This window comes from Bifidobacterium sp. WCA-178-WT-4B (genome assembly GCF_009696495.1).
In the GTDB taxonomy this organism is placed as follows: Bacteria; Actinomycetota; Actinomycetes; order Actinomycetales; family Bifidobacteriaceae; genus Bifidobacterium; species Bifidobacterium infantis.
Genome location: NZ_VULV01000013.1, coordinates 1 through 57,671 on the forward strand (window position 1 = coordinate 1; position 57,671 = coordinate 57,671).

The 57,671-nt window shown below is 59.6% G+C and carries 47 protein-coding genes, 4 pseudogenes and 1 riboswitch (1 of these 52 running past the window's edge); of the genes and pseudogenes, 42 read left to right on the forward strand and 9 right to left on the reverse strand.

The window, feature by feature from the left end; all coding sequences use genetic code 11:
• The 8 genes and pseudogenes from FYJ31_RS12900 to rsmD all read left to right on the forward strand — a co-directional run.
• A pseudogene (locus FYJ31_RS12900) lies at positions 1-98 on the forward strand (carbohydrate ABC transporter permease); the annotation flags it as partial.
• Positions 99-212: 114 nt separating this feature from the next.
• Positions 213-1,601 (forward strand): ABC transporter substrate-binding protein, encoded by a 1,389-nt coding sequence (locus tag FYJ31_RS09160; protein WP_014484561.1) that lies wholly within the window; start codon positions 213-215, stop codon positions 1,599-1,601.
• An 89-nt stretch (positions 1,602-1,690) separates the two neighbouring features.
• Positions 1,691-2,266, forward strand: a pseudogene (locus FYJ31_RS09165) (fuconate dehydratase); the annotation flags it as partial.
• A 310-nt stretch (positions 2,267-2,576) separates the two neighbouring features.
• Positions 2,577-3,800 carry an MFS transporter gene (locus FYJ31_RS09170; protein WP_154536531.1) on the forward strand — a complete coding sequence of 408 codons (1,224 nt, stop codon included), beginning with the start codon at positions 2,577-2,579 and terminating at the stop codon, positions 3,798-3,800.
• 77 nt (positions 3,801-3,877) lie between these two features.
• Positions 3,878-5,902 (forward strand): alpha-amylase family protein, encoded by a 2,025-nt coding sequence (locus FYJ31_RS09175; protein ID WP_154536532.1) that lies wholly within the window; start codon positions 3,878-3,880, stop codon positions 5,900-5,902.
• Between the two features lie 837 nt (positions 5,903-6,739).
• Positions 6,740-7,051, forward strand: a pseudogene (locus FYJ31_RS13340) (type IIL restriction-modification enzyme MmeI); the annotation flags it as partial.
• Between the two features lie 292 nt (positions 7,052-7,343).
• Complete coding sequence (locus FYJ31_RS09185; RefSeq protein ID WP_012576779.1) at positions 7,344-7,943, forward strand: IS5/IS1182 family transposase; 600 nt, start codon at positions 7,344-7,346, stop codon at positions 7,941-7,943.
• An 80-nt stretch (positions 7,944-8,023) separates the two neighbouring features.
• Complete coding sequence (gene rsmD, locus FYJ31_RS09190) at positions 8,024-8,635, forward strand: 16S rRNA (guanine(966)-N(2))-methyltransferase RsmD (protein WP_060620546.1); 612 nt, start codon at positions 8,024-8,026, stop codon at positions 8,633-8,635.
• 23 nt (positions 8,636-8,658) lie between these two features.
• Here the strand turns inward: rsmD and trmD are convergent, their stop codons facing one another.
• Positions 8,659-9,474, reverse strand: coding sequence for a tRNA (guanosine(37)-N1)-methyltransferase TrmD (trmD, locus tag FYJ31_RS09195; RefSeq protein WP_012576781.1), 816 nt, complete (start codon positions 9,472-9,474; stop codon positions 8,659-8,661).
• A 73-nt stretch (positions 9,475-9,547) separates the two neighbouring features.
• On the opposite strand from trmD, the gene FYJ31_RS09200 reads away from it, so the two are divergent.
• The 27 genes and pseudogenes from FYJ31_RS09200 (at position 9,548) to FYJ31_RS09325 (ending at position 43,581) form a co-directional block, all read left to right on the forward strand.
• Complete coding sequence (locus FYJ31_RS09200; protein ID WP_195839487.1) at positions 9,548-11,194, forward strand: peptidase U32 family protein; 1,647 nt, start codon at positions 9,548-9,550, stop codon at positions 11,192-11,194.
• A 101-nt stretch (positions 11,195-11,295) separates the two neighbouring features.
• Positions 11,296-12,276 carry a polyphenol oxidase family protein gene (locus FYJ31_RS09205; protein ID WP_007054791.1) on the forward strand — a complete coding sequence of 327 codons (981 nt, stop codon included), beginning with the start codon at positions 11,296-11,298 and terminating at the stop codon, positions 12,274-12,276.
• A gap of 79 nt (positions 12,277-12,355) precedes the next feature.
• Positions 12,356-13,231: an IspD/TarI family cytidylyltransferase gene (locus FYJ31_RS09210; RefSeq protein WP_012576784.1), complete on the forward strand. Its 876-nt coding sequence runs from the start codon at positions 12,356-12,358 to the stop codon at positions 13,229-13,231.
• 9 nt (positions 13,232-13,240) lie between these two features.
• On the forward strand, positions 13,241-13,918 hold the full coding sequence (locus FYJ31_RS09215; protein WP_154536534.1) for a pyroglutamyl-peptidase I: 678 nt from the start codon (positions 13,241-13,243) through the stop codon (positions 13,916-13,918).
• Positions 13,919-14,065: 147 nt separating this feature from the next.
• A complete protein-coding gene (locus FYJ31_RS09220; RefSeq protein ID WP_154536535.1) occupies positions 14,066-15,634 on the forward strand; it encodes a cell division protein in 1,569 nt (522 codons plus the stop codon).
• Positions 15,635-15,748: 114 nt separating this feature from the next.
• Positions 15,749-17,092 (forward strand): C1 family peptidase, encoded by a 1,344-nt coding sequence (locus FYJ31_RS09225; RefSeq protein WP_154536536.1) that lies wholly within the window; start codon positions 15,749-15,751, stop codon positions 17,090-17,092.
• Between the two features lie 171 nt (positions 17,093-17,263).
• A complete protein-coding gene (locus FYJ31_RS09230; protein ID WP_154536537.1) occupies positions 17,264-18,397 on the forward strand; it encodes a 3-deoxy-7-phosphoheptulonate synthase in 1,134 nt (377 codons plus the stop codon).
• Positions 18,398-18,525: 128 nt separating this feature from the next.
• On the forward strand, positions 18,526-19,758 hold the full coding sequence (locus FYJ31_RS09235; protein WP_154536538.1) for a 3-deoxy-7-phosphoheptulonate synthase: 1,233 nt from the start codon (positions 18,526-18,528) through the stop codon (positions 19,756-19,758).
• 120 nt (positions 19,759-19,878) lie between these two features.
• Entirely contained in the window at positions 19,879-20,592 is a 714-nt protein-coding gene (gene mtnN / locus FYJ31_RS09240; RefSeq protein WP_081356619.1) for a 5'-methylthioadenosine/S-adenosylhomocysteine nucleosidase, read from the forward strand.
• A 257-nt stretch (positions 20,593-20,849) separates the two neighbouring features.
• Positions 20,850-22,163, forward strand: coding sequence for an MFS transporter (locus FYJ31_RS09245; RefSeq protein WP_014484564.1), 1,314 nt, complete (start codon positions 20,850-20,852; stop codon positions 22,161-22,163).
• A gap of 148 nt (positions 22,164-22,311) precedes the next feature.
• Positions 22,312-23,691 carry a sensor histidine kinase gene (locus FYJ31_RS09250; protein WP_154536539.1) on the forward strand — a complete coding sequence of 460 codons (1,380 nt, stop codon included), beginning with the start codon at positions 22,312-22,314 and terminating at the stop codon, positions 23,689-23,691.
• A 183-nt stretch (positions 23,692-23,874) separates the two neighbouring features.
• Positions 23,875-24,579, forward strand: coding sequence for a response regulator transcription factor (locus FYJ31_RS09255; RefSeq protein WP_029680021.1), 705 nt, complete (start codon positions 23,875-23,877; stop codon positions 24,577-24,579).
• A gap of 237 nt (positions 24,580-24,816) precedes the next feature.
• Positions 24,817-25,950 (forward strand): phosphate ABC transporter substrate-binding protein PstS, encoded by a 1,134-nt coding sequence (pstS, locus tag FYJ31_RS09260; RefSeq protein WP_012576794.1) that lies wholly within the window; start codon positions 24,817-24,819, stop codon positions 25,948-25,950.
• Between the two features lie 203 nt (positions 25,951-26,153).
• The gene (gene pstC / locus FYJ31_RS09265) at positions 26,154-27,107 is read left to right on the forward strand and encodes a phosphate ABC transporter permease subunit PstC (RefSeq protein WP_326831201.1); all 954 of its coding nucleotides are present in this window, start codon (positions 26,154-26,156) and stop codon (positions 27,105-27,107) included.
• Positions 27,107-28,105 (forward strand): phosphate ABC transporter permease PstA, encoded by a 999-nt coding sequence (gene pstA / locus FYJ31_RS09270; RefSeq protein ID WP_012576796.1) that lies wholly within the window; start codon positions 27,107-27,109, stop codon positions 28,103-28,105. The genes pstC and pstA overlap by 1 nt, the downstream gene beginning before the upstream one ends.
• Positions 28,106-28,158: 53 nt before the next feature.
• On the forward strand, positions 28,159-28,938 hold the full coding sequence (pstB, locus tag FYJ31_RS09275) for a phosphate ABC transporter ATP-binding protein PstB (protein ID WP_007051433.1): 780 nt from the start codon (positions 28,159-28,161) through the stop codon (positions 28,936-28,938).
• A gap of 296 nt (positions 28,939-29,234) precedes the next feature.
• A complete protein-coding gene (locus tag FYJ31_RS09280; protein WP_007051432.1) occupies positions 29,235-29,813 on the forward strand; it encodes a LemA family protein in 579 nt (192 codons plus the stop codon).
• A gap of 63 nt (positions 29,814-29,876) precedes the next feature.
• A complete protein-coding gene (locus FYJ31_RS09285) occupies positions 29,877-32,147 on the forward strand; it encodes a DUF2207 domain-containing protein (RefSeq protein WP_012471992.1) in 2,271 nt (756 codons plus the stop codon).
• A gap of 9 nt (positions 32,148-32,156) precedes the next feature.
• Positions 32,157-34,195, forward strand: a pseudogene (locus FYJ31_RS09290) (DUF2207 domain-containing protein).
• A 314-nt stretch (positions 34,196-34,509) separates the two neighbouring features.
• Complete coding sequence (locus tag FYJ31_RS12520) at positions 34,510-34,671, forward strand: hypothetical protein (protein ID WP_195839488.1); 162 nt, start codon at positions 34,510-34,512, stop codon at positions 34,669-34,671.
• Positions 34,672-34,887: 216 nt separating this feature from the next.
• Positions 34,888-35,751 (forward strand): aldo/keto reductase, encoded by an 864-nt coding sequence (locus FYJ31_RS09295; RefSeq protein ID WP_013140228.1) that lies wholly within the window; start codon positions 34,888-34,890, stop codon positions 35,749-35,751.
• 97 nt (positions 35,752-35,848) lie between these two features.
• Positions 35,849-36,904, forward strand: a complete 1,056-nt coding sequence (locus tag FYJ31_RS09300; protein ID WP_154536540.1) for a nucleoside hydrolase — start codon at positions 35,849-35,851, stop codon at positions 36,902-36,904.
• A 251-nt stretch (positions 36,905-37,155) separates the two neighbouring features.
• Entirely contained in the window at positions 37,156-38,142 is a 987-nt protein-coding gene (locus tag FYJ31_RS09305; protein WP_012576800.1) for a LacI family DNA-binding transcriptional regulator, read from the forward strand.
• A 150-nt stretch (positions 38,143-38,292) separates the two neighbouring features.
• Positions 38,293-39,558, forward strand: coding sequence for an ABC transporter substrate-binding protein (locus tag FYJ31_RS09310; protein WP_154536541.1), 1,266 nt, complete (start codon positions 38,293-38,295; stop codon positions 39,556-39,558).
• A gap of 114 nt (positions 39,559-39,672) precedes the next feature.
• Positions 39,673-40,605, forward strand: coding sequence for a carbohydrate ABC transporter permease (locus tag FYJ31_RS09315; RefSeq protein WP_154536542.1), 933 nt, complete (start codon positions 39,673-39,675; stop codon positions 40,603-40,605).
• The gene (locus FYJ31_RS09320; protein ID WP_154536543.1) at positions 40,602-41,435 is read left to right on the forward strand and encodes a carbohydrate ABC transporter permease; all 834 of its coding nucleotides are present in this window, start codon (positions 40,602-40,604) and stop codon (positions 41,433-41,435) included. The genes FYJ31_RS09315 and FYJ31_RS09320 overlap by 4 nt, the downstream gene beginning before the upstream one ends.
• Before the next feature lie 19 nt (positions 41,436-41,454).
• A complete protein-coding gene (locus tag FYJ31_RS09325) occupies positions 41,455-43,581 on the forward strand; it encodes a hypothetical protein (protein WP_154536544.1) in 2,127 nt (708 codons plus the stop codon).
• Between the two features lie 368 nt (positions 43,582-43,949).
• On the opposite strand, the gene FYJ31_RS09330 is transcribed toward FYJ31_RS09325, so the two are convergent.
• The 5 genes from FYJ31_RS09330 to rpsP form a co-directional block, all read right to left on the reverse strand.
• A complete protein-coding gene (locus FYJ31_RS09330) occupies positions 43,950-45,167 on the reverse strand; it encodes a type II toxin-antitoxin system HipA family toxin (protein ID WP_154536545.1) in 1,218 nt (405 codons plus the stop codon).
• 7 nt (positions 45,168-45,174) lie between these two features.
• The gene (locus FYJ31_RS09335) at positions 45,175-45,468 is read right to left on the reverse strand and encodes a helix-turn-helix domain-containing protein (protein WP_012576804.1); all 294 of its coding nucleotides are present in this window, start codon (positions 45,466-45,468) and stop codon (positions 45,175-45,177) included.
• A gap of 193 nt (positions 45,469-45,661) precedes the next feature.
• A complete protein-coding gene (gene rimM, locus FYJ31_RS09340) occupies positions 45,662-46,276 on the reverse strand; it encodes a ribosome maturation factor RimM (RefSeq protein ID WP_154536546.1) in 615 nt (204 codons plus the stop codon).
• A gap of 22 nt (positions 46,277-46,298) precedes the next feature.
• A complete protein-coding gene (locus tag FYJ31_RS09345; RefSeq protein WP_007051427.1) occupies positions 46,299-46,532 on the reverse strand; it encodes an RNA-binding protein in 234 nt (77 codons plus the stop codon).
• 20 nt (positions 46,533-46,552) lie between these two features.
• Positions 46,553-47,014 (reverse strand): 30S ribosomal protein S16, encoded by a 462-nt coding sequence (rpsP, locus tag FYJ31_RS09350; protein WP_032744621.1) that lies wholly within the window; start codon positions 47,012-47,014, stop codon positions 46,553-46,555.
• Positions 47,015-47,291: 277 nt separating this feature from the next.
• Between rpsP and FYJ31_RS09355 the strand changes: the two genes are divergently transcribed.
• The 6 genes from FYJ31_RS09355 to ribH all read left to right on the forward strand — a co-directional run bounded on the left by FYJ31_RS09355 (position 47,292) and on the right by ribH (position 53,125).
• The gene (locus tag FYJ31_RS09355) at positions 47,292-48,089 is read left to right on the forward strand and encodes an aminotransferase class IV (RefSeq protein WP_154536547.1); all 798 of its coding nucleotides are present in this window, start codon (positions 47,292-47,294) and stop codon (positions 48,087-48,089) included.
• Positions 48,086-49,480: an aminodeoxychorismate synthase component I gene (gene pabB, locus FYJ31_RS09360; RefSeq protein ID WP_326831202.1), complete on the forward strand. Its 1,395-nt coding sequence runs from the start codon at positions 48,086-48,088 to the stop codon at positions 49,478-49,480. Before FYJ31_RS09355 ends, pabB begins: the two co-directional genes overlap by 4 nt.
• Positions 49,479-49,593: riboswitch (FMN riboswitch) on the forward strand. (Overlaps the previous gene by 2 nt.)
• 99 nt (positions 49,594-49,692) lie before the next feature.
• Positions 49,693-50,820 carry a bifunctional diaminohydroxyphosphoribosylaminopyrimidine deaminase/5-amino-6-(5-phosphoribosylamino)uracil reductase RibD gene (ribD, locus tag FYJ31_RS09365; protein ID WP_229774033.1) on the forward strand — a complete coding sequence of 376 codons (1,128 nt, stop codon included), beginning with the start codon at positions 49,693-49,695 and terminating at the stop codon, positions 50,818-50,820.
• The gene (locus tag FYJ31_RS09370; RefSeq protein ID WP_012576810.1) at positions 50,805-51,434 is read left to right on the forward strand and encodes a riboflavin synthase; all 630 of its coding nucleotides are present in this window, start codon (positions 50,805-50,807) and stop codon (positions 51,432-51,434) included. The genes ribD and FYJ31_RS09370 overlap by 16 nt, the downstream gene beginning before the upstream one ends.
• Positions 51,435-51,451: 17 nt before the next feature.
• Positions 51,452-52,657 carry a bifunctional 3,4-dihydroxy-2-butanone-4-phosphate synthase/GTP cyclohydrolase II gene (locus FYJ31_RS09375; protein ID WP_154536548.1) on the forward strand — a complete coding sequence of 402 codons (1,206 nt, stop codon included), beginning with the start codon at positions 51,452-51,454 and terminating at the stop codon, positions 52,655-52,657.
• On the forward strand, positions 52,658-53,125 hold the full coding sequence (gene ribH / locus FYJ31_RS09380; protein ID WP_012576812.1) for a 6,7-dimethyl-8-ribityllumazine synthase: 468 nt from the start codon (positions 52,658-52,660) through the stop codon (positions 53,123-53,125).
• A 91-nt stretch (positions 53,126-53,216) separates the two neighbouring features.
• Here the strand turns inward: ribH and FYJ31_RS09385 are convergent, their stop codons facing one another.
• Complete coding sequence (locus tag FYJ31_RS09385) at positions 53,217-54,326, reverse strand: endonuclease/exonuclease/phosphatase family protein (protein WP_154536549.1); 1,110 nt, start codon at positions 54,324-54,326, stop codon at positions 53,217-53,219.
• Between the two features lie 76 nt (positions 54,327-54,402).
• Positions 54,403-56,055 (reverse strand): signal recognition particle protein, encoded by a 1,653-nt coding sequence (gene ffh / locus FYJ31_RS09390; RefSeq protein WP_195839489.1) that lies wholly within the window; start codon positions 56,053-56,055, stop codon positions 54,403-54,405.
• A 304-nt stretch (positions 56,056-56,359) separates the two neighbouring features.
• Between ffh and FYJ31_RS09395 the strand changes: the two genes are divergently transcribed.
• Positions 56,360-57,268, forward strand: coding sequence for a cation transporter (locus FYJ31_RS09395; RefSeq protein ID WP_032744627.1), 909 nt, complete (start codon positions 56,360-56,362; stop codon positions 57,266-57,268).
• An 18-nt stretch (positions 57,269-57,286) separates the two neighbouring features.
• Here FYJ31_RS09395 and cysS read toward each other — a convergent pair whose 3' ends face one another.
• Positions 57,287-57,671 carry the 3' portion of a cysteine--tRNA ligase gene (cysS, locus tag FYJ31_RS09400; protein ID WP_154536551.1) on the reverse strand. The gene runs 1,277 nt beyond the window's last position, so only the last 385 of its 1,662 coding nucleotides appear in the window; the start codon falls outside the window, past its right edge — the gene reads right to left on this strand; its stop codon occupies positions 57,287-57,289.

Below are 57,671 nucleotides of genomic sequence, written 5' to 3' on the forward strand. Positions count from 1 at the left end.
CGGGCTCGCTTATCGCAGTTGTTCCGTTGATCATCGCATTCATGTTCCTGCAAAAGTACTGGCAGTCTGGCCTCGCGGCCGGCTCTGTCAAGCAGTGAACCCTCGGCCGCACGGTCCCTACGATCACACATTCGTTGCCTTGGCGACCGTGCGGCATCCATCTGTTTGAAAAAACAACAAGATAGTAATTCATGACACACAAAGGAGTAATCATGAAGAAGAGTATTCGCCTTATAGCTGCTGTAGCAGCATTGGCCATGACTGCTGGAGCGGCTGCCTGCGGCTCTGGTACTTCGCAGAAAAACAATAAGGCTGATGTATCTTTGAATGATATTAATTCCGCTTTAACCGATACCTCAAAAACAACGGATTTGACGGTATGGGCATATTCGGCTAAGCAAATCGAAGGTCCGGTCAAGGCTTTCCAGGAGAGATATCCTCATATCAAAATTAACTTCGTCAATACAGGCGCTGCATCTGATCATTTCACGAAATTCCAAAACGTTGTTTCTGCCAATAAAGGCGTTCCGGATGTAGTACAAATGTCGATCAGCGAATATGAGCAGTATGCGGTTAGCGGAGCGCTCCTAAACTTTGAATCAGATGAAATCGAAAAGGCTTGGGGAACGCAGTATGCACAAGCAGCGTGGAAAAATGTGCACTTTGGTGGTGGACTGTATGGCACCCCGCAGGATGCTGCACCTTTGGCCCTATATGTTCGAAAGGACATTCTCGATGAGCATGGGCTGAAAGTTCCCACTACTTGGCAAGAATTCTATGATGAAGGAGTCAAGCTTCATAAGCAGGATCCAAGTAAGTACATGGGGTTCATTTCCTCTAGCGATACTTCTTTGTTCGGTGTATTACGTACCGTTGGCGCAAAGCCTTGGACGGTAAAGGATACAACGAATATTGATTTCTCGCTAACCACAGGTCGGGTGGCGGAGTTCATTAAATTCATTCAGAAGTGCCTGGATGATGGAGTTCTTCGTGCTGCTGCTACCGGTACAGATGAATTTAATCGTGAAGTCAATGATGGCGTATATGCAACCAGATTGGAAGGGTGCTGGCAAGGCAATATCTACAAGGATCAGAATCCTTCTTTGAAGGGTAAGATGGTCGTCGCCCATCCTTTGGCATGGGGTAATGATGGAGAATCGTATCAGTCTGAGTCTACTGGCTCCATGTTCTCTGTTTCATCAGCTACACCAAAGGATAAGCAAGCAGCGGCATTGGCTTTCATTCAGTGGGTCAATGGCAGCAAGGATGGAGTTTCTGAGTTCTTGACGGCAAATAAAGGTAATTACTTTATGGCCTCTAACTATTATCAGAAGGATAAGAGCAAGCGAGATCAGCAAGAAACAGACGGATATTTCGCAAATACTAATGTGAATGAGATCTATTTTGAGTCTATGGATAAAGTGAACATGGACTGGGATTATATTCCATTCCCTGCGCAGCTCACAGTTGCGTTTGGTGATACCGTAGCTCCTGCTCTGACAGGTAAGGGAGACTTGTTGACTGCATTTACCAAGTTGCAGGATAACCTTAAGTCTTACGCCGAGGATAACGGTTTTAAAGTCACCACTGACGCAGACTGATAACCGCCCATAATATGTTGTTGCGGGGAGGATGGCTGGTCTGCCGTCCTCCCTTTTTGAGATTAAACATCTTTCCAAGGAAGCGCACTGTGAGCGTTATCACCAAAGTCACCACGTATGATTTCCGGTTCCCGACATCGGCCACGTTCTCGGGTTCCGATGCCATGAACCCTGATCCGGATTACTCCTCCGCCTACGTCGTCGTCTCCACGGATGCCGGTGACTCCGGCAATGGATTCGTCTTCACCATCGGTCGTGGCAACGATGTCGTCGTCCGGGCCATCGACTCCATGTCCGAGACCCTTATCGGTCGTAACGTCGAGGAACTGCTCGACAACATGCGTCTCGCATGGGATCTGTTCGTGCGCGATTCGCAGCTGCGCTGGCTCGGCCCTGAGAAGGGCGTCGAGCACATGGCCATCGGCGCCGTGCTTTCGGCCCTGTGGGACCTCAAGGCCAAGCGCGCCGGCAAGCCGCTCTGGCTGCTCCTTTCCGAGATGGAGCCTGAAGAGCTCGTCGCGACGCTTGACTTCCGTTACCTGACCGACGCCCTCACTCCGCAGGAGGCCATCGATATTCTGCGCGCCGCCCAGGAAGGCAAGGCGGAGCGTATCGCCCACCTCAAGGAAGTCGGTTACCCGGGATATTCGACCGCCGCCGGATGGCGTGCGGTCGGCAAGATACAGAGAAGTATGTGCAAGATACGGAGAAGTATATGAATGCGATAAGTATTGCGCTTCCATTCCGACAGTGGAATTATTTGCGTTGTCTGTCTAATGTGATTCGACCAGATGGGACGTCGATAGTCGGTCCTATTCCGTGTGCTGGTGATGTGGAGTTGATCATCCATTAGTGCCTCATATGCATATCGGCTATCAATGTGGGTAGGTGAAGGAGATATACGCAAGAATATCTAAGATATAAGTTCAAATTCTTAATCTTTTCAATGTTGATTTATATGTGTCTGGAGTGATAATGTCAAAAATAATTAATTATAGTGAAGTACTGGAATCCAAACGTCTGATGGTTGGCGTCTTGTCGGTGTCTTTCTTATTGTCCGCTGGTAATGCTATTAGCGGAACGATTCACGCGATGGAAGAAGCGTTCTCGAATATTTCGAAAGCCAATATTGAGACACTAACGACCATACCGACAGCGGGAATTATGCTCGGAACCGTCCTCTCGGGTGTTTTCTCGAATTATCTAGGAAAAAAGAAATCCGTGCTCGCGGGTTTGATTATCGCTTTGGTTGGCGGTGTTATCCCCGCGTTCCTGCCTCAATACTGGCCAATCTTTATTTCGCGTTTCCTCTTTGGCGTGGGCATGGGTATCTTTAATCCGCTTTCTGTGTCCTATATCACCGATCTGTATGTGGGGGATCGTCAGCGTAGTCTTCTTGGATACCGCAATGCGGTTAGCAATCTGGGTGATACCATCATGCTTTTCGTTGCTGGTATCTTGATTACCTTTGGTTGGAATATCACCTATCTGGTCTTCTTCGCCTTGCTGATACCGATTGTTTTAATAATTTTGTTCGTTCCAAAGGAATTCGATAATTTCGATATCAGGAACAGTGCTCTGGATGAGAATGGTCAGATTAGTGACAGTGTGTCTGATGTCAAACCATCTACGAATCTCAAGGTGATCGAGGTTGGCGTTGTATTTATGGTTATCACTATGCTATATAACGCGATCCCGCTGAAATTTGCGAGCTATATTGTCACGGAGCATATCGGCACTGCCTCGACCGCCACATGGATCTTCAGCTTCCTGGTCTTGGCGGGCATTTTCTCCGGCGTGCTGTTCGAGAAGATTTCCAAGGTTTTCAAGCGTTTGACGGTGTTCGTATTCGAGATTGTTATTGGCGTCGCCTATATCACGATTGCGTTCACCTACAACATTCCGTTGCTGACGGCTTTGGTGTTGATCTCTGGCTTTGGTTGGGGTATTATCAACCCGGCATTGACAGCGCGACTCGTAGATGTGTCGCCGATTAACTCTATGAATCTGAGTACTTCAATAATTGTTATCTTTATCAGTGTTGGTTCTCTTATTTCCCCGTACTTCTTCGCAATGTTCGCGGGCTTGTTCGGTAACGATTCGGCTGCGTTCGCTATTGTTGTCGGTGGTGCCCTGTATGTGGTCATGGCCGTGCTTGATTTCATCAAAATAAAGAAGAACAAGGAGCTGAGCATCTGATTGATTCGTGGTTGGAATCGTTGACGACGATTCCAACCCGGCAATCGGAAGCCGTTCCATCGCAACAAAGGAGTTCAATGATGTCCACCGCAACTGGTTTCCCAAATCGCCAGATTAATCTGGATTTTCATACCAGTCCTTACGTTGAGCATGTCGCCGACGATTTCGACGCCGAGGAATTCGCGGAACGTCTGCATCGTTCTCACGTAAACTCGATAACCTGTTTCGCCCGTGACCATCACGGCTACCTGTTCTATCCCTCGAAGCGCCATCCCGAGCTCGTGCATCCGCACCTGTCGGACAGGAATCTCCTGCTTGAGCAGATAGACGCATGCCACAAGCGCGGCATCCGCGTCCCCGTCTACACGAGCGTGGGATGGGACGGGTACAGCGCGCTCAACCATCCCGAGTGGCTTGCCCGGGACCCCCAAGACAATGTAATAAACGGATGCCCGTCGGTTCCAAAGCCGAACTTCTACGATTCGCTGTGTCTGAACAGCAATTACAGGGCCTATCTCATCGATCACCTCAACGACATCATCGACAGCCTCGGCCCGGACCGCGTCGACGGGCTCTTCCTGGATATCTTCTCCTTGGTGCCGTGCGACTGCCCGCGTTGCCGGGCGCAGATGGAGCGTCATGGCCTCGACCACACCGATATCCGCCAGCGGGAACGGTATTCGGCCATCCTGCTTGACGAGTTCCGTCGTGAGGTCCACGACCTCGTGGATGATCGGGTGCCTGGCGCGACTCTGTTCTTCAACGGTGGGCATATCGGCCCCTCGAACAAGACCTCGTTGGACACGTTCACCCATCTGGAGGTCGAGAGCCTGCCAAGTGGTTTTTGGGGCTACGACAACTTCCCAATCGTGATGAGGTACGTGCGCAATCTCGGCAAACCCGTGGTCGGCATGACGGGCAAGTTCCACACGGCTTGGGGTGATTTCCATTCGCTGAAGAACGAGGACGCGATGGAATACGAGTGCTTCCAGATGCTGACGATGGGCGCCGGCTGCTCCATCGGGGACCAGCTCCATCCGAGAGGCGGGTTGTCCGACGCCACCTATGATCTGATCGGACGGGTCTACTCCCAGGTGGAGGCCCTCGAACCGTACACGCTGAACACCGACACGATGGCGGACATAGCGGTCATGACGCCGGAACGCGAATGGAACATGGACAGCGCGCTGTCCGATTCGTTGATCGGCGCCAACCGGATGCTCACGGAACTGGGATGCCAGTTCGACATCATCGATCCGGACATGGACTTCACGCGGTACGGGCTCATCGTCCTTCCCGACGAGATCGTGTCCTCCCCCGAACTCCAACGGAAGCTGTTGGACTACGTGCATGGCGGCGGCAAGGTCGTCGGCACGTACATGTCGATGGACAACGGCTGCGACGAGACCAATCCGCTGTACGGCAACAGGATGCTGGGTGATTCCTATTGGGATCGGGATTTCATCATGCCGAACGACGAGGTCGGGGCGCGTCTGCCCAAAGAGGAGTTCGTCATGTACGAGCGTGGCGCGCGGGTGAGGACGGCGGGATCGCGGGTGCTGCTGGATTCGGTCGAACCCTATTTCAATCGTGAGGGGAGGTATTTCTGCTCCCACCTGCATGCCCCCTCGGCCGGGAGGGTCGGGTTCCCCGCGGCGACGCGGTACGGCGACGTCGTCTATTTCTCCCACCCGTTGTTCCGTATCTACAAGGATTTCGCCCCGTCGTGGGTCAAGGCGATATTCGCCGACGTCCTCGATCTGCTGATGCCGAGGCAGCTGGTGCGCAAGGATGACGGGCATACGGTCAGCGGGCTGGAGGTGCAGCTGCGCCGTTCGGGTTCGCGCAATTCGTTGATGCTGCATTGCCTGTATTATCCCTGCAAGAAGTCGGCCGCCAACCTGTACACGATCGACGAGAAGGTTCCGCTGTTCGACCAGCGCGTGCGCGTGTATGTGGGCGACGCCGAGATCGAGTCGGTTCGCGCGGTCCGGCAGGGCGAGGTGATCTCCGAACGGGACTACACCGTGGCCGACGGGTATGTTGATCTGAACGTTCCCAAGATCGACGGGTACGAGATCATCGAGTTGTCGCTGAAATGACGCACTGACTCAAAATCCCGGTCTAACGGCCGACATGGGGGTCTGGAATCGTCTCTAAGCCTTTGCCGAAGGCTCAGAGACGTTGCATGCGGCTGCCTGAGGAGTGGAAGACCCTTGTGTTCCGCACCCTTGGGTCACAGCCGCTTCGGGCGCGGAGTTTTCGTTGTTTCAGGACTGGATTCCGTGTGCCCCGTCTTGTCGGCGCGTGGCATCAGGCATTGGTCAGAGCGCTGACTCGCTGGGGTGACTCCAATGATGTCGGCCGTATTCGACGAATACGGCTCGTACACGTCCTCATGGTCGGCGGTCTGCGCGAAATCCATCGCCGAAGACGAGGACTGGTGGAACGAACTTTCGTCCGCCTATCAGTGGGTGATGTCTGAAATGGGGCACAAGGGAATGCCGCGTCCGGACCCGGATGCGGCCCCGTTGTGGGCGTGGGTGCGCTGGGTCGATTCGAAAAGCCGGGCGCGCACCCGTCCCGACCGCCGGTATCCGGGTTTCCGCAACCAGTACGACGGGTTGGAGCTCCTGCATCTGCAGGTCGATGAGAATCGTGTATTGTGCACGGATTTCGACCAGTACCATTGTGTGATCAACCGGTGGCCGTGCGCCCCGTTGGATGCCGACAGGTGGCCTCCCGCCGAATGCGACCGGTGGCTGGACGAGCATTGGGACGACCCGGCCGACATGAAAGCGGTCCAGTATCGGAAGAACACGATCGTGGATCCGAAACGTCTGCCGGACCGGTGGATACAGGCCTGCCTGTGGACGGTCACGCCCGAAGATGTGTTTGATGTGCGCCGTGCGTGCGGGAAACCGGATACCATTGGGAATCTGGATGATCTGAGGAGCAGGGCGGCCAGGTTTGCCGAATCATGGGCTGGACGCGGCGACGAGAAATCCGAGACCCAACAGTATTGGCGGGACCTGTTGGACAAGGTGCTGCTCATTCCGGACACGAGCGACGGGCAGACGCTCTGGTTCGAACGTCGCACCGCATTGGGCGGTTTCATCGACGCGCTCATGATTCAGGCCCGCGTGCTCGTGGAGCAGAAGAGCCTCGGCGTGGATTTGGACAAGCCGGAGCCGCGCCGGGGGAGCATGGTCACGCCCGTCCGACAGGCGAAACGGTATGCGGACGCCCTGATCGCTGATCCCGGTTTTTCAGGACGCATGCCTTCTCCTGGAAAGGAGCGGAGAGCAATGGATTACAGCGAATTCGACGCCCTGCCATTGGAGACCGATATGGTTTCCATCAGCAAGGACCCGTCGCACGACGGCATTCGCGACATGTCCTCATTGGAAAAGGCTGGTGAAATCGTCTCCGCACGAATCGGGAGATTGGGCGGACTCCGTTGGGAATCGCGGATAGGAGCGGGGTGTCAACTGGTAACTAGGGTGTGTTTACACTATCTAGGTTTTGTGTGATGATTGGCGTATGTGTACGCCGGGGTATGGCATCACGCTTGACCGGTTCATGAGGGTCGCGCACCTGTTGCCGCGCCAGAGGGGCAACGTGGCGGTCGACAACTACAGGTTCGTCAACGCCCTGCTGTGGATGTGCAGGACGGGAGCCCCGTGGAGGGACCTGCCGGAGTGCTACGGCAAGTGGATCACCGTCTGCCGGCGGTTCGACCGCTGGTACGGGAACGGCGCGATGGAACGCCTGTTCACGGCATTGCAGGAGGAGCGGATCATCGGGGTGGAGATCCGGGTGCTCGCCATGGACTCCACGAGCGTGAAGGTCCACCAGCACGCGCCCGGCGCGTTCATGGGAGCCAGCCTGCTCATGGACCGCGCCTACGAGGGGGATTCCACCCGCCTGCTGGCGGAGTCGTTCGGCCTGACGCCGGTCGTGCCGCCCAAGAAGAACCGCACGGACCCATGGGACTACGACAGGGAGGCATACAAGGGGCGGAGCATGGTCGAACGCGTCTTCAACCGCATGAAGCACCACCGCAAGGCCGCCACCCGCTACGACAGGCTCGACGAGACCTTCCTCGCCGCGCCCGGCTCATCCTCATCGCCATCTACCTGAAAACACAGCCAAAAACTCAAAGTGTAAATACACCCTAATTCATGATTGGTATGCGTAGATGAGCCTGTACAGTGAAAGCTATGCGTGTAATTTCTGGACGATTCAAGGGTGTGGCGCTTGCTACGCCGAAAACGGGTACCCGGCCTACCACGGATCGCACCAAAGAGGCGATTTTCTCGCACCTCGACTCATGGGGAGTGCTGGATGACGCCCGTGTACTGGACCTGTTCGCCGGTACTGGTGCGTTGGGCATCGAAGCGCTGAGCCGTGGCGCGCGAGAACTCGTGGCCGTGGAAAGTTCCCGGCCTGCGGCGGCGCTGATTACCAAGACCTTGTCGCAGTTACAGAAGAACCGTTCGTGGGATGCTTCGCTCAAGGCCCGTGTGCTGGTCAAAAAAACCGAGCAAGTGGCTGGCGGCTTTGGTGAATCCTTTGACGTGATATTCATTGATCCGCCCTACGCCTATGAGACCGCTGAATGCAATCAGTTGTTGGCCAATCTGGCGGTGGGCAGCGCCACCAACGAGAACACCGTGATTATGCTCGAACGCTCGGTACGCTCCGACACCCCCACCGCCCCCGAAGGCTGGCAAATCACTGAAAGCCGCAACTACGGCGAAACCGCCGTCTTCTACATCGAATCCGCGGATGACGACTCGGATATAGAGCGTTCCGACGATTCCGCCGCGTAGTGAATCTCCCACCGTGTGGTGAATTAATCGGCGAGCCGGCGCGGATGGGCGGCGGAGACCTCCCAGCCCAAGGCCATCAGGGTCTTGCGGTCGGCCTTATCCAGCGCCTTGCAATCCAGTGCCGCGATAAGGTCTGGCCGAATCTCGGCGGTGCGGGCCAGCGCTTCGTCGCGGCGAAAACGGTCCACCTTGCCGTGGTCGCCGGACAACAGCACGTCCGGCACCGCAATACCACGCCACACGGCGGGCTTGGTGTACTGGCGATGTTCAAGCAGTGCGCCCTCGCCGGTATAGGACTCCTCCACGATCGAATCGGGATTGCCCATGAACCCGGGCATCAGGCGGGTGATGGCCTCAAGCATCACCGATACCGCTACTTCGCCACCGTTCAGCACATAGTCACCAATCGAATATTCGCGTACATCGACGCCCTGGGAGCGGTAGTAGTCCGGGATGCGCGCATCGTAGCCCTCATACCGGCCGCAGCCGAACAGCAGATGGTCGGCATGGCTGAGCTCGGTGGCGTCGCGCTGGGTAAACAACGGGGCCGATGGGTTCGGGAAGATGAGCACCGGTGTGCCGGATGGGGCGGAGGAGTCAGACGGCCGCGAGAATCCCAGCAGTTCGTCCAGGCATTCGCTCCACACTTCGGGCTTCATCACCATGCCGGCACCGCCGCCGACTGGCGTGTCATCCACCGAATGATGCACATCGTGGGTCCAGTCGCGCAGGTTATGCGCCTTGATCTCCAACAATCCCTTGGCCTGGGCTTTGCCCATCAGGCTGAGGTTCATCACCTCAAAGTATTCGGGAAACACGCTCACGATATCGATCTTCATGTTATCCAGCCTAACGGTAGCCCCGCCCGCATTACACGGCCACCACTACACTATTGCGGTGATGAATACGACGATGAGAATCCCCACCCGCAAAAAGCCCGAAGTGTTGTCCCCGGCCGGCAACCTGAGGGGTCTGAAAACCGCGGTCGATTATGGTGCCGACGCCGTCTACTGCGGCGGCAAAGCCTTCGGCATGCGATCGGCTCCCAAAAACCTTAGCCTTGAGGATTTCGAGGAAGGATCGCGCTACGCCCATGAACGCGGCGCTCGCGTGTACGTGACCTGCAACGTGCTGCCGCGCAACAACGAGGTCGAAGCCATGCGTGAGTACGTCGGCCAGCTCAAAGACACCGGCGTGGACGCGCTGATCGTCTCCGATATCGGCGTGATGATGATGGCCCGTCAAGTGGCTCCGAATCTGGAACTGCACGTATCCACCCAGGCCGGCGTGACTAATTATCAGGCTGCGAACGCCTTCTACGAGCTTGGTGCTCGCCGTGTGGTGTTGGCCCGCGAGATGGACTTGCAGGCCGTGCGTGATATTCGCGCCAACATTCCCGATGACCTCGACATCGAATGCTTCGTCCACGGTGCCATGTGCATGGCCTTCTCCGGCCGCTGCCTGTTCTCCAACTATCTGACCGGCCGCGATGGCAATCACGGCGAATGCGCCCAGCCATGCCGCTGGAAGTATTCGATCGTGGAAGAGAAACGCCCCGGCCAGTACTTCCCGATCGAACAGACCGAGAACGGCGCCTATCTGTTCAATTCGCAGGACATGAATATGCTGGGGCACTTGGATGATTTGATTGACTCCGGTGCCACCAGCCTCAAAATCGAAGGCCGCGCGAAAAGCGCCTACTATATCGCCGCCATGACCAATGCCTACAAAACCGCGGTTAATGAATACATGATTCAACGCGGTTTTGAAGACGCTGATGGCAATGTTTTGAAGCCTTTCCGTGACCGTGTGATTCGCCCGGGCGACCCCGATTTTGGCCAAGGAACCGAAGATCAAGTGATGCGCAATGCCGATGCCGCGTTCGCCGGTGTGGCCGATGAGGGATATGACCGTGGCTCTGATACTGCGGTTGCCGATTCGATCACCGGCTCGGTTGCCGCAGAACGTGACCGCGTGACGGTTGCTGATGCCGCCGACTCAACTGCCTCTGGTACGCCGGCCGGCACCGCCGTCGAACCCGACGGCATGAGCTCTCACGCCCGTTCCACGCGCCGCAAGTCCAACACCGCGGTCGAACAGATTGAGACCGATTGGAAGCATGCGGCCGTTCGCCCGGCCCCACACGTCGAACTGCCCGAATGGCTGCTCGAGGAAACCGACAAGGTGGCCCACCGCGACTACTCCACCGGCTTCTATTACCCGGAGCACAAGGTCACACAGAACACCGACCGCTCCGCCTACTTCCGCTCATGGCTGGTAGTGGGCGAAGTGCTGAGCTGGAGCGCGGACGAAGACGGACGTGTCACGCTGATGAGCCGTAACAAGATTGAGCCAGGTCAACAGGTCGAATTCCTGCTGCCTGGCGAGAGACCATTGGTCTTTACCGTGCCGGAAACCGGCCTGCGCGATGCCGATGGCGCGCCAGTACCCGCCATCAATAATCCGGCGCACGTGTTCTCGATGCCCTGCCCGCACCAGGTGCCCATCAACGCCGCCATCCGCTCGCGCACCAAAAAGCCCACCCTCAAAGCCGAATAACCTACCACTCCGTCCCCTCTGGCGGAGGGCTGTCAGCCGTAGGCTGACTGGGGTGGTCATGGGAATCATGAACACCGCCCGCACCCAAGAAAGAATGCCTCATGCCTGAATACAGCGAAGAAATCCTCGATTCCAACAGCATCAGCTCTACCGATAAAGCCGGTCGCCCTATTCCGGTGACCATCCCCATCGCACTGGCCCCCGGCATCAAGGTGGTGTACACCACGCGACTGGGCGGCCTGAGCGCCGGCGATTACGGCAACCTGAACCTCGGCGGCAAGTCCGGCGACGAACCTGAGGCCGTGCTGTCGAACCGCATCGCACTCGCCGAAGCGGTGCAAGCCCGCCTATCGCTGGTCTCCCAAGTACATTCCGGCGTGGCTGTGGACGTGGACGACTCGTTCGTCATCAACACCCCCTTCGGCTTCGACGTGTCCGGCACACATGGTGAGACTGACACTCCGCACGTCATCGAGGCGGACGGCCAGGTCACCGCACAATCCGGCATCGCCCTAGGCATGTTCGCGGCCGACTGCCTGCCGGTGCTGCTGGGCGACCCGGTCACCGGCATCATCGGTGCGGCCCACTGCGGCCGTCGTGGTCTGGAGCGTGGTGTGATCGGCGCCACGGTAGACCTGATGAAGAGCAAGGGTGCCGATCCGGCGAACATCGTGGCCACACTCGGCCCGCGCATCTGCGGCGACTGCTATGAAGTGGGCGACGAGATCGCCGATCAGTTCATCAAGCGCTTCCCGCTGACCAAGACGAAGACCCGCTTCGGTGGTGCCGGCATCGACATCGCCGAAGCCGCGATGATCGACCTCGCTTTCGCCGGTGTACATCAGGTGGTCGATTCGATGCCGCGCGTGCACGCCGCCACCCAGTACCTTGAGGAAGACCCGGAACTCGCCGAACTGTGCCGCACGGACGGCGAAGGCCCGGCCGAGCTCGCGGAGCGCATCGACAACATCAGCCACAGCATGTGCACGCTCGAAAACCCACTGTGGTACTCGCACCGCCGCGCCGCGCTCGCCAACAAAACACACGAAGGCCGCCTCCTCGCCCTCATCGTGCGTGACTAAACGGAGAATGCGAGCACATTCCGTGGAGAAGATGTGATGCAGTTCACGGACGGCCAGCCCTCACCCTACGGTGGTGCCTATGACTGAGAGAGATTTCGATACCCCCGTCGAGACGCCTACCGTCCAGCCGGCCCCCGCTCAGGGCACCAAACCGGCACAAACCGTGCCGGTGGTAGCCGTAGTGCTGGCCGCCGGCTTCGGTACGCGCTTCGACCCCGATAATCCCAAGCAGCTTGTCTCCGTGGGCGGCAAGCCCATCGTGTGCTGGAGCATTGATGCCTTTGAACATTGCGATCGCGTCAGCGACATCGTGGTGGTGGTCAATCCCAAGGTGCGCGGTGAAGTGGAAACGTTGGTTGGCGAGATGGGCTACACCAAGGTACGCGTCATCATTGACGGCGGTGACGAACGTGTGGACAGTACCGCCACCGCGCTCGACATGCTGGCTACGGCTGGCATTCCGGACGATGCCAAGATTCTGATCCATGACGCCGTCCGTCCGTTCGTGGAACAGTCCGCCATCGACGGTTCGATTGATGCGCTCGACCAGTTCACGGCCGCGACCGTGGCCTACGCCTCAACCGACACCGTGCTGTTGACCGAGGATCTGGGCGATTTGAAAGTGGTCAAGTCGGTGCCGGACCGCCCGAACACCTTCCGCGCGCAGACCCCGCAATCCTTCCGCTTCGCGACGATTCGTCACGCTTACGATTTGGCTGCCGCCGACCCGGACTTCCATCCCACCGACGACACGCGCGTAGTGGTCGATTATCTGCCTGATGAACCCGTCGCCATTGTCTCCGGTGCGGAAACCAACCTGAAGATCACCACGCTGGAGGATATTCCCACAGCTGAGCGTATCGCCGAGGAGATTCTCGGTCGTGATCCCAAGGAAGAGGCCCGCGCCCGCATGCACGCCCTGCTGGCCCAAGCGGCCGGCCAGATGCATCGCTAGACTGGCATTATGCGTGAACTCAATGTTGTGATCTCCGGCTTCGACCACTATGACGGCGTGGAGGTCAATCCCGCCGTCGAAGTGCCCAAGGCCATCGCCGAGCAGGGACTGGGCGTCTCCTCTGCTCCGGACGATCCGTTGGAGCAGGTCGCCGTCACCGTTCATGCCGTCAGCATCCCGGTGAGCTTCGCCAAAGCCTGGCCCACGCTGAAAGAGACGATTGAGGCCACCAAGCCCAATATCGTCATCGCCACCGGGCTCAAGCACGCAGCCCGAGGCGTGATGCTTGAACGATGCGCCACCAACCTGATGGACGCGATCAAGCCAGACGCGGACAACGTGACCCCACGCCGCGAACCCATCGATCCCAATGGCCCGGCCGCCTATTGGACCCGCCTGCCGTTGCGCTCGATCCTGAATGATTTCACGGACGATTCGATTCCGGCCACCCTGAGTTCGGACGCAGGTACGTTCGTATGTAATTCGCTGTTCTACAACTTGCTCAACTGGACCGCCACCCAGGAGCAGGTGCTGGGCGGATTCGTCAGCTTCCCTCCGGTCGTTCCGGCGCATTCCAGCCAGCATGGTCTACCACTCGACCAGCAGATCGCCGCTGGCCGTGATGTGGTGCGCGAAGCCGTGCGCTACTATCTCAAGCCCTCCAGCTCCGACATCCTCATCGCCTAGCACGCTGTGCGCCACGCCGGAATAGAACATGGTTCGCACGCATTGTAACGATTGCGCGTCGCTCAACGCTCAGCGCTAGTGCGATGCGCTACAGTGCTTCAAGGATGTGCCAAGAGCTTTATGCGTGTGCGAAAGGAATAAACAGCGATGGTGGATCGTTTCCCGGTGGTGCTGCGAGGATATGACAAGGAGAAGGTCGATGCTGCCTTCGACGCTACTCAGGAGAGTATGAAGCGTGCGCAGCAGACGTTGGCCAGCATGCGTGAGCAGATTGCGGCGGATGACGACCGTATTCTGCAACTGCAGGCCCAACTTCAGGAAGAGAAGAACAAGAAGCCGGAAGGCAACAGCTTCGCTTCCTTGGGAGCGAACGCCCAGCAGATGCTTGCCTCCGCCGAACAGACGAGTACCGAACTGCTGGAACGCGCCAAGCAGGACGCGTCCTCCATCCGTACCACGGCTCAGGCTCAGGCCGAAACACTGATCAACAACGCCAAGCTGGATGCCCAGCATATTGTTGACGACGCCAATGCCAAGGCCGCCTCGATTCTGACGAACGCCAGCAATCAAGCCGAATCAGTGACCACCTCCGCCAACGAGGACGCCGCACAACTGCGCTCCGAAACCGCCAAGACCATCACCGAACAGCGTCAGACCGTCGAGCTTGAGCTCAGCAACGCGCGCGAAGAGCACACCAAGAAGATGGCTTCCGAGCGCTCCACCCAAGAGCGCGAAATCGCCGACATGAAGGCGGAAGCGACCCAGCAGGTCGCCGCAATGCGCAAAAGCGCCAATGAGGAGATCACCAAGCTTAAGTCCGATTCCAACGATCAGATTGAGGCGGCGCTCGCCGAGGCCAACAAGAAGCTCGCCGACGTGCGCGAGCAAGTGTCCAAGATGATGACCGAAGCCCAGCGCAAGGCCAGCGAAATCATTGATGCGGCCAAGACCAAGGGTCAGGAAATCACTGATGAGGCCGAGGTCAAGCGCACCAGCACGATGAGCCAGGTCAACGCCGAGGTCGAGCAGATCCGTCACGACATCGCCGCTCAGCAGGATGAGGCCACGAAGAAGGTCAACGAACTGCTGCAGCACCTCGAAGAGCGTCGCGTGGCGGCCAAGCGGGAAGCCGATGAGCTGGTCGGCCAGGCCAAGAACACTCGCGACCAAGCCGATTCATATGCCGCGTCCAAGCGCGAGGAGGCGGACATCCAGGCCGCCGCAATCGTACATAAGGCGGGCGAGGAAGCCGATGCGCAGATAGAGGAGCGTCGCGCCGCCGCCCAAAGCGAGCTTGACGGTCTGTCCAAGCGCATCGCCGATCTGCAGGAACGCGAGTCCGTCATCACCCAGCGTGTTTCGGAACTGCGTTCTATGTTCTCGCAGGCGTTCTCCGGATTCGCTTTCGGTGGTAATGCGGCGGCCTCTGGTCAGAGTCAGGAAGCCGCTGCCGTGGCGTCATTGCCGGTGGTCGCGCCCGTCCCGGAAGTCAAGCCTGTGCACAACGAGGCCGATGATCAGCCGGGTGAGTTGAGCGGAAACGAGTCGGCTGCCGACGATCACAATGAGACAGATGCGGCACCGGCTGATTCGGCTGATTCAGCTGCGCAGAATGAGCAGTCCGAATCGTCTGAGCCGTCCGAGCACCAGACACAGGGCGAACCGGAGGCCCCGACTCAGGCGAATCCAGCCGTATCTGAGCAGAACGGCGAATGACAGGCCTTCGATTAGACTACTAGCGGTAAGAATTACGGCACCTGCGCTTTCGAGCCAGGTGCCGTATTCGTTTGGATCTGCGCCACAAGCGCACCATCACAGAAGGAGTATGACATGAGTGAATTGACGCCTCTGACCGGCGAAGCATTGAATACCCTGCGCGGCGATTTCGCACAGAGCGGCACCAACCGTCTGGCCATGAACGCGGTGACCGCCGCCGGCATCGACAAGGTGGCTCGCAATTATGACCGCGCTCGTCTGATGCAGCGCCGTTTCTCCACCATCGTTGACAATGGCGAAGCCACCCATCAGGATCGCTCCGGCCGCTGCTGGCTGTTCAGCTCCCTGAACGTGGCCCGTTTCGTGGCCAAGAAGAACATGAACCTGAAGGAGTTCGAGTTCTCCCAGAACTACGCGATGTACTACGACAAGCTGGAGCGCGTCAACTACTTCCTCAAGGATGTGGCCGCTCTGGTGGCCGCCGGGGAGCCTTCCGACTCCCGCCTGATGCAGCACCTGCTCGCCGACGTGATGGGCGATGGCGGCCAGTGGACCATGGCCATGAACGTGTACAAGAAGTACGGCGCTGTGCCCAAGGACCTGTTCCCGGAGACCGAATCCTCCAAGAACACCGGTGAGATGAACACCCAGCTGCGCCACCTGCTGCACACCGCCGTGGCGCACATGTACGCCGCAGATGGCGACGCCGCCAAGATCGAGTCGATCATCGCCGACGCCACCGCGGCGGGCCACCGCATCCTGACCATCCATCTGGGTGAGCCGCCGGTCTCCTTCGACTGGGAGTGGACCGACAAGGACGGTGAATTCCACCGCGACGGCGAGATCACGCCGGTCGAATTCTGGAAGAAGTACGTGGGGCCGGCCGGTCTCGAGGACTACGTGTGCCTGGTGGACGATCCGCGCGCCGAGCACGCCAAGGGCAAGAAGATCGGCATCGAGCATCTCGGCAACGTGGCCGGCGGCGACGCCACCGAATACCTCAACGTGCCGAACCAGCTCATGAAGGACTGCGTCAAGCGGATTCTCGTCGAACAGGGCATTCCGGTGTGGTTCGGCGCCGATTGCCATCCGTTCATGGACCGCGAGAACGGCGCCTGGGCCACCGACCTGTTCGAGTACGGTCGCGTGTACGACGTGGACTTCGATCTCGACAAGGAGGCCCGCGTGCGTTTCGGCGATTCCGCCATGAACCACGCCATGGCCTTCGCCGGCGTGGACGTCGCCGATGACGGCTCCACGCGGCGCTGGCGTGTGGAGAACTCCTGGGGTGCCAAGATCGCCGACAAGGGCTACTTCACCATGTCCGACGACTGGTTCACCGAATACGTCTACGAGGTCGCCGTCCCCAAGGCCATGCTTCCCGAAGAGTACCGCAAGGCCTTGGAGTCCCCGGCCACCATGCTCCCCGCATGGGATCCGATGGGCGCGCTCGCATAAGAGGGCGTATGGGCTTGACGGGTGGGCGCCGCCCGTCAAGCCCGGCGCCGCCGCGGACGGTCCATAATCGCCGGCCCCGCCAGCGGTGCCGGCGGCGAACTGCTATAGTGGGGCCTTCGCATCCACGGCGGCATGCCCGCGGTGCGCGGATTACGGGAAAGGAGTCGAGCATTGGCAGCGTTACGTGGCCCGGATAGTTCCGAGGATGAACGTCGGTTGGGGGAGCAGGCCGTCTTTCCCGAGACCGTCGACGTCAATATCCGCCAGCTCGACCCGATTCCCGCGCCGCGCGCCTTTCTCAAGGAGCAGCCGCTCACCGATGAGATGAGCGAGTTGGTGCTCCATTCACGCCAGGAGATCCGCGACGTGCTCAATGGCCGTGACGATCGATTGCTCGTCATCGTGGGTCCGTGCTCGATCCATGATCCGAAGGCCGCGCACGAATACGCCGAGAAACTGGCCGCCGTCAAGCGTGAGCTTGAAGACCGTCTCGTGATCGTGATGCGCGTGTATTTCGAGAAGCCGCGCACCACGATCGGCTGGAAGGGGTTGATCAACGACCCCGATCTGGACGGTCGCTTCAATATCCGCAAGGGCATGTGGCTGGCGCGCAAGGTGCTCACCGATGTGCTGAGCCTTGGCCTGCCCGCCGCCACCGAATGGCTTGACCCCATCACCCCGCAGTACATCTGCGACGCGATCAGCTGGGGCGCCATCGGCGCGCGCAACACCGAATCCCAGGTGCACCGCGAGCTGGCCAGCGGCCTGTCCATGCCGGTGGGCTTCAAGAACTCCACCGACGGCTCCGTCAAGGCCGCCGCCGACTCCTGCTACGCCTCCGGTTTCGAACATCATTTCCTGTCCATCAATCTGGACGGTCGCGTGATTTCCGCCGAAACCAAAGGCAACCCGGATTGCCATCTGGTGCTGCGCGGCTCCGGCCACGGCCCGAACTACGATGCCGAGTCCGTGCGCCGGGCTTTGGGAGATCTCAAGGCCTCGCAGGCGACGGGGCCGAGCCGGCACGGGCTCGTCATCGACGCCGCCCACGGCAATTGCGGCAAGGACGAACGCCGCGAAGCCGAAGTCATCGAAGAGATAGCCGAGCGTCTGGCGCATGGCGAGCAGGGCATCACCGGCGTGATGATGGAGAGCTTCTTGGTGGGCGGCCATCAGAAGCCGGCCCCGCTCGACCAGCTGGTCTACGGCCAGTCCGTCACCGATGCCTGCGTGCCGTGGGATCGCACCAACGAACTGTTGCACACCCTGGCCGACGCCGTCACCGCTCGCCGCTCGGCTAGATAGCTTTGTCTTTGTAGAAATGCTCACTGAGACCCACTCAGTGAGCATTCTTTGCCAATAACGGTGGTCATGTCAGTTTGTTCCCGTGACACCTTATCCTTGGGAAAGATACTGACCCAAGGAGAGATGTTATGCAGCAGCAGGAGGAAGCAGCGCATTCGCTGCGTCCGTTGCAAGTCGGTCCGCAGCCGTTGAACACCCCGGAAGAGCTTCGCGCCATTCGTCAGGCGATGGGGGAGGGGAAGAACCCGCTCGTCGTCACCGATGTGCCGCGCTGGGAAGATCAGGTGGGTGTCAGTCGCATCATCAACCGCCGCGTATTGGAGTTGGAGCCGCTGCCCACGCCCGCGCAAGTGCTCGCTGAGCTCCCGCTGACCGATCAGGCTCAGGAAATCGTCGCCTACTCGCGTGATGAGATTCGCGCGTGCCTGTACGGCCAAGATGACAGGTTGTTGGTCATCGTCGGCCCCTGTTCGGTTCATGACCCGAAGGCCGCGCTGGACTACGCGCATCGATTGGCCAAGCTGAAAGACGAGCTCGGCGAGCAGCTGCTCATCGTCATGCGCGTGTACTTCGAGAAGCCGCGCACCACCATCGGCTGGAAGGGCCTGATCAACGACCCGGATATTGATGGCAGCCACAATATTCGCAAGGGCCTGTTGCTTGCCCGCAAAACCTTGCTTGGTGTGCTGAAGGAAGGATTGGCGGCCGCCACGGAATTTCTGGAGCCCACCAGTCCGCAGTTCATCTCGGACGCGGTGAGTTGGGGCGCCATTGGTGCGCGCAACACGGAAAGCCAGATTCACCGCCAATTGGCCAGCGGGCTTTCCATGCCGGTCGGCTTTAAGAACGCCACTGACGGTTCGGTGAAGGCGGCGGTCAACGGTTGCTTCGCCGCTGCTCAGCAGCACACGTTCTTCGGCATTGACCATCTGGGGCGTGCCTGCGCAGTCGAGACCCTTGGCAACCCGGACTGCCATGTGGTGTTGCGCGGCTCGATTCACGGCCCGAACTACGATGCCGAATCCGTGGCCAAAGCCATGGAAGACGTACGCGCCGAAATGCCCGCCGACTCCGCCGCTTCGCATGGTCTGATTGTTGATTGCTCGCACGGTAACTCCGGCAAGGACGAACATCGTCAGGCCGAAGTCGTGCGCAATATTGCCAGCAGAATTGCAGCTGGCGAACAGGGTATTACCGGCATCATGATGGAAAGCTTTATTGAAGGAGGCAATCAGAAGGCCGCGCCGCTTGATCAGCTGGTCTATGGCAAGTCGATTACTGACAAGTGCATCAGCTGGGAAGAAACCGAGGCCTTGCTGCGCGAGCTTGCGGAAGCCGTGGCCACGCGGCGTTGGCACTGAGTTGCGTCATCGGCTCTCTCGCAGGAGCAATGCAACGAAACGTCTCTACCCCTCAGCCTGCCATTCGGCGGCCACCTCCCCTGACATGGGAGTCGAAAGCGTTGTGAAAGGAACTTACGTATGGGTATGAAAACTGTAGCTATTATTGGCGCATTGGATGAGGAAGTGGCGCTGATCGCCAAATCGCTCACGCATGTGACGCACACCGCCAAGGGCAGCCTTGACATCGTGTCCGGCACGGTCGACTCCTTTGGTTCTGACGTCATCAAGGTTGCCGCAACGGTAGGCGGCATGGGACTGGTCAATGCGGCCGCCACCACGCAGCTGCTGATTGACGAGTTCGCCCCGGACGCCGTGATTTTCAGCGGCATCGCCGGCAACCTCAACACCCACCTGCACATCAACGACGTGGTGCTCGGCGGCACCCTGCGCTACCTCGACACTGACATGCGGCTCGTAGGCCAGTGGAAGCCCGGCACTGCGGACGCTCCGGTGGAGGAATTCCACTCTGATGACCGTCTGCTGGAAGTTGCCGACGAGGCGCTTGCCAATGCGGGCATTACCCACATCACCGGCATCATCGCCTCCGGCAACTACTTCGTGGACACGCCCCAAAAGGTCGAGGAGGTCATCCGACTCACCGGGGCTGACGCCGTGGAGATGGAAGGAGCCGCCGTGGCACAGGTCGCCGCCCGCAATGACGTGCCGGCACTGGTGATTCGTGCCCTTTCCGACAACGCCGACACTGATTACGAGGTATTCAAGGAGTTCGACATCTCCGACTACGCCGATACCGCCGCCCGTCTGGCCGTCGACATCGTCAAGCGCCTGTAATCGGCGGGCTGGCCCATCTCACCATCCACGCTTTGGATATGATGACCACTATATGAGCGCTTTCAAACTATTGCTTATAACCTGAGTCATACTCGGTGTTCGGCACGGCGATGTGCGGGAGCTCATCGCTGGGGCCACAAGCCGTGCCAGTCCTTCTCCCGTATCCCGGTCGCTGTGCTTGATTCGTCCGTCATCGCGAACACGTGATGCGCACGCCGCACCGGGGTTTATCCGCAAGAGGAGAAAGAAGAAGGACAATGTCTGCAAGCGCATCCGCGACTGTGGCCAAACCGGTGAAGAAGGATTCCGTTCCCGAGATCATCGCCGCCTCGATGGTGGGCACCGCCATCGAATTCTACGACAACTACTGCTATTCCATCGCAGCCGCCAGCTATTTCGGCGCGATTTTCTTCACGGACGTCGCCAAGTCCAACCAGGCCCTGGCCACGCTGATGGCTTTCGTGACCTTCGCCGTATCGTTCCTCGCCCGCCCGTTCGGTTCCATGTTGTTCGGCCACTTCGGCGACAAGCTCGGCCGCAAGAAGACGCTGGTCATCGCCCTGATGACCATGGGCATCGCCACCTTCCTGGTCGGATGCCTGCCCGGCTATGAGCAGATCGGCGCATGGTCCATCGTGATCCTGTGCATCTGCCGCGCCTGCCAGGGCGTGGGGCTCGCCGGTGAATGGTCCGGCGCGGCCTTGGTCGCCACCGAGAACGCCCCGGCCGACAAGCGCGCCCTGTATGGCTCCTTCCCGAACCTGGGCGCCCCGATCGGTTTCTTCTGCGCCTATGGTCTGAACCTGGTGCTTGAGGCCAACCTGAGCCAGGAGCAGATGCTCGCCTTCGGCTGGCGCATCCCCTTCCTGTGCTCCGCCGTGCTGGTGGCCATCGGCCTGTACGTGCGTGCCCGCATGTCCGAGACCCCGGTGTTCAAGAAGGCCTCCGAGGAGAAGCGCACCTCCAAGCACCCGCTGCGTGACCTGCTGCCGTACTGGAAGGAGGTCCTGCTCGGCACCGTGGCCATGGGCATCACCTACACCCTGTTCTACGTGCTCGGCACCTGGTCGTTGGCCTACGGCGTCAAGGGCCTGAAGTTCACCCAAAGCGAGTACCTGCTCATGCAGATGTGCTCCGTGGTGTTCTTCGCCATCTTCATCGTGGTCTCGTGCGTGTATGCCGACAAAGTGGGTCGCAAGAAGGTCATGATCACCGTGACCGCCGCCGCCTTGGTGTTCAGCTTCTTCGTGCCGATACTGCTGGTGCACTCCGTCTCCCACATCATGATCTTCCTGTGCGTCGGCTTCGTGATCATGGGCGGCCTGTTCGGCCCCTGCGGCGCGTACCTGCCCGAGCTGTTCCCGGTGCACGTGCGCTACTCCGGCGCCGGCCTGAGCTACAACCTCGCCGCCATCTTCGGCGGCGCGTTCGCCCCGACCATCGCCCAGGCGCTGGTCTCCTCCGAGTTCGGCGTGGCCGGCGTGGGCTGGTACATGGCCATCATGGCCGCGCTCGCCCTGCTCGCCCTGTTCCTGATCAAGGAAAGCAAGGACAAGGACTACGAGCTCTGATCCCCGCTCGTCCGCGGCGGTCCGCGACAAGGAGCATCACCCGGCAAGGGTGGTGCTCCTTTCGTATGCCGGCCGATAAGATGAACAGTAGGCGAACTTACGTAGTCTATGCAGGGCACTACGCCTCGGGCGTTTTACTCTGGGAGTCATGGATATCTCGCAGATCGTCGTGACCGTGGTGCTCGCCGTGCTGGCGTTGGCATGGGTCGCCGTCATCGCCTACAACAAGGGCCGTGTTTCGGGTCGCCTTGCCGCCGAACAGGACCTGTCCGGCGATGAGGACGCGCGTTCCCTGTTCGGCGTCGATGTGCCCGTGCGCCCCACCGAGCGGCGTCTGATCGAAGCGCTGCCCGAAGCCCTGATCGTCACCGATCGCAATGGTCTGGTCCAATACGCAAGCCCCGGTTCGGAGCCGTTCGCCCTGGTGTCCGGGGGCCGGCTCAACTCGCGTGAGATCGAGGACATTCTCACCCAGGTCGCCACCGATGGCGGTGTGCGTGAGCGCGAGGTCCAACTGCCGGTCAACCACGGCGCCTATCCATCCTCGAACGGCCGCGGCCTTGAGGCCGGTCAGTCGCGCCCGTCCAACACGATGTACCTGCGCGTGCGCATCGGCGACATCGGCGACGACCTGTATGCCATCTTCATCAACGACATGTCCGAACAGCGTCGTTTCGAGGCCGTCCGCCGCGACTTCGTGACCAACGTCTCGCATGAACTCAAGACCCCGGCCGGCGCGATCTCGCTGCTCGCCGAAACCGTGACCGACGCGGCCGACGATCCGGACGCCGTGCGGTACTTCTCCGGCCGCATCTCCAAGGAATCCGCGCGCCTGACCGAGCTGGTGCATCATCTCATCGACCTGCAGAGGGCCCAGAGCCCGCAGGGCATGATCAACGCGCGGCGCATCTGCGCGCTGGATGTGGCCCGTGCCGCCATCGCCGACAATCAGGTCCAAGCCGACTCGCGCCATGTGGACATCTGCCTGAGCGTCAACGGCAAGTCGGTGCCGACCGGGCTTGCGGACGATGCCGTGGCCCCGCAGGTGGCGGCACCCATGATCAAGGCCGATCGGGAGGCGATGCAGACCGCGGTCAAGAACCTCGTCGAAAACGCCATCCACTATTCGCCCGAGCACACCACGGTGGCCGTCGGCGTGGCGGAGCGCGACGGCAAGGTCACCATCCGTGTGGTCGATCAGGGCATCGGCATCCCCGCCAAGTCGCTGGACCGTATTTTCGAACGGTTCTACCGGGTCGATCCGGCCCGTTCCCGTGAAACCGGAGGGTCGGGACTTGGTCTGGCCATCACCAAGCACTGCGTTCAGGAGAACGGCGGACGCATTTCGGTATGGTCGCGCAAGGGGGAGGGCTCCACGTTCACCATCGAACTGCCGGCCGCCGCGGATGAGGATGATGAATCAACGCAGGACGGGGACGGTGCGGACACGCCGAGCGCGGCGGTGACGGACGGTGCGCCGGATGGCGGCCATGGCGGCACGCCGAACGGCTCGGCGGCGCGGGAGTAGCGCCGGCGGCGCCGATGCGGCGTCGGCCGATCGCATGGCGGGCTGGTTTCGCCCGTGGCGTGTAGCCTCATTGAGCAATTACGTACTTTCGGGAAACGGCAGGCTAACGGAGAACAAATGGTTACGATGGTGTCGGAAAACTTTGCGCCGATGCGCACGGGAACATATCCAAGAAAGGCTACTATGGCACGTATTCTTATCGTCGAAGACGAGGAATCCTATCGCGAGCCGCTGGTGTATCAGCTCACGCGCGAGGGGTACGACGTGTCCGCCGCCGCCACCGGCGAGGAAGGCCTGGAACTGTTCACCAAGGGCGGCATCGACTTGGTGCTGCTCGATCTGATGCTGCCGGGCATTGACGGCACCGCGCTGTGCCGGCGCATCCGCGAGCAGAGCCGTGTGCCGATCATCATGCTCACCGCCAAGAGCGCCGAGATCGATAAGGTCGTCGGCCTTGAGATCGGCGCGGACGATTATGTGACCAAGCCGTACTCCTTCCGTGAGCTTCTGGCGCGCATCCGGGCCGTGATGCGCCGCAACCAGGCCACCGCCCAGGCCTCCGGCACCGTGGACGACGACATTCCGCTGGTGTGCGGCGACATCGCCATGCAGGTGGGCCAGCATCAGGTCACCGTGCGCGGCGAGACCGTGTTCTTCCCGCTCAAGGAATTCGAGCTGCTCGAATATCTCATGCAGAACAAGGGCCGCGTGATGACCCGTCATCAGCTGATCGACCGCATCTGGGGCTCGGATTACGTGGGCGACACCAAGACGCTCGATGTGCATGTCAAGCGCGTGCGCTCCAAGATCGAGGAGGATCCGGCGCACCCCAAGTATCTGACTACCGTGCGCGGTCTCGGATACAAGATCGATACTCCCGCGGAGTAAATGGAAGGCGGCCTTCGGGTCGCCTTTTTTGTTGTGGATTACGGGCTCGCCGCAGGCGAGTCCGCTCCAAAAACTACGTAGCCTCAACGTAGCCCATAAACATCCAAGTGTTCATCTTCTGTTTACTGATTTCGGTTCCGCCTTTTCGAAACCGCTAATAGTCTTGTAGTTGTCAAGAATTGACCGGGCGGTTTCGCTCCGCCCGCGAATAGTTGATAGAGGGATTAGGTAATAATCATGCAGAAGAACATCCTCGTTCGCTCCATTGCCGCGCTGTCCGGCATTGTGATGCTTGCTTCCGTGGCTGCCTGCGGCGACAACAGCGCCGCGAAGACCGACAACAACGCTTCCTCCGACTCCACCGCCAAGGCCGCTCCGGTCTCCGGCGACTTCCAGGGCGCCGGCGCCTCCTCCCAGCAGGCCGCCGTCGAAGCTTGGATCGCCGGCTTCCAGGGCTCCAACCCGGACGCCAAGATCGCCTACAACCCGTCCGGTTCCGGCGCCGGCGTGCAGACCTTCCTGACCGGCGCCACCGCATGGGCCGGCTCCGACAAGGCCCTCGCCGATAACGAGGTCGAGCAGTCCAAGTCCGTGTGCGCCTCCGGCTCCGCCTTCGACGTTCCGGTCTACATCTCCCCGATCGCCGTGGTCTTCAACCTCAAGGGCGTTTCCGATGCCGGCAAGCACATCAACATGGACGCCGCCACCATCGCCAAGATCTTCGACGGCAAGATCACCAAGTGGAACGACCCGGCCATCGCCGAGCAGAACAAGGACCTGAAGCTGCCCGACACCGACATCACCGTCGTGCACCGCTCCGATAAGTCCGGCACCACCCAGAACTTCGTCTCCTACTTCAAGGACGTCACCCCGGACAACTGGAACTACGACCTCTCCGAGAACTGGCCGAACGAGGTCGGCCAGGGCGCCAAGGGCACTTCCGGCGTGATCTCCACCGTCAAGCAGGCCGACGGCACCATCGGCTACGCCGACTTCTCCCAGGTCGGCGATCTGGGCACCGTGGCCGTCAAGGTCGGCGAGAAGTACAACGTGATCTCCGCCAAGGCCGGCTCCAAGGTCATCGAGGACTCCAAGCAGGACACCACCGTCACCGGTGACAACCGCGTCGTCATCAAGATCAACCACGCCACCAAGGCCGACGGCGCCTACCCGATCGTCCTGGTCTCCTACGATGTCGTCTGCCCGGCCTACAAGGACGCCAAGCAGGCCGAGTTCGCCAAGGCATGGCTGACCTACGTGACCTCCGACGAAGGCCAGAAGGCCGCCCAGGATGCCGCCGGCACCGCTCCGCTGCCCGCCTCCCTGAAGACCAAGGTCGCCAAGTCCATCGAGGCCATCAAGACCAAGTGATGCCGTCGGCCCACAGGGTCGCATGGACTGGGCCTGACCTCTGAACGCCGAACTGTGAACGCACAGTCGCCAGCATGAAGCCGCAGTCGTAAACCATACGGCTGCGGCTTCAGTCGGGTCAGGACCCCAACGGTTTGACAACGTCGCCGACGGGCAACCTCACCACTCGAATACTTGATAACCACCCTATATAAGGAGAATCCGTGAGTTCGCAAGACAAAACGGTTGTACAGCCGGTTGGCGGCAAGACCGCCGACAAGGTGTTCCGCGGTGTGGCATACGCCTGCGGCATCCTGATCCTGGTTGTGCTCGCCGCTGTGTTCCTGTTCCTGTTCTTCCGCGCATGGCCGTTGATCGGCGGCGATCAGACCGCCAACAGCAAAACCGTGTCCAGCTTCACCGGCGGCAAGGCCGACAACTTCTGGAGCTATGTGCTCCCGCTGTTGTTCGGCACCGTGCTGGTATCGCTGCTGGCGCTGTTGATCGCCTTCTTCGTGTCCATCGGCATCGCGCTGTTCATCTCTCATTACGCACCCAAGAAGCTCGCCACCGCGCTGAGCTATGTGGTCGATCTGCTCGCCGCCATCCCCTCCGTCATCTACGGCCTGTGGGGCGGCCTGATTCTGGTGCCCGCCATCTACCCGTTCTGGAACTGGGTGGCCAACCATCTGGGTTGGATCCCGCTGTTCGAGGGCCCGGCGGCCAACCCGTCGCGTACCGTGGCCACCGTGGCCGTGGTGCTCGCCGTCATGATCCTGCCGATCATCACCTCCATGTCGCGCGATATCTTCATGCAGACCCCGCGCCTGCATGAGGAGGCCGCGCTGGCGCTTGGCGCCACCAAGTGGGAGATGATTCGTCTTGCCGTGCTGCCCTTCGGCAAGTCGGGTATCGTGTCCGCCTCCATGCTGGCTCTCGGCCGCGCGCTTGGCGAAACGATGGCCGTGTTGATGATCCTGTCCCCGGGCCTCAACTACTCCATCAAACTGCTGCAGGCCTCGCAGAACCAGACCATCGCCGCGAACATCGCCGCACAGTACCCTGAAGCCAACGATCTGGGCGTCTCCACGCTGATCGGAACCGGTCTGATTCTGTTCCTGATCACCTTCGTGGTCAACTTCATCGCCCGTAAGCTTACCGAGAAAGCGACTGCGTGATGACTGCTGCCGAGAACACTGAAAAGACCCCGATGTCCGGTGCGCCCAAGATCGATTTCGATCGTTTCCGCCCGACCCGTTCCGCCATCCAGCGCCGTAACGTCATGGACCGCTTCATGTGGGTCCTGATCGCGGTGGCGTTCGTGATCGCCTGCATCCCGCTGGTCTCCCTGCTGTGGACCACCATCGTCAACGGCGCCAAGCGACTGAACCTGAACTTCCTGAGCTACAACATGACCGGCGTGGTCGGCGGCAGCCAGACCCCGTCCGGAGGCTACGGCGGCGTGCTCCACGCCATCATCGGCACGCTCGAGATCACCGCCGGCGCCATGATCATCTCCATCCCGATCGGTCTGATGTGCGCCGTGTACCTGGTCGAATACTCGAACCGCGGCAAGCTCGCCACCACGATTTCCCTGCTCGTCGACGTGATGAGCGGCATTCCCTCCATCGTGGCCGGCCTGTTCGCCTTCTCGATGTTCACGATTCTGCTGGGCCCCGGCACCATCAACGGTTTCGAAGGCTCCGTGGCCCTCTCCCTGCTGATGCTGCCCACCGTGGTCAAATCCTGCGAGGAGATGCTGAAGATCGTGCCGAACGACCTTCGTGAGGCCTCCCTGGCGTTGGGCGTCACCAAGCAGCGCACCATCACCAAGATCGTGCTGCGCACCGCCCTGCCCGGCATCGTCTCCGGCGCCATCCTGGCCATCGCCCGCGTGATCGGCGAGACCGCCCCGCTGCTCATGACCGCCGGCTTCATCGCCAGCACCAATGTGAACCTGTTCTCCGGCCAGATGACCACCCTGCCGGTGTACGTCTACCAGGAGTACTCGAAGCTCAACGCGAACTGCCCGCCCAACGCCGATGCCACCTGCGTGACCACGATCCCAATGGAGCGCGCCTGGGCCGCCGCCCTCGTGCTGATCGTCATCGTGCTGCTGCTGAACCTCATCGGACGAATCGTGGCGAAGGTCTTCGCCGTCAAGACCGAACGCTAAGCCCAGCCGCTCAGCCTAAGCCTTAAGAACACAAGGAAACATAAGGAAACATCATGGGACAACGTATTGACGTCAACCACGAGAACATCTACTACGGCGACTTCCTGGCCGTCGAGGATGTGAACATCAACATCGAGCCGAACAAGGTCACCGCCTTCATCGGCCCGTCCGGCTGCGGCAAGTCCACCGTGCTGCGCACCCTGGACCGCATGCACGAGATCATCCCCGGCGCGCATGTCGAGGGCGAGGTGCTGCTCGAAGGCAAGAACCTGTACGACAAGGACGTGGATCCGGTGGCCGTGCGCCGCGATGTCGGCATGGTCTTCCAGCGCCCGAACCCGTTCCCGACCATGTCCATCCGCGAGAACGTGCTGGCCGGCGTGCGCCTGAACAACCACCATCTGGCCAAGTCCGACGCCGACGATCTGGTCGAGTGGGCCCTGCGCGGTGCCAACCTCTGGGAAGAGGTCAAGGATCGTCTCGACAACCCCGGCATCGGCCTGTCCGGTGGCCAGCAGCAGCGTCTGTGCATCGCCCGCGCCGTGGCCGTCCACCCGCAGGTGCTGCTCATGGATGAGCCCTGCTCCGCTTTGGACCCGATTTCGACCCTGGCCGTCGAGGATCTGATCAACGAGCTCAAGAGCGACTACACCATCGTGATCGTGACCCACAACATGCAGCAGGCCGCCCGTATCGCCGACTACACCGCCTTCTTCAACCTGAAGGCCGTGGGCCAGCCCGGTCACCTCGAGTACTTCGCGGACACCATCACGATGTTCAACAACCCGCAAAACGAAGAAGCCGAGCGCTACATCTCCGGTCGCTTCGGCTGATCGTTTCCTGCGCGCAGCGTAATGATTTGTGCGTAGGAGAAACGGCAAAGCCCGCCGCAAGGCGGGCTTTCGCATATTGAGGGCGAGTATTGCCGAGTATTACCGTTCTCGCAACGGAGCGAGCTGGAATACTTCGTCGGACTGGGCGGCGACTTCCCGCTTCGGTCGATCGACGGGAGAACGGCGGGTAAAGCGGTACAAGACAAGTCCGCACGATGAATACTCTGTGATGAATCTTCTGTTTACGGTGCGAGTGTGGAAGAATGGTCACAGCAAGGTCCAGCAAAGGAGCATAGGTGAGTACTGGTCTGATCGTCGGCATTGTCGTTGTCGTTATTATCGTTGTCTTGATTGGTTGGGGCGTCAGCGCCTATAACAACTTGGTGACGCTGAAGAACCGTGTGAAGAACGGTTGGGCGCAAATCGACGTGCAGTTGAAGCAGCGCGCCGACCTCATCCCGAACCTGGTGAATACCGTCAAGGGGTACGCATCCCACGAGTCTGAAGTCTTCACTCAGGTGACCGCCGCCCGCGCCGGCGTAGTGGCTGCGGCCAGCAATCCGAGCACGACCACTGCTCAGCGCGCCGCCGCCGAAAACCAGCTGTCCCGCGCCCTGTTCAACCTGCAAGCCACGGCTGAGGCATATCCGCAGCTGCAAGCCAACCAGAACTTCATGGATCTGCAGAACCAGCTCAAGGAACTGGAGAACAAGATCGCCTACGCCCGTCAGTTCTACAACGACGTGGTCCTGAAGCTCAACACCGCCATCGAAACCGTGCCGACGAACATCATCGCCGGTCTGTTCCACTTTGAGCAGGCGCAATACTTCGAGGCCGATGACGCTTCCCGTCAGGTGCCACAGGTCCAGTTCTGACCCGCTTCAGGCCCGTCCGGTAAGCCACCGGCCGGGCCCGTATTGTCTTAAGAGAGGGAAGATATGCGGATACGATTCATTCGCGCCGGAATCATCAGCATTGTTGCCACGGTGGTGTTGGCAGTTATCACCTTGGCGATAATCGGGACTTCCGCGTTCGGCGATTCGGCCGACCTCAGCTACCGCACGCTGGACTATGACGTGACCGCCACCGCGAACGGTGATTTGAAGGTCACACAGCATATCGACGTCAAGATGCGTGAGCGTACCGACAGTGACGACAACACCAAGCCGTGGAAGCAGCTGTTCCAGCAATACACGCTGAACTCCGGCACCTTGACTGATATCAGTGATATCAGCGTGCGCAACGTCACCGACGGCATCGACTACGCACAACAGAGCGAGCCCAAGCTGCCCAGTGACGTCTCTTCCGACAAGGAATGGAACAGCGACTACGCCAACCATTGGTATGTCGCCGATGTGAGCGATGGCAGCGACCATCCAAAGGCATACACGCCCGGTACCGATGGCCTCAAGCCCAGCGCCTCCGCCACCGAAGATGACACAACCGTGGAGATCGGCTGGAATATTCCGGTCACCACCGAGGCCGACAGCATGAAGTTCGATGTAAGCTTCACCATGCACGATGTGGCCACCAAATGGAAAGACGTGGCCTCCTTCCAATGGGAGCCGTTCGGCAAGAAGAACCAAGTGCCTATCGGCACGGTCACCGGCACCGTCCATTTCCCCAACGGCATCACCGGCAAAACCTCATGGACATGGCTGCACACCGAGCGCACCTCGGAAACCAAGCGCAACAGCGACGGCAGCTACACGTTCACGGCCTACAACATCCACAATGGCGACTACCTCGATGTGGTCGCGGCGTTCGATGCCGCCAAAGCCAAGGGCATCGCCCGCAAGGGAACCGGCAATCATCTCAAGGACCTGAAACAGGACGAATATAAGCAACAGCAGCGCTGGCTCGACAAGCAACGATTCGCTGCCAGAGCTCGTCTCGTGTTCTGGATTGTCAGCATCGTGCTCGGCATCGCGTTGTGCGCGTGGGGTATCTGGGCTGTGATCTCCAGCAACCGGCGTGCGCAATACAGTGGCAGCGTCGAATACTGGCGCGACCAGCCCGGCATCAGTCCGGCTTCCGCAGCCCGTCTGATTCGCGTGGTCGATCCGTCGACGCGCCAATCCGATGAAGACCGCCAGCTGACCGCCACCATGCTGTCGCTCGCCGTCAAGAAGGCCATCGCCATTTATCCGGGGCCGTCGGACATGTATCGCGGCATCGACATGAGCCAGGCCACGCCGGTGGGCTTGAGCCAAATGATTGCCGCCGACCAAGGCAAGCAGTATGCGGCAGGCATCACCAGCACCATCGTGATTCTGCCGCTCGCCATTGATGAGGCACCCAACGCGCAACAGTTGGGATTGAGCGAATCGGAAGATGCGCTGCTGAACCTGCTCATCGTCATTTCTCAGCGCGTGGGCAGCCCGGTATTCGACCTGAACCAGATGAAGGCGACCTGCCAGAACTGGCAAGACGGCTATATTGAGCTCGGCAAATTCACCGGTGCATGCAGCATGGAATACCAGCGGCTGGGTGCCACGCGCTCTGTGGGCTGGCAATGGATCCTACCCGGCGTATTGGCCGCCGTGCTGGGATTTGGTTCGCTGCTGGCCAACAGCTTTATCGGATACCCGGTGGCTGGTCTTATCGGGCTGCCGATATTCCTGGTCGGACTGTTCTGCTCGATGGCCGGCGCGATGACCGTGCTCACTGATCAAGGGCAGGATATCGCCGGCCGGACTCTGGGCCTTAAGCGTTATATGGAAGACTTCTCCAACTTCACCGACCGGGGTACCGCCGATTTGGCCTTGTGGGATTGGTATATGGTCTACGCCGCCGCGTTTGGCATTTCCGATCGCGTGATGCGTGAACTGGCCAAAGCATATCCTCAGGTCAACGACCCGGCTTGGCTGGATGCCAACGCCTCCAACTCGTTGTTCTACTGGAACTACCGCCCGTATGGCTGGTACAGCCACCGTCATAATGGTCCATTCGACCACGATGCTGCCGGGCAGATGGACCTAGGCGTTGGCGGCCCAGCTCCGGCTTACGGAGGCACGTCGTTTGCCGGCGGATTCTCCGACCTCGGCTCGCAGCTGAACTCCGGTCTGGCGGACATCAGCTCGACCATCAGCGCGGCAGCACCATCCGCCGATTCCGGTGGCGATTTCTCCAGCTTCGGTTCGGGCGGCGGCTCCGGTTTCGGCGGCTCGTTCGGTGGCTCAGGTGGCGGCTCGTTCGGCGGGCGGTAGCGCATGCCTATGTCGAAACGCATTGTTCGTGCCCTGGGCTTAAGCCTTGTCGGTGCGCTGATTCTTGCCGCACTCTGTGCCGGTGCCTTGATTCTCGGCACAGATGGTGCCGACCTGAGCTACCGCACGCTTGATTACGATGTGACCGCCACCGCCGACGGCGATCTTAAAGTCACGGAGCATATCGATATCAAGTTGCGCAAACGCAAGGATGACGATGGCAAGACAAAACCGTGGAGATCGGCTGGAATATTCCCACCACCGTAAAAACCAACAGCATCAAGTTCACGGTGAGCTTCACCATGCATGACGTGGCCACCAAGTGGAAGGACGTGGAGACCTTCCAATGGGAGCCATTCGGTGAGAACAATCAGGTGCCGATTGGTACGGTCACCGGCACGGTGCATTTCCCCAAAGGTGTGACCGCGAGCAACTCGTGGACTTGGCTGCACACTGAACAAACCTCGGAAACCGGCCGAACCAAGGATGGCAGCTTCACCTTCACCGTAAATGATGTGAAAAGCGGCGAGTACCTAGACGTGGTGGCCGCTTTCGACGCGGCCAAGGCGGGAGATATGGCTCGTGTCGAGACCGACGATCATCTGCAGGAGTTGAAGGAAGACGAAGCCGACGACGAACGGTTCTGGCGCAATCTGGAACGCCAACGCTCCACAAGGCGCCTGAACAACTGGATGACCACCATATCGGCTGGCCTGATATTCGGGATTATTGGTGTTGTTGCAGCCTTACGCTCCTCTGGACGTTCACGTTACCGTGGCTCCATCGAATATTGGCGCGATCGCCCCGAGCTGAGCCCCGCATCGGCGGCCAAACTCATCGATATCGTGACTTCCGGCGACAAACCCGACATTTCCGAGCGCCAACTCGTCGCGACCTTGCTTTCTCTGGCCGTGAAGAAAGTCATTGCTGTGTTCCCCGGTTCGGCGGACCTGTATATCGGCGTGGATCTGAAACAAGTTTCTCCGGTGGAGCTCAGTCAGCGAATCGGGTCCGATCCATACAAGCGCAATAATGCGCGTACCAATAGCACGATTGTGATGCTGTGGCAGTCCGATTACGGCGTATCTGAGGGATTTGATGAATCAGTATTCGTCGAATCCGTATTTGATGGATCTGGATCTGGCGGATCTGGATCTGCCGCATCTAGCGTGTCCGATGCACACCAGCCCGATCTCAGTGCTTCTGAGCGGGCATTGCTCTATCTGCTCACCGTGATTTCCGAGCGCGTAGGTCGTACGGCATTTGACATGGATGACATCAAAGACGCCTGCAAGGATTGGAAAGACGGCTACAAGGAACTCGAAAAGTTCACCAATGCGTGCAAGACCGAATTCGCGGCGGCGGATATCGCGCCGAAAACCGAGAACGGATGGCTCATTCCCGGGGCAATCACCGTGCTGATCGGTGGCGCCAGCATATTCATCAACGGTTTGGCCGGATATCTGGTGGCCGGGGCCCTCATCGGCATTCCCCTGATGACGGTCGGCATATTCTGCTTCCTGATGGGGAATTCCTACGTGCTGACCGATCATGGTCAGCAGATGGCCGGGCAATGCTTGGGTCTCAAACGATATATGCAAGGCTTCTCGAACTTCAAGTACCGTGGAGTCGCGGATTTGACGCTGTGGGATTGGTATATGGTCTACGCTGCCGCATTTGGCATATCCGACCGGGTGATGCGGGAGCTGGCCATGGCCTATCCGCAAGTATCCGATCCGGAATGGCTTGATGCCAATGCCTCCGACACGGTGTTCTATTGGAATTATCGTCCGTACGACTGGTATGGGTTGCGTTTCTACAATGGCTCGGCGTTCGCGGATTCCGTGGCTGACAGCGGATTGGCCGGAGCGGTGCCAGCGTTCGGGGGCACGTCGTTCGCGGCTGGGTTCTCTGACCTCGGCACGCAATTGTCGTACGGATTTGCGGATATCACCGCGACAATCAATGCGGCCTCGCCATCCGGTGGCTCAGGCGGCTTTGGCGGTAGCAGCGGTGGTTCCGGCGGCGGTTCGTTCGGCGGGCGGTAAGCGGTGTGCTTCTGAAAGTCCCTATAGCTCTGAAAGTAAAAGGCCCGGTGTCATAAGACATCGGGCCTTTCTCTCAAAATCGAGGTGAGGAAACCTCAACAGTCAGGTCCAACGGGGCGAAAGTCTATGGCGCCGCCGAGAAGATTGCCTCGAAGCTAGCGTGACCTTTCTGCTACAACACAGCATACCAGCCCCCATCGAAGCTCACCAGTACACTGGACCGACCAAACCAAGGTCTACTAGCGTGGCACTTTGGCGCGGTGTCGTTGTGTCAACCGGCATGATGACGTCTCAAAATTCAAGAGGAGGTTCTCATGGTAGGCAACGACCATGACAACCGTCCGAGACAAGACCGGCAATACCGGGAAGGTCTGATGACCGGCCTGTTGATCGCCCTGGCCAATCAAGTTGGACAGGGGTGGTCGACGGCCATCATCATTGCCGCGCTGGTATTGCTGGGAATGAGTCTCAGATGAGGCCACTGATTTATCAGCGGAACAGCCGGAATCCATGGGGGTCCGGCCCCTCGTTTTCGCTGAACTGGGTATGAGTAAGTTGCGTTTTCTATTCCGTGAAGTTGCGGAAATTTCATAGATTGATTGTGCGGGCAGGCCGAGAGTGTGAAATCCAACGGGATGCTTAGGCTTGATTGTGGATATCGAGTTTCCATAAGTTTCACGAAGGGAATCACCATGGCATTGTTCCGTAACCTCGGACCGTTCTCCACCACCGCCATCGGCCACGGCGAAATGCCGCTGACCATCGAAAACAACCGCGGCCATGAGGTCGGCATCGAAACCCTGCACGCCTCGCTGGACGCCGGCTGCCGCCACATCGACACCGCTTGGGCCTACTACTGCTCCGGCGGCGAAGAACAGACCGGTGAAAAGCTGGTGCGCGAGGCCCTTGAGACCTGGAAGGGTCCGAAGGACGAGGTGCTGGTGGCCACCAAGGTGGGCCACTTCCGCAACTTCACCGACGGCCGCCCCACGTGGGATGTGGACGGTCGCCCGGAGAACCTGATTCGACGCGGCAAGGAGAGCGCACTGGCGCTCGGCGTGGACACCATTGACCTGCTGTACTTCCACCGCCCGGACCCGAAGGTGCCGTACAACGAGTCCGTCGAGGCCATCAAGCAGCTGGTGGACGAGGGCGTGGCGCAGGAGGCCGGTATCTCCAACGCCTCCATCGAGCAAATCGACATTGCGCGCGGCATTCTGGGCGACAAGCTCGTGGCCGTGCAGAACCAGTACTCGCCGATTCACCTGGAGACCCAGGACACGCTCGACTACTGCGCCAAGGTCGGTCTGGCCTTCGTGTGCTGGAGCCCGCTCGGCGGCTACCGTCATCCCTATGATGAGACCAAGTTCGACCCGTTCCGCGAGGTCGCGGCGGCCCACGGCGTGAGCTACCAGCAGGTCGTGCTGGCATGGGAGCTCGCCAAGGGCGACCACATGTTCGTGATTCCCGGCGCCCACCACCCCGAGACCATCCTTGACTCCCTCAAGGCCGACCAGCTCGAACTCACCCCCGAAGAACTCGCCAAGCTCGGCTGAACTTTCTCAGCTCCCCTTGTCAGGGGAGCTGTCTCGCGTAGCGAGACTGAGGGGTAGTCGCTGGAGTAGCCCCGGGTAGTCCCGCAAGGAGATAATTATGCGCAAAAAACTCATCCTCGACCTCGATACCGGCATCGATGACGCGCTCGCCATCGCATATGCCCTAGGCAGTGCCGACGAGATCGATCTGATTGGTATCACGGCCACCTACGGCAATGTCGCGGTGCCCCTGGCCGCGCACAACGCGCTGGCGGTACTGCACCTGTTCGGGCGTGACGATGTCCCGGTCTATCCCGGAGTCGACCATCCCATCGCCCCGGCAACATTGCCGACAATGCGTGGCACCACGCCGGATGAGCGGGCCCAAGCCTATGCGCGCTGGCAGAACGGCGGCGCGGGCGGCTGGCAAACGGACGCTCCGTGGTCACCAACTCCCGGCTCGGTGGCGGTCCACCATCCCAACGGCATCGGTGGCGCAATCATCCCCGACTCCCCGCGCGCTCCGGAAGCACCAGGCTCGGCGGTCGATTTCATCATCACCGCCGCGCACGAATACGGCCCGGATCTGACCATCGTACCTACGGGCGCGATGACCACCATGGCCACCGTATTCCGCAATGCTCCGGACCTGAAGGATTCCGGCGTGAACGTGACGTTGATGGGCGGTGCCCTCACATTGCCCGGCAATGTGAGCCCAGCCGCCGAAGCGAACATCTCCCAAGACCCAGAGGCAGCAGACTATCTGTTCAAGTGTGGCGCACGCACCACCATGATCGGCCTCGATGTGACGCACCAGACCACGCTCACCCGTGAGAAAGCCCATGAATGGGCGTCTCTGGGGACGCCAGCCGGCGACTTCATCGTCACCATGACCGATTACTACATCGACTTCTATCTGAAGAACCAGCCGGAGATTCGCGGCTGCGGACTGCATGACCCGCTCGCTGTGGCTGCCGCGCTTGACCCATCATTGGTCACCACGTTCGGCTTCAACCTACAGGTCGATTTGGAGGGCCCGTTCCGTGGCCGCACCATTGGTGACCGCTCGCGGCTGCAAGATTTCGACAAGCACACTCAGGTTGCGCTCGGCGTCGACGTGTCGGAATTCCTCGACCGCTTTATGGCGCGCGTCACCGCCGCGGCTCGTGGGTAAACGCTTATGCTTTGGCGGTCGTGTCGGTTGCTGAAGCGTCGGTTAGTAGTGCGGACAATGCGGTTCTAGCTTCCGGGGTGATCCACATGGTGTGTGGATAACCCTGTGGATAACTAGCGGTACGATTCGTCGTCGTGTATATGCGGGATGGCATCGGTCGGTGTGCATATGTTTATACACTTCAATATGCTGGAGGGTGAATGTTTCATGCCTGATCTACGGTGACGGGCGGCAAGCGACGAGGTGTATGGATGGTTACTGCAAGGGATGTGGCAAAGCGCGCCGGGGTGTCTCAGGCCACGGTGTCGTATGTGATGAGCGGTAGCAGGCCCATTTCCGAAGCCACCAAAAAACGGGTGCGCAAGGCCATGGATGAGTTGGGGTATGTTCCCAATATCAATGCGCGATCGTTGGCGGGTGGCAAGGTCGGTGTCATCGGTGTGCTGGTGCATATGGATGAGAATACCGATTTGGCCGAGCTTCGCCCGTTCCTGGTGGTAATCATGGAGGAGGCGAGAAAGCGGGGGTCTAGTGTGATGCTCGTTCCGGCCGACGAGGGGATTGAGGGACTGTGCCGTATGGTGCGTCAAGGCGTGGTCGATGGCGTCTTGGTGTTCGACGTCGAGTGGCATGATGAACGCCTGCCTGAGATAGCGCGATTGGATATTCCCGTTGTGCTGGTGGGTACGCCAGAAAACGCACATGGCCTGCCGTGCGTTGATGTGGATTATCGTCGAGTGGCGCAGATGGCCGTCAATCGTTTGGCGGAACGAGGGGCGCAGCGGATGGTCCTTGTTGGGGACTGGGGAAGAAGTCTCGACCGTTATGCGTTTGCTAAGTTCTTCGCCAGCGAATCTCGTGTGGTGGCTCAAGTGCTGGGCATGGAATATGAGATATTCATCCCGCGTGAAAAAGGATGGAGGGGCATCTGGGCGATGAAGGATGAATTGAAGCGAATGGCTCAATGCCATGGCGGTATTGCAGTGCGCACCCCTCATGCGTTAGATTCGCTGCTGCAGCTTTGTGTGGAAATGCAGATTCAGCCTGGACGTGATTTTTCCCTGGTCGCGGTGTATGTGGATGGTCATGACGAAGAGTTGCGCGTGCCGGTGGATAATGTGGATCCAGTGCCGCAGTCCGTCTCCAAAGCCGCCATGGGGCTACTGTTCGATCGGATCGATGGACATAAAACTGGTGAAAGATTGCTGGTTTCTCCGCATATCACCATCCGTAGCTAAGGAGTATGTCCGATTCTCGGCCTCGTGTGGTTCTTGACGTCGCGTAGTTTATGCGCATCAACACGCCGGTGTTGCGTGCGTCGGATTCAATGATATATTCATTTATGCGCATCAATATTGAAGCGTATAACTAACTGAAAGGACTTAGTTATGAGGGGTAATACAAAGAAGTTCGCCCTAAAGTCAGCCGTGGCGGTGGCCGCTACGGCAGCCATGGTCGTGCCGATGGCCGCATGCGGTTCCGGTACCGCAGGTGGCGGGAAAACCAAGATTTCGTTCTATTCCTACTTCAAGGACAACCAGATTGGTGAGGTCGTCAAGGGGTTCGAGAAGAAGAACCCCGACATTACCCTCGACGTGCAGTATGGCCAGGATCCGGCACAGTACATCTCGACACTGCAAACCCGTCTTGCTGGTGGCAAGCCGCCGACCATCTTCAATCTGACGATGGATAACCGTACCGATGTCATGAAATCCGGTGCCGCGTTGGACATCTCCGGCGAGGATTTCCTCTATGGCATCGACGACACAAACTTCGCCTTGTTCCAGCAGGATGGCAAGACCTACGGCATGCCGGTTTCCGCATGGGTGGGCGCGTTCTTCTACAACAAAGACATTCTCAAGAAGGCCGGATACGATAAATTCCCCAAGACCTGGGATGAATTCATCGAGATGGGCAAGAAGATCAACTCCAACGGAAGCACCGCTTTCCTGGAGGACTTCAATACTCAGATCGCTGGCTCGTTCACCGGCTTGCTGGCTAGCTATTACGGCGAGCAGGGTAAGTCCGGCGATCTTGACGCGGACATCTGGTCCGGCAAGTCCACTTTCACCAAGGACTGGACTCCGGTATTCAAGAGATGGGAAGCTGCCGCCAAGGCCGGTGTAATTCCTCAGAAATCCGTTGGTCTGTCGGCCGATCAGGTCAAGCAGGAATTCGTGAGCGGCAATCTTGGCGTCATGCGCTCCGGTCCATGGGATCTGCCTGATCTGCAGAAGTCAGACATCGACTTCGGCGTGGCACCGTTCCCGGCCTACAGCAAGGAAGACGGCCAGTGGATCAACGGTGGCCCCGACCAAGGCTTCGCCATCGCGTCCAAGGCCTCCGACAAGGAGAAGGCCGCAGCCAAAAAGTTCCTTGCCTATCTCAACAGCGAAGAGGGCCTCGAGGCGTTTACCTCTGCCGCTGGCACCCTGTCGCTGTCGAGCAAGTACAATGCCGAACCTCCTGCCGAACTGAAGGATGTAGTGGATAACTACTTCAAGCAGAACAAGTTCTACTGGGTCAACTGGCCGAAGTCCCCTACGGTGATGTCCACCGAGGGTATCGCCCAGCAGCAGAAGATCGTGCAGGGCCAGATTTCCGCCAAGGATGCTGCCAAGGCTCTCGACGCCAAGTGGGCGACGCTGAAGTAACCCATCACACCACCAGTTCCTTTCTCTCCTCCTGACAAGGCCGTGCCGATCGCCCGTTCGGCGGCAGGCACGGCCTTGCTATGTCAAATCGACCATAATTCTCAAGGACTTCCCATGACCGCTGCAACCATTGGGCATGCTTCCAAACCAAAATCCAAGCGTGCATCATCCTTATGGGCGGAAAACCTCTCCTCATTCTGGTTTCTTCTGCCAATCATCATCATCTTCTTCATCCTTACCGTCGTGCCGTTGGCACAGTCGTTCTTCTATTCACTGACCGATTACGACGGATACTCCGAAAACTTCGGCTTCGTGGCCTTCAGCAACTACGCTGCGATCTTCAAGGACCCGTCGCTGCTATCCGCCCTGGGCTTCACCCTGCTGTATGCCTTCGGCACCACACTGTTGGTCACCTGTTTCGCCATTCCGCTGGCCGTGACCCTCAATAAAGCCATGTGGGGACGTAGCTTCGCCCGTTCGCTGTTCTTCTTCCTTGGTGTCCCGGCGCAGGCCATCATTGGTCTAATTTGGCAGTACATCTTCTCTCCACTGGGTTCCGGCGTGATGAACAAAGTCATCGCGGTATTCGGTATACCGAATATCCCTTGGCTGGCCGATGACAATTGGGCCCGGTTCTGCGTGATTTTCGTGGCCGTATGGATGCAGGTCGGCTGGCACGCCACCCTGTACCTCGCCTATCTGCAAACCATCCCGGCGGACCTGTACGAACAGGCTCGTGTCGACGGTGCCAATTCCCGTCAGCAGTTCTTCCATATCACTCTGCCGCAGCTCATCCCCGGCATCGTCGTCTCGATGTTCCTCTTGATGACCGGCGGACTGAAAATCTACGATCTGCCGTACACCTTGACCGGCGGTGGCCCCGGATACGCCACCAATACGCTGTCCCAGGCCATCATCCTCAAAGGTATCGGCCAAAGTCAGTACGGACTGGGCTCGGCGTTGTCCGTATGCTTCACCATCGCCTGCATTCTCGTCATCGCCGCGCAGACCGGCATTGCCAACGCCGTGGAAAAGAGGTTCCAATGACACCGTCTCAGCGTGAACTCGTTCGCAAAATCTTTCGCACCATCGTGGTGCTTGGCCTGGCCCTGATTTGCGCCGTGCCACTGTACTATGTGATTGTCAGCTCCTTCAAGACCTCAATCGATATGATCAAGAACCCATTGGGGCTTCCGGAGCAGTGGACGCTGGAGAACTACAAGGAGGCCTTCGTCGACGGCACCATCATTCGTGCGTTCGTCAACACGCTGATTGTCACCGTGGTGGCGGTGCTGCTGCAGGTTCTGGTCGGTTCGATGGCCGCATTCGGTGTGGTATACAAGAAATCCAAGTTCACCGCCATCGTCGGTGGCGTACTGATGGTCACCTTCGCCATTCCTGTGCAGGCCACAATGCTGCCGCTGTACCGCATGGAGTCCGAGACCGGACTTGTGGATTCGCTGCTTGGCTTGATTGTGCTGTATATGGGCTCGTGTGTGTTCTGCTACTTCCTGATCGTCGGCTACATGAAGTCCCTGCCACAGGAATTGTTCGAAGCGGCCAAAATCGACGGTGCCGGCCCATGGCGCATCTACTCGCGCATCGTGTTGCCGCTGATCACCCCAATATTGACCACCGTCGTCGTATTCCAAACCATGGGCACTTGGAACGACTTCCTCCTGCCGAGTGTGTTCCTCAGCTCCACGGATAACCAGACCGTCGTGCTGCAGGTATACAACGCCGTGCAGCAGTTCTCCACGAACTGGCCTCTGTTCATGACCATCACGGTGCTTGCCCTGGTTCCGGTGTTCATTTTCTTCTGCTTCTGCCAGAAGTGGATTGTCTCCGGGTTGGTTGCCGGCTCCGTTAAGGGCTGAGGACGAAATGAGATCAGTCATGAGTGACGTACAGAATGCTGCACAGCAAGCCGCTATCGAACGTGCTACTGCAGAAGCCGGTGCCTCAACGGATTTCTCTCAATTCGCTGGAAGTTCGCTGCCGTTCGGCAATGGCCAGGTTCTTCTGGATCAATCCACCGGTGCTCCCATCGCTTTTGTGAACGAAGATAATCCCAATCGTCATTATCTGCTGGACGACAGTGTCTCTTGGCACACATCGGACCAGTATTGGGGCAGCGGCTATGTGGTCACTACCAGTGGTGGCTCGCAGTGGAACACGCCGCAGGTATATGGCATAACCAATGGTCTGGAACAGCAGACGTTCGCACTGTGCGGTGCGGGACTCGCCCTGGACGTTACCCGCAGTAGCGGCGAACGGCTGACCGAGCGTTATGAATGGCGCAACGTTTCGAACCAGCCGGTGACCATCACAGGCTTGGGCATCCAGACCCCATTGAACGACCGGTATCCGGGCGCTCGCAAAGCGTTGAGGGAATGTGTGCATGCGCATATATTCGCGGGAGGCGACTGGAGCTGGGTGCTGGCCGAGCCGATGGACGGCCGCGGTGCGCGCTTGGGGCTGATCGTTACGGAAGGCGCAATCAATGCCTATGCCATCCAATCGCGTAACCAGGTCACGTATTCGGATATCCGCGGGCACATCGTGCTGCAGGTCACCGATTATGCGCTGAATCCCGATGCGTTCGGCGGGCAGCCGACCATCACGCTGGAGCCGGGGGCCTCGTATGCGCTGACGTGGGAACTGGGATGGTATGTGGACGAGGATGCATTCCTGGCCGCTACGATTGCTCCTGCATCGTTCTCCTCGTTAAGCGCCACTGTGGGCGGGCATATCGATATCGCCACGAATCGTGCTGTTACGGCGCTGGATGACGGTCTTACCGTCGAACGGACTGTGAGCGGAGTTCGGTTGACGGCCGAACAGGCGGGTACCTACCAACTGCAGCTTGTGGATGGAGACCATCGTGCACATACCGAAGTACTCTTCCACAAGACGTTGAGGGATACCGTCAACGACCGTGCGCGATACATCCTGGAGCATCAGGTGGCGTATGAGCGCGTCGGCGCGTTGGCTGGGGCCATCGTGGCTACCGATACCCGCACCGGGCAGCATGTGCTGGATCCCAGTTGGGATGACTGGTCGGATGGTTCCGAGCGTATCGCCATGCCGGTATTGCTACAACGTGCGCTGAATCTTGGGCTGCTTGACGAGTCCCTACGAGAGCCGGCCCAGCGTGCCGCCGATGCATGGCGCACGTTCGCCGAGTCCGCGCTCATCGACGCCAGCGGCGCGGTACGTCGCGGCTCGGGGCTGCCGGAATCCAAATTCGGAGGCCGTATCTATGACTGCCCGTGGATTATCAGTTTCTTCACCGAACATTATCTGGCCACCAAGGATGCGCACGATCTCGATATGGCGGTGAACATCGCCGATCGGGCGGCCGAAATTGGCGGCGAACACTTCCTGAGCATCGAGTTCGCCGAATCCAGTGCGGCCTTGGCGCGTGTGCTTAAGCAGACCGGGCGAACCGAGGAGACCCAACGTCTGCTCGATCGTGTGGTGGTCAGTGCGGACTACTTCCTGGGATTGGGTATCGACCTGCCCTACCATGAGGTGTCTTACGAACAGTCCATCACTGCGCCGTTGGTGAGTCTGCTGTTGGAAGCGCATCGCATTACCGGGCGCGCCGAATACCTGGATGGTGCCGTGGAGCGATTGGATTGGCTATTGGCGTTCAGCGGCCCGCAGCCGGACTCGCGTCTCTACGGTGTGGCGATTCGACATTGGGATGGGTATTGGTTCGGCATCAACCGACAATTCGGTGATGTGTTCCCTCATTATTGGTCCACGTTGACCGCCGAAGTGCTGGCACGGTTGCCGCAAGAAAGGCGCTCCGCACGTACCGATGATTTGGCCAAGGCGATTTTCGAGGCCAATATGGCGAACTATGGCGCGGATGGTTCCGCCACGTGTGCCTATGTGTTTCCCTCCAACGTCGATGGGCGGTCCATGCATCAGGCCGACCCATTGGCCAATGATCAGGACTGGCACCTCAATATCTGGATGCGCATGATTGCCGAAGAGGGCTTCTCTGCGCTCTGAGCCCAGCGGCTCTCTATTCGGGGCACGCCATTGCAGCGGTGGCGTGCCCTTTTGGGGATGCTCGAATAGGGAAGTAGGCAAGGATTTTTCATTTGGTGCCGTCCGAGCTAATTGGCTATAAACGTATCGAACGTGCCTGTAACCGATGGAGAAAACGTAAGGAAAGAATTCTCGGAACTTTGTCATCTGCCTGAACTTACCTTTAGCAGTCGGATGCCAATCAGCTGCCGTATGACGTGTCGGCCACGCAGTCATCGCAATCGTTGCTCTCCGGTGTGAGGACCGCCGCGACTTTTTAAGCGATACCAGAGACATACCGAGGCCGGAGCCACGAGACGAGTAACAGTTTGCGGTAGATCCCCATCGCTCTACTGCAGAGCATGAACCGCCTTATCAAAACGTTCGGCCATCAGATTGATGGAATGCATGTCAATGCGGCGCATCGCGGCTCGAGATAATGCCTGAGATAAGGCTGATCGTAATGTCGGCAACCAATGATCCGCATATTTACGGCTTACACCGAACAAAGACAGACTCTCATCGGACATCAATTTATCTATATCGACTTCGGTGTCACCTAATAATGACATCTGGTGTGAGTCGGGTAGCGACGGATCGAATGGTTCAGGATTCATGTCAAAAGCGGGTGCCAATTGCCAGGAATTATTCTTACGCAAATACCCGTGGTTTCGTAGATGGTCATCAGTGTTGCCGATGGCCGCGCCAAACATTGCTCTCCGCCACAGCTCTATGGTGTCTCCTCCTGCCCTACGCGTAAATTCTGCTAGATCCAACCAGTCTCCGCCGTCCCCATCTCTTGCTTCCAGCGCGGTCATTGCGGATATATAAGGTAATCGCTCCATTCGCTCAACTGATGGTGCAGACACGCGATCAAAACGGTGAGTCAATAGCACGGTCCGGCTTCTCTCCTCCGAATCCTTTATTGCAATGACGCGATGTTCGGGCACTTTGATGCCGGCCATGTTCGCGATTTCCAAGGTGACGGCTTCCCAGCCGATAACATCCCAATCATCGCCGTTCGGTTTCGGAAATTTGGCCAGCCACAGCGCATTACGATCCGACACCGAAGCTTTAGGTCGTGCGCCTCCGAGTGAGCCGGTTGCCCGATACAACCTGCGTAAGGAGACATCACTTACCTCGCGGTTCTGTTCCACCGCATCCGCAGTGTCCAATAACTCCGGCAGCTTTGACAGTACGGGTACTCCTTCATCTCCTGCCGCTGGCTTGCCATCAACAATGAATCGAATGGCACCCTGTCTTGTCAGATCGTTGACGCCGAACAAATATTCCGACTCGCTGACACGCATCCGTTTAAGACTGCGGGAAAACACCTTTCTGCCCCAACGGTCTGGGGCGGAATCCGAAAATGGACCAAGTCCAGAGAAGAAGAATGGAGCCAACGAGCGGGGCATAGATGGGAAGAGGTCGAAGGAATCGCTGCTGATTGTGTACGTCGAATCATAGCGGAACGATAGGTCGTCGCCAGTCGCATACAATGTGCCGGCAGGAGCTTCCATTCCAGGCCCTAGCGTAATCAGTACAGTTGATTCGATAGTTTTTGCCATCAGGGATTCACCTCCGAACGCGCTTCGGGAGTTGTTGGCCAGCGCGGAGACGCCCAAGATCGGTGGAATAGGGGTCGCATGCGGCTACGAGTGTGTCAGCAAGTTGCAACACGCGCGCGATGGTTAACAGCGAATCTGACCGGACAGCCTTGCCTTGCTCCAGATTTGACACTGTGGTCGGGCTGACACCAGAGCGGTGTGCTACATCCGCAACCGTCAACATCAGTAGTTTGCGCTGTTGCGAGAACTGTTCGCCTAGGATGCGTAAATCGCGTTTGGTGGTGGTGGGCACATACTTCATTGCGATACTCCGAGTGTTATAACATATAGTTTTCCATGAATAAAATCATTTATTCACTAGTATACTATTGATTATTTGCTATGCGATACCGGAATGAGGAAGGTTTAGCGTCTCGATGTTTCTGCTCATACGCAAAAGGACTTTCTGCCAACAAATAGCCAGAAAGTCCTTTGGTCTCACGTGTATATGAGGTTTACAATCCCGGAATCAAACCACCGGGTGGGTCGAGCGTGAGGTATTGCTCCTCCAGATCGATGTCGGGCACCAGTTCCTCCACGAACGGCACCAACGCGGTCTTCTCGACTACATCCTCGCCCTTGGAATTCTGGCCGGTTACCACCGGCTCGGTCAAACGAATCTTGAGCAGTGACTGAGCGGGGGAGTCGACCACATCCACCACTTTGCCGACCACTTGGCCGGCGGGCAGTCCCAGACCGTTGCCCTCGACTAGACGGGCCTCAAGGCCAATAAGATCCTTGGGATACCATTCGTCGGCTTCGAGCATATCTTCTGCGTCGTCGACCTCGCCGTAGAGTTCGACACCGTTTAGGGCCTCGGCGGCATTGCGGTCGTCGACGCCCTCAAGCTTGAGAATCCAACGATCCTTGAACGTGCGTGAGCCCTCGACGATGTACTCGGTCTCGCCATCCTGGCTGTAGAGCACGGAGTCCGGCTCGAAGCGCCACTCGGGATCATCGGTGTACAGGCGCACGGTGACTTCGCCCTTCAGGCCCTGTGCGCGGCCAATACGAGCGACCCTCAGCAGTTCGATCTGCTGAGGGTCGTCGTGCATGTCTTGCTGTGCCATGCTGTGAATCGTTCCTTATCGGTTATCGACGGACGTCCATGATGTCAACGCGGACCTTGTGGTCAGACAGTGCCTGAATCACGGTGCGAATCGCGTTGGCGGTGCGGCCGCCACGGCCGATCACACGGCCGATGTCTTCCGGGTTCACGCGTACACGAAGCAGTTCGCCGCGCGCGTTCTCATGAGACTTGACGGAAACATCGTCGGGAAAATCAACGATGTTCTTGATGAGGTGTTCCACAGCCTGTGCGAGCATAGCTAGCCTTTCGTTTCCGCTCAGGCCTCAGCCGGAGCTTCTTCGGCGGCCTCTTCAGCCGGGGCTTCCTCAGCGGCGGCAGCGGCTTCGGCTTCAGCCTTGGCCTTGGCAGCAGCTTCGGACTTGGCGGCCTTCAGCTTCTGAGCCTGGTTCTCAACGGCCGCGATGCGGGCCTCGGCGTCCGGGCCAGCCTCAACGGTCTTCAGGGTGCCTTCGGCACCTTCAAGGCCCTTGTACTTCTGCCAGTCGCCGGTGATGTTCAGCAGCTTGAAGACGGGCTCGGACGGCTGAGCGCCGACGCCGAGCCAGTACTGAGCGCGGTCAGACTTGATCTGGATGGTCGAGGGCTGGGTGTTGGGGTTGTAGGTACCGATCTCCTCGATGACCTTGCCGTCACGCTTCTTGCGGGAATCGACGACCACCACACGGTAGAAGGCGTAGAACTTCTTGCCCTGTCGCTTCAGACGAATCTTGGTTGCCAAAATGGCTCTCCTTGTAATGCTAGGTGTGCGGGTTCTCGGTTTGCCATGTGGGGCATGACCGGCCGGAATCCACGTGTCCTCGCGGCTCGGGGTGTAGAGGGCGCCACGCGCGCGCGAATAACCGTACTAGTGTAACGCGGAAGCCGGATATTGCGCATCGGTCCGGTCGTGACGCACGGAATCGCCGGACGGACGGCGTGTCGGCGGCGCGCCCGCCGTCGCCATGGCTGATAGCCTGATTGATGGCAGTGCGAGACGGGAAAGGGGGCGCTGATCGATGGGTGAGTGCGTGATCGGCCCCGGTGCCCGGGCGCGTGTGGATGCGGATGACGGATTCTTCTTCGGCATGGGGGCCTTCGAGACCATCGCGGTATCTGGTGGCGCGCCCGTGTTTCTGGACGACCATCTGACGCGCTTGGATGGGACGTTGCGGTACCTCGGCATCGAGGCGCGTCGTGCCGACTTGGAGACGATGGTTCTCCGCGCATGCGCCGGACTCGGCGCATCGGACGATTCGGCCCTCAAGCTCACGGTCACCGAGCGCAACCGCGTCGTCTCGTTGAGACGCAACCCGTATGCCGCGCCGGGGGCGAAGCGCGCCTTCCGCTGCGACTTCGCCGATGTGCGCAGGAACGAATCCTCCCCCCTCGCGCGCATGAAGACGTTGGCGTATGCCGAAAACATCATGGAGAAGCGTCGCGCCCGTGACCGCGCCGTCGACGAGCCGTTGTTCCTCAATACGCGGGGCGAGGTCGCCGAAGGGGCCGTCTCCAATATCTTCGCCGTCATCGGGGGAGACGTCGTGACGCCTCCCGTCTCCTGCGGTCTGCTGCCCGGGGTCATGCGCCATGCCGTGATCGGGTTCACGGGGGCCGTCGAACGCCCTATCATGCCCGACGAGCTGCTTCGGGCCGACGAGGTGTTCCTCACCAACTCCCTGATGGGTGCCATGCCCGTGGCCGGTATCGGCGGTGTGGAATTCGAACCGGGGAGCGTGTCGCGCGACGTGAACGACGCCTATGCCCGCATGGTGGCGCGGACGCGGGACCGGGCGCAGACGAAGGAGTTCCGGTGAGCGCGCAGGTGTTCAAGCTCAGGACGTTCCGACCGCTTGCCGACATCGTGGAGCGCGTGCGCGGCGAGGAACGCTTCGCGTTCCTGGACTCCTCGATGCCGGGGGCGCAGGGGCGCTACTCGATCCTGGGACTCTTCCCCTATCTTGTGATCGAACATGGGCGGGGCGGATGCCTCGTCGACGGCGTTGCCGTGGAGGGTGATTTCCTCGATGTCGTGAAGAAGCGGCTTGGACCCTGCGATGGCGCGCGCGATCCGCGTCTGCCCCTCACGGGAGGCGCGATCGGGTATCTGGGATACGATTTCGGCCGCGAATCGTGCGGCGTGCCGACCAGGCACGATCCCGTCGCGGCCACACCGGAGGCGAGCATGGTCTTCTACGACCTGCTACTCATCGAGGACGTCCGGTCGCGGTCGTTGTTCTGTTGCTGCCAGGGGCGGACGATGACGGCCGCCCACGCCCTGACATGGGCGCAGGACCTGGTGGATTCATGCCCGCCCGCCCCTCATCCCGCGCGCCGACGTTCGCTCGCCCCATGCTCCTCCGATTTCACGCGGGCCGGGTACGGCGACGCCCTGGCCCGTCTCGTCGATCATCTGCGCGCCGGCGACGCCTACGTCGTCAACATGGCGCAGCGCCTGCGCCTGGAGACGTCCGGGAGCCCCTATGCCATCTACCGTTATCTGCGCACCCACAACCCGGCCCCGTTTTCCGCCTATCTGCGCGCACCGGGTCTCGACGTGTGCTGTTCGAGCATGGAACGGTTCATGGAGATTCGCTCGGGGCATGTGGTGACGCGGCCCATCAAGGGGACCCGGCCGCGCGGCGGCACGCCGGACGAGGATCGGGCGAACCGCGAGGAACTCGCCCGCAGCGAGAAGGACCACAGCGAACTGCTGATGGTCGTGGACCTCGAACGCAACGACCTGTCGATCGTCTGCGAACCGGGTTCCGTCGGCACGGACCCCGACTTCGCCATCGAGACGTATCCTTCCGTATTCCATCTCGTCGCGACCGTCGAGGGGACGCTGCGCAAGGATCGTTGCGCCGTGGACGCGGTTCGCGCCGCGTTTCCCACCGGTTCGATCACCGGCGCCCCGAAGGTTCGCGCCATGCAGATCATCGACGAGCTCGAACGCGCGCCCCGGGGATTGTACACGGGCAGCATCGGGTATTTCTCCGATACGGGCGATTGCGATTTCAACGTGGTGATCCGCACCATCGTGCGTGAAGGAGGCGAGACGTCGCTCGGCGTGGGCGGAGGCGTCACCGTGGAATCCGATTTCGACTTCGAGTACGACGAGACGATGCAGAAGGCCCGGGCGCTGCGTGAGGCCGCTTCCGTTGACAGGGGGAGCGTCGGCGAGTACAATCGTGGGCAAAACGAATAACTATCTTCAGGGCAGGGTGCGATTCCCTACCGGTGGTACAGCCCACGAGCCGCAAGGCATGATTTGGTGAGATTCCAAAGCCGACAGTACAGTCTGGATGAGAGAAGATGAAAGTACGTTCATGCTTCGTCGTACGCCCTGAAATGATGCCATATCATTTCAGGGCGTTTTCGTGTTCGCATGAACCTTCTTTTGTATGCCTTGGATAGCGTATGGGCGCAACATGCTTGGAGGCGTACATGGACGATGCGCAGTACATGGGACTCGCGATCGAGCTGGCGAAGCGAGGGGCCGGATACGTGAACCCCAATCCCATGGTCGGCGCGGTGATCGTCAAGGACGATCGGATCATCGGGCAGGGGTATCACGAGGAGTTCGGCGGATTGCACGCCGAGAGGAACGCGTTGCGGCATTGCACGCAGTCACCCGCCGGGGCGACGTTGTACGTCACGCTTGAGCCGTGCTGCCATTACGGCAAAACGCCGCCATGCACGGAGGCGATCGTGGAAAGCGGCATCGCAAGGGTCGTCGTCGGAACCTTGGACTGCAATCCCGTGGTGTCCGGCAAGGGCGTGCGCATGCTCGAGGACCACGGCATACGGGTCGATGTGGGGGTGCTGGCCGACGAGTGCCGGCATCTGATACGGGTGTTCAGCAAATACATCACCACGCATACGCCGTATGTCATCATGAAATACGCCATGACGATGGACGGGAAGATAGCGACCCATACCAATCAATCACGGTGGATCAGCGGCGAGGAGTCGAGGCGTCGGGTCCATCAGCTCCGTCGATCCGTCGCGGCGGTCATGGTGGGGGTAAACACGGTGATCGAGGACGACCCGTTGCTGACATGCCGCATGGCACACGGAAGGAACCCGGTTCGCGTCGTCTGCGATACGCGATTGAGGACGCCCCTCACCTCGCGGATCGTGCAGACGGCGAATGACGTCAGGACCTATATCGCCACCGCCTGCGATGACGAACGCAAGGCGGAGGACTACCGGCGGCACGGCTGCGAAATACTCGCCGTCGGAAGGAAGGGCGACCACGTCGATCTGGCGGACGTGGTGCGGCGCCTGGGGGATATGCAGATGGACAGCGTGCTGCTGGAAGGCGGGAGCGCGATGAATTGGAGCGCCCTCGAACAGCGGATCGTCGATGAGGCGCACGTGTACATCGCGCCGAAGATATTCGGCGGCACCGCGAAAAGCCCGGTGGGCGGCCAAGGGGTCGCCCTGCCTTCCGACGCCGTCATGCTCCGGCCCCGCACCTGCTCCCGAGTGGGAGAGGATTATCTGGTGGAAAGCGAGGTGGTGTATTCATGTTCACGGGAATAGTGGAGGAAGTCGGAACGGTGGCGGACATACGGAGGAGCGCCGCCAACTGCACGCTGTCGGTCGACGCCACGAACGTGATGGAAGACCTCCATATCGGCGACAGCATGGCGGTGAACGGCATCTGTCTGACGGTCGTCGATTTCGACCGGCGACGCTTCACCGTCGACGTGATGAATGAGACGTGGCGCAGAACCTCGCTTGGCGTATTGCGCCACGGGAGCGGCGTCAACCTGGAACGGGCCCTGCCGGTGAACGGAAGGTTCGGTGGCCATATCGTCACCGGGCACATCGACGGCACGGGCAGCATATCTTCCGTGCGGCGCGAAGGCAATGCCGTGTGGTACCGGATCGCGGCGCGGAACGAGATACTCGAAGGCATCGTCGAGAAAGGCTCAATCGCCGTCGACGGCATCAGCCTGACGGTCGCGGAGGTCACGGAAAGGGACTTCTCGGTATCGATCATCCCGCACACCTTGGCGCAGACGGTGCTGGGCGAGAAACGGGTCGGCGGCGTGGTCAATCTCGAAAACGACGTATTGGGAAAATACGTGCGGAACATGATGACGACCCGGACGGGACTGACGCAGGATCTGCTGTCCCGGTGCGGGTTCTGAGAAAGGATGCATGAATCATGAACCATCAGTCGGTGCAAGCGGCGTTGCAGGCGCTGCGGGAAGGAAAACTCGTTCTGGTCATCGATGACGAGGACCGGGAGAACGAGGGGGATCTCATCTGTGCCGCGCAGTCGGCCACCACATGGAACGTCAATTTCATGGCAACCCACGCCAAGGGATTGATCTGCATGCCCATGAGCGGGCAACTGGCCCACAAGCTGATGCTTCCGCCCATGGTCGAGCACAACACCGATAACCATGAAACCGCTTTTACGGTGTCCATCGATTACCGTGGCACCACGACCGGCATCTCCGCCGAAGAGCGGGGATTGACGGCTCGCATGTGCGTCTCCGATGACGTGGAACCCCTCGATTTCCGCAGACCGGGACATATGTTCCCCCTGGTGGCGAAGAAGGGCGGCGTCCTGGAACGGAACGGGCACACGGAGGCGACCGTCGACCTCATGCGGTTGGCGGGATTGCGCGAATGCGGCCTGTGCTGCGAGATCATGGACGACGATGGCCGGATGATGAGGACCCCCGACCTGACCCGGTTCGCCCAGGAGCATCAGATCCCGCTCCTGACCATCAAGGAACTGCAGGAATACAGGAAAGCGCACGATACGCTCGTCGAATGCGTCTCGACCGTGGCGATGCCCACGCGATACGGGGAATTCACGGCGCACTGCTATGTGAACAGGTTGAACGGCGAGCATCATGTCGCGCTGGTCATGGGGGATCTGGGCGATGGGACCGATGTGTTGTGCCGGGTGCATTCGGAATGTCTGACCGGTGACGTCTTCGGCTCGCTGCGTTGCGATTGCGGTCAGCAGTTGGACACGGCGATGAGGATGATCGCGGAGCATGGTTCGGGCGTGCTGCTGTACATGCGCCAGGAAGGGCGGGGCATCGGTCTGGTCAACAAGCTGAAGGCCTACCGTCTGCAGGACGAGGGCATGGACACGCTCGACGCCAATCTCGCGTTGGGATTCCCCGGTGACGCGAGGGAGTACTACATCGGAGCGCAGATTCTCAGGGATCTGGGGATACGGTCTATGCTCCTGCTGACCAACAATCCCGACAAAGTGTATCAATTGGAAGACTATGGAATGGAGATCCGCGACAGAATACCAATCGAAATCGAAGCCAATGCTTACGACAGTTTCTATCTCAAAACCAAGAAAAACCGCATGGGACATATCCTGAACATGGAGGAGGAATAAATGCACACGTTCGAAGGCGATCTGGTAGCCGAAAACATCACGATAGGCATCGTTGTGGCGAGGTTCAACGAGTTCATCACCTCAAAACTGCTGGCAGGGGCGCTGGACACCCTGAAAAGGGAGAATGTCCGCGAACAGGACATAGCGGTGGCCTGGGTGCCGGGCGCCTTTGAGATACCCCTGATCGCGTCGAGGATGGCCAAGAGCAAGCGCTACGATGCGATCATCTGCCTGGGTGCGGTCATTCGGGGCAGCACCAGCCACTACGATTACGTGTGCAATGAGGTCTCGAAGGGAATCGCGCAGACCAGCCTCGACACCGGTGTGCCGGTGCTGTTCGGCGTGCTGACGACGGATTCCATCGAACAGGCGATCGAACGGGCCGGCACCAAAGCGGGGAACAAGGGTTCCGAGTGCGCGCAGGGCGCGATCGAAATGGTGAATCTGATCCGCTCCATGGACCTCTGACGGCGAACCACCCGGCTGCGGGCGGGGGTCTTCCAGACGTTCCCGCCCGCTTCGCGCCACACGGCCAAGGCCCGATCGATCGCCGCGCCCGCTACCGCAGGGTGAGCGTTGCGGCCAAAGCCAGATGGTCGGTGTCCGGCACTTCGAAGGACGTCACACCGGACGGCCTGAGCCCTTGGGTGAACAGGATATGGTCCAGTTCGATGCGCGGCCACTTGAGCCAGCGCGGGAAGGTGAGATTCGGGCCGGCGGCTTGAATCAGACTTGCGTCCTTGAATCCGGACTTGAGCAACGCGCGGAAGCTCGGGTGGTCGGTGCTCGAGTTGAGATCGCCCATAACGACGATGATATTGCGATTGCTGACGGATTTTGCACGGGCGAGTTCTCGCAGACCCAGAATGCCGGCCGACCAATCCGCGCAGCCGCGCATCGGCGATTTCGGGTGAGCCGAACAAAGCGTCACTGTGCGGTTACCGGAGGTTTTGAGGGTGATGGCGGGAACGTCGGCGGCAGGGATGGAGACCACGTTGGGCACCGCTGCGCTCGGCTCGTAGCGGGAATAGATCACGTTGAATCCACCGTTATCGGTCTCTTTGGCCTCTCCGAACTGATGGGAGGGGAGGAGTTCGTTGATGTCGGCTTCGGTAAGACGTGTGATGAGGTCGTCGGTGACTTCCTGCAAGGCCAATACGCTGATATTGCGTTCGCGAATATTGCGAATGATTTCAGCGGCGTCGGCGCGTCCGTATCGACAATTCATCGTCATAACCGAGAACTGGGGCGAGAGTGTTTCACGCGTTGTTTCACGGTGCCCGTCGGAGATTGTTTCGGGTCCTTCCTTCGGAGTGTTTGAGGTACCCGATGTATTGCTGTTATGGCTTTTTGACAGCGTCGGCGAAGTTGTTTCACGGGCTGTTTCACGGTGGGATTCTCTGCGTTTGCCGGCTGGGTCGATTGACGTACCCCAGTAGCTGATGCGCTGTGAGCTGGCAATCAGCGCGACCATAATAAGCAACGACATCGCAGTCCATTCATGTTGCCATGCGGCGACCGCGGCCAGAATCATCAAAGGAACCCACAACAGCGGAGTCAGGGCAATCATATACGGAAGCGGCATGCGGGCCTCGAGACCGGCGGGCAGCGCGCTTAAGGCCGTCCATAACAGTGCGATGATTGCCACCGCGCCGAGGATTGTCGTCATGGAAGTTCCTTTCGAAATACAAATTGAACCGAGATATAACTTGGCTCCCCTCTGCGAGGGGAGCCAAGTTGTGAAATCAGCGACCGAACAGTCCGCCAAGGCCTCCGCCGAGGTTCGGCGGCAGTTCAGTGCCACCGTCGACGTTGCCCATCATCTGCTCAAGGCCGGCGGGCAGGGCCGGGTTCTGTGGCTTCTTGGCGAAGGCGGAACCGCCGGTCGAACCGGAGGACTTGCCGGCCAGCTTGTCGCGCAATGCCTTTTCCTCGGCCTCGCGCTTCATCGGATTGCCGGACTTGCCGCCCTTCTTCTTGTTCTTGCCCTTCTTCTTGCCGCCGCCCATAGCCGGGCCGCCGAAGCCGGGGATGCCGCCGCCCATGCCGCCACGATTGGACATGCGCTTCATCATCTTTGCGGCCTGCTCGAAACGCTGCAGCAAAGCGTTCACCTGAGAAACCGTCACGCCGGAACCATAGGCGATACGGGCGCGGCGGGAACCATTGATGATCGACGGATCGCGGCGCTCGGCCGGGGTCATCGAGCGAATAATCGCCTCGGTGCGGTCGATCTCCCGTTCGTCGAACTGCTCGAGTTCCTTGCGGTGCTGGGCCATGCCCGGAATCATGCCGAGCAGCGACTTCATCGAGCCCAGCTTGCGCACCTGCTGCAGCTGATCGAGGAAGTCGTCCAGGCCGAAGGAGCCATCGGAGATCTTCGCGGCGGCCTTGCGGGCCTCCTCCTCGTCGAACTGCTTCTGCGCCTGCTCGATGAGCGTCATGATGTCGCCCATGTCGAGGATGCGCGAGGCCATGCGGTCCGGGTGGAAGACCTCGAAATCCTTCAGGCCCTCACCATTGGAGGCGAACAGGATCGGCTTGCCGGTCACGGACGCCACGGACAGCGCGGCACCACCGCGGGCGTCGCCATCGAGCTTGGAGAGCACCACGCCGGTGAAGTCCACGCCCTCGTCAAAGGCCTTGGCGGTCTTGACGGCGTCCTGGCCGATCATCGCGTCGATGACGAACAGGATTTCGTTGGGCTGCACGGCATCGCGGATGTCGCGGGCCTGCTTCATCAGCTCCTCGTCCACGCCCAGACGACCGGCGGTATCGATGATCACCGTGTCGTAGAGCTTCTGCTTGGCGAGTTCGATGGAATCGCGGGCCACCTTCACCGGGTCGCCGGAGGTCTGGCCCGGAGCTGCGACGGCCTCGCCGCCATCGGATTGGACGCCCTTTTCGGGAGCATAGACGGGCACGCCGGCGCGTTCGCCGACCACCTGCAGCTGCGTCACCGCGTTCGGACGCTGCAAATCGGCCGCCACCAGCAGCGGCGTGTGGCCGGAATCCTTGAGCCAGTAGCCGAGCTTGCCGGCCAGCGTGGTCTTACCGGCACCCTGAAGGCCGGCGAGCATGATGATCGTCGGCGGGTTCTTTGCGAAGTTCAGCGGACGATCGACCCCTTGGCCGAGCACGTCGGTGAGCTCCTCGTTGACGATCTTCACCACCTGCTGGGCGGGGTTGAGCGCGTCGGACACCTCGGTGCCCAGTGCACGCTCACGCACCTTGCCGGTGAAGGAACGCACCACGTCGAGCGCCACGTCGGCGTCGAGCAGCGCGCGGCGGATTTCACGGATCGTACCGTCGATATCCGCCTCGGAAAGCTTGCCCTTGCTCTTGAGATGCTTGAACGCATTCGAGAGTCTGTCTGTCAAAGATGAAAAAGCTGCCATAATGGGCAACAGTCTAGCCGCCACGCGGGAAATTGCGGTGTTGGGGACGACGCTTTCCGGGGAATGTGTCGCGTAGTAGTCAGGGATGTTGGGCATTCAGACGGCAAATGCCGTGCCGTCCGCTCGTGGCGAAGCCAATCGAGTGCTTCCGATACCATGGAAACCGTAAAGAATCCTGTGTTTTTTGGAATGCTTACGCTGTTTTGAAAATCGCTGGACACCGCTTATACGCAGACTGCCGTGCGCTCCGAACCATGACGTTCGGGCCAACGCAGACATGCCGTGCAATAAGGAAGGCCCACTGATGCCCACCCAAAAACTACTCGAACGCAAAGCCCTGATCGTTGGCATCGTCATCAACGTGCTGCAGGTCTTAGCCGGCGTGGCCGTGTTCTTCATGACCGGCCTCAAGGCCATGTTCCTCGACTTCTCCTTCACCGCGATTTCCGTCCTGTCCGGAATGGTGGCGGTGTACCTCTCGTCGCGCACGGTGCGAACCACCGAGCGCTTCCCCAATGGCATGTTCGCACTGGAACCCATCTACGCGATCTGCAAGGCCATTTTCACCATGTCGTTGTTGGTGTATTCGCTGATTGACGTGTGCCGAGTAGCGTACGACTACTTCGTGTTCGGGTCCGGCGAACGCATTGAAACCGGCCCGGTGGTCATCTACGAGATCCTGACCGTAATCGTGTGCTTCAGCCTATACATGTATTACCGGCGCTCCAACCGCTCCATCGGCGATTCCAGCACCATGCTCACCGCCGAGTGCAAGAGCACGTTGGTCGACGGATCGATGTCGTTCGGCATCGGCGTGGTTGCCATCTTCCTGATGCTGCTACCGGCCGGCGGTCCGCTTGACTTCCTGCACTACACCGGCGATTTCTTCATCACCGTGGCTTTGGTGGCATTGACCATCAAGGAACCGTTCAGCGTGCTCAAAGAGGCGTTCGTGGAATTGGTCGGCGGCGTGCATGACGACGATGAAACCAACGCCTACGTGGAGGCCGAGGCACAGCGCCATCTGCCTGCCAACACCGACTACGAGCAGACGCTGATCTTCAAGACCGGTATGAACTACACCGTTGACGTGTATCTGAGCGGCATCGGCGAAACCATTGATGTAGCTGACCTCATCGAATGCAAGCGCTCGCTGGAGAAGGAGCTCATCAAGCGCCTGCATATCGTGGACGTGGACTTCGTGTTTGACTGATTGAGGGGTTTGAAGCGGCTACTTCAGGCTCCAAGTGGAACCCTGCGGGCCGTCTTCGATGGCGATGCCGGCCTCGGTCAGGGCGTCGCGAATCTGGTCGGCCTTGGCGAAGTCCTTGGCCTTGCGGGCCTCGGCGCGGGCGTTGAGCTGCTCGGCGATCAGTGCCTCCAGCGCCGCATGTTCGGGCGACTCGGCCGTGCCATCAGCGGCACCGCCGGCACCGCCGGCAACGCCGGCGGACACCCACGGTTCGGCCAGCGGGTCGAGACCCAAGGTGTCGAGCATGGCACGCACGGCGAGCAGCGCCTCACGCACCTCGGCCTTGGCGGTTTCAGAATCGGCGCGGTCAGCCAGCTGTGAAAGCAACGTGTTGCCGGAACGGATGGCAGTGAAGATCGCGGCG

Excerpts from the sequence above, each read along its gene's own strand:
- FYJ31_RS09250 (WP_154536539.1), top strand. The coding sequence starts at position 22,312 with ATGGATATCTCGCAGATCGTCGTGACCGTGGTGCTCGCCGTGCTGGCG.
- FYJ31_RS09220 (WP_154536535.1), top strand. The coding sequence starts at position 14,066 with ATGGTGGATCGTTTCCCGGTGGTGCTGCGAGGATATGACAAGGAGAAG.
- FYJ31_RS09225 (WP_154536536.1), top strand. The coding sequence starts at position 15,749 with ATGAGTGAATTGACGCCTCTGACCGGCGAAGCATTGAATACCCTGCGC.
- FYJ31_RS09255 (WP_029680021.1), top strand. The coding sequence starts at position 23,875 with ATGGCACGTATTCTTATCGTCGAAGACGAGGAATCCTATCGCGAGCCG.
- FYJ31_RS09235 (WP_154536538.1), top strand. The coding sequence starts at position 18,526 with ATGCAGCAGCAGGAGGAAGCAGCGCATTCGCTGCGTCCGTTGCAAGTC.
- FYJ31_RS09335 (WP_012576804.1), bottom strand. The coding sequence starts at position 45,468 with ATGAAGTATGTGCCCACCACCACCAAACGCGATTTACGCATCCTAGGC.
- FYJ31_RS09200 (WP_195839487.1), top strand. The coding sequence starts at position 9,548 with ATGAGAATCCCCACCCGCAAAAAGCCCGAAGTGTTGTCCCCGGCCGGC.
- ribD (WP_229774033.1), top strand. The coding sequence starts at position 49,693 with ATGGGCGCAACATGCTTGGAGGCGTACATGGACGATGCGCAGTACATG.
- FYJ31_RS09215 (WP_154536534.1), top strand. The coding sequence starts at position 13,241 with ATGCGTGAACTCAATGTTGTGATCTCCGGCTTCGACCACTATGACGGC.
- FYJ31_RS12520 (WP_195839488.1), top strand. The coding sequence starts at position 34,510 with ATGGTAGGCAACGACCATGACAACCGTCCGAGACAAGACCGGCAATAC.
- pstB (WP_007051433.1), top strand. The coding sequence starts at position 28,159 with ATGGGACAACGTATTGACGTCAACCACGAGAACATCTACTACGGCGAC.
- FYJ31_RS09315 (WP_154536542.1), top strand. The coding sequence starts at position 39,673 with ATGACCGCTGCAACCATTGGGCATGCTTCCAAACCAAAATCCAAGCGT.
- pstA (WP_012576796.1), top strand. The coding sequence starts at position 27,107 with ATGACTGCTGCCGAGAACACTGAAAAGACCCCGATGTCCGGTGCGCCC.
- FYJ31_RS09370 (WP_012576810.1), top strand. The coding sequence starts at position 50,805 with ATGTTCACGGGAATAGTGGAGGAAGTCGGAACGGTGGCGGACATACGG.
- mtnN (WP_081356619.1), top strand. The coding sequence starts at position 19,879 with ATGGGTATGAAAACTGTAGCTATTATTGGCGCATTGGATGAGGAAGTG.
- FYJ31_RS09245 (WP_014484564.1), top strand. The coding sequence starts at position 20,850 with ATGTCTGCAAGCGCATCCGCGACTGTGGCCAAACCGGTGAAGAAGGAT.
- FYJ31_RS09175 (WP_154536532.1), top strand. The coding sequence starts at position 3,878 with ATGATGTCCACCGCAACTGGTTTCCCAAATCGCCAGATTAATCTGGAT.
- FYJ31_RS09205 (WP_007054791.1), top strand. The coding sequence starts at position 11,296 with ATGCCTGAATACAGCGAAGAAATCCTCGATTCCAACAGCATCAGCTCT.
- pstS (WP_012576794.1), top strand. The coding sequence starts at position 24,817 with ATGCAGAAGAACATCCTCGTTCGCTCCATTGCCGCGCTGTCCGGCATT.
- FYJ31_RS09300 (WP_154536540.1), top strand. The coding sequence starts at position 35,849 with ATGCGCAAAAAACTCATCCTCGACCTCGATACCGGCATCGATGACGCG.
- FYJ31_RS09355 (WP_154536547.1), top strand. The coding sequence starts at position 47,292 with ATGGGTGAGTGCGTGATCGGCCCCGGTGCCCGGGCGCGTGTGGATGCG.
- FYJ31_RS09325 (WP_154536544.1), top strand. The coding sequence starts at position 41,455 with ATGAGTGACGTACAGAATGCTGCACAGCAAGCCGCTATCGAACGTGCT.
- FYJ31_RS09385 (WP_154536549.1), bottom strand. The coding sequence starts at position 54,326 with ATGACGACAATCCTCGGCGCGGTGGCAATCATCGCACTGTTATGGACG.
- ribH (WP_012576812.1), top strand. The coding sequence starts at position 52,658 with ATGCACACGTTCGAAGGCGATCTGGTAGCCGAAAACATCACGATAGGC.
- FYJ31_RS09285 (WP_012471992.1), top strand. The coding sequence starts at position 29,877 with ATGCGGATACGATTCATTCGCGCCGGAATCATCAGCATTGTTGCCACG.
- FYJ31_RS09375 (WP_154536548.1), top strand. The coding sequence starts at position 51,452 with ATGAACCATCAGTCGGTGCAAGCGGCGTTGCAGGCGCTGCGGGAAGGA.
- FYJ31_RS09210 (WP_012576784.1), top strand. The coding sequence starts at position 12,356 with ATGACTGAGAGAGATTTCGATACCCCCGTCGAGACGCCTACCGTCCAG.
- FYJ31_RS09160 (WP_014484561.1), top strand. The coding sequence starts at position 213 with ATGAAGAAGAGTATTCGCCTTATAGCTGCTGTAGCAGCATTGGCCATG.
- FYJ31_RS09185 (WP_012576779.1), top strand. The coding sequence starts at position 7,344 with ATGTGTACGCCGGGGTATGGCATCACGCTTGACCGGTTCATGAGGGTC.
- FYJ31_RS09395 (WP_032744627.1), top strand. The coding sequence starts at position 56,360 with ATGCCCACCCAAAAACTACTCGAACGCAAAGCCCTGATCGTTGGCATC.
- rsmD (WP_060620546.1), top strand. The coding sequence starts at position 8,024 with ATGCGTGTAATTTCTGGACGATTCAAGGGTGTGGCGCTTGCTACGCCG.
- ffh (WP_195839489.1), bottom strand. The coding sequence starts at position 56,055 with ATGGCAGCTTTTTCATCTTTGACAGACAGACTCTCGAATGCGTTCAAG.
- FYJ31_RS09170 (WP_154536531.1), top strand. The coding sequence starts at position 2,577 with ATGTCAAAAATAATTAATTATAGTGAAGTACTGGAATCCAAACGTCTG.
- FYJ31_RS09310 (WP_154536541.1), top strand. The coding sequence starts at position 38,293 with ATGAGGGGTAATACAAAGAAGTTCGCCCTAAAGTCAGCCGTGGCGGTG.
- FYJ31_RS09295 (WP_013140228.1), top strand. The coding sequence starts at position 34,888 with ATGGCATTGTTCCGTAACCTCGGACCGTTCTCCACCACCGCCATCGGC.
- trmD (WP_012576781.1), bottom strand. The coding sequence starts at position 9,474 with ATGAAGATCGATATCGTGAGCGTGTTTCCCGAATACTTTGAGGTGATG.
- rimM (WP_154536546.1), bottom strand. The coding sequence starts at position 46,276 with ATGGCACAGCAAGACATGCACGACGACCCTCAGCAGATCGAACTGCTG.
- FYJ31_RS09320 (WP_154536543.1), top strand. The coding sequence starts at position 40,602 with ATGACACCGTCTCAGCGTGAACTCGTTCGCAAAATCTTTCGCACCATC.
- FYJ31_RS09305 (WP_012576800.1), top strand. The coding sequence starts at position 37,156 with ATGGTTACTGCAAGGGATGTGGCAAAGCGCGCCGGGGTGTCTCAGGCC.
- FYJ31_RS09345 (WP_007051427.1), bottom strand. The coding sequence starts at position 46,532 with ATGCTCGCACAGGCTGTGGAACACCTCATCAAGAACATCGTTGATTTT.
- FYJ31_RS09330 (WP_154536545.1), bottom strand. The coding sequence starts at position 45,167 with ATGGCAAAAACTATCGAATCAACTGTACTGATTACGCTAGGGCCTGGA.